We start from the raw sequence: 57,671 nt of genomic DNA, 5'->3' as shown, positions 1-57,671 counted from the left end.
TTGGGCAGGCTAAACCTGCACCGCGTCAGGAGGTCCCCATGCTGTTGAATGCAACTGTGATCGAAGAAGTGCGGGAAACGCTTGGTGATGACACCCTGCGTGCCTTTCTGACCCGCATGCTGACCGAGGTCGAGGAAACGGCCGTAACACTGCGTGGTCTGTTGGCCGTGCAGGATTACGTGACGCTTGCCGCGACGGCGCATCGCGCCTCTGGCTCGGCGGCGGCGGTTGGGGCGTCGGGGTTGCATGCCGCGCTGAAAGAGATCGAAAATGCCGCGCGCAAGCCCGGCTCTGTGGCCGAACTGCCAGCGCTAATCGCGGCCCTGTCGGATTGCACGGATCGGACGCGGACCGCGCTTTTGTTCATTCTGGGCACGGATTGACGGCCCGACCGGTGGCTTTCCGCCCGATTTCGGGTGGCGGTCCGGGGCGGGGTTGTCATGGGCAAGGGCAGGGTTCAAAAGGCGGACATGATCAAAATGCGCCAAGTTTTCCGGAACCTGCTTCTTCCGTTGATGATCGCCGCGTCGGTCGCGGCGCCTGCGCTGCCTGCCATGGCAAACCCAAAGGGCTGCCCGCCCGGGCTGGCCAAAAAAGCGGTGCCTTGTGTGCCGCCGGGTCAGGCCAAGAAATGGCAGGTCGGCGCGCGGATCCCCGGCACACTGCCGTGGTATGAGGTGCGCGATTACGACCGTTACGATCTGCCCGCCCCGCCCGATGGCAGCCGCTATGTGCTGATCGACAACGATCTTGTCCGCGTTGCCATCGCAACCGGCATCATTCTGGAATTCCTCGGCCGCTATTAGGCCCCGCCGTCAGGTCAGCGCCCGCGCAAACAGCGCGGCCAGCCGCGCCTGCCCGACCCGGTATTCCGGCAGCGACCGGGCCGATGTTTTCAGCCCCTTGACCGCCGCAATGATTGCCTGCGCCACCTCTGGCCCACTGCCAAGGTCGGGTGGCAGCGCACGTTGCGCCAGCCAATCCCCCAGCACGGCCACCATCCGCGCCTCACCTGCCGCCGCCAGATCGCCGGTTACCGAAAATCCTGCATCCATGAGCTCTTCGCCATGCGGGGTGGACAGCACGGCCTCCATGAACTTGCCGTCCTTTGCAACGAATGCGGCCAGCAGCGCCTGTTGCAGCGTTTGCCCCGGCACGTTCAGCGCGGCGGTCATGTCGCGCAGCGCTTCGTCGAAATAGCGCAGGGCGAGTGAGCGGAAGATGTCTTCCTTGTTGCGGTAATGCAGATACAGCGCCGTCCGCGACAGCCCCGCCCCGCGCGCAATGTCATCCATCGAGGTGCGGCGATACCCATAGGTGGCAAAAGCCCCGAAAGCCGCGTCAAGGATTGCATCCTGTCGGTCAACCGGGGTGGCGCTGTGGGGCATCGAAACAGCCATATGAACAAGCTGACAAAACCTTTCCACTTTGTCAATTGACAGACTGACATTTCACGCTCAATCTGTCAGAAATCAATGGAGGCGCCGATGGCCGTGACTTTCACCGTGAATGGCAGGACCGAAACGCTCGACCTGCCGCCTGACATGCCGCTTCTCTGGGCGCTGCGCGATGGGCTGAACCTGACCGGCACGAAATTCGGCTGCGGCGTTGCCGCCTGCGGTGCCTGCACCGTGCATGTGGATGGGCAGGCCGTGCGGTCCTGCCAGACGCCGCTGGGTGATGTGGCCGGGGCCGCTGTGACCACCATCGAAGGGCTGGGCAACCCCGCCGCGCTGCACGCCGTGCAGGCGGCGTGGGAGGCCGCGCAGGTGGCGCAATGCGGCTACTGCCAGTCGGGCCAGATCATGCAGGCCGCTGCGCTGCTGGCGGAAACGCCCGAACCATCAGACGCGCAGATTGACGAAGCGATGTCCGGCAACCTTTGCCGCTGCGGCACCTATCCCCGCATCCGCGCTGCTGTGCAGGATGCCGCCAACCGTTTGAAGGAGGCATGAGATGGGCCGCGCCATGAAGATCGCCCGCCGGGGCTTTTTGTTCGGGTCCGTCGCCATTCTGGGCGGGGTCGCCTTTGGCTGGTATCGCTACGCCACACCTTATGGCAACCCGCTGGAGGCGGGGCTTGGCACGGGAGAGGCGACGCTGAACCCCTATGTCATGATCGACGCGAACGGCGTCACCGTCATCGCCCCGCGCGCCGAAATGGGGCAGGGCGTTCACACTACCCTTGCCGCGCTGGTGGCCGAAGAGATGGATCTGGACTGGTCCGCGATCCGCGTGATCCACGGCCCGGCCTCCAAGGCCTATTTCAACTCTGCCGTGCTGGCCGAAGGCATCCCCTTTGCCCCCACGGATGACAGCCGCCTTGCCAATACCATGCGCGGTGCGATGGATATACCGGCGAAATTCCTTGGCCTGCAAATCACCGGCGGGTCGTCGTCTATCCCTGATGCGTTTGAAAAGATGCGCCTTGCCGGGGCCGCCGCCCGCATGGCGTTGGTGCAGGCCGCCGCCGCGCGGCTGAACCTTTCCGCCGATCAACTGTCTACCGAGGATGGCGCTGTCCTTGCCCCCGATGGCACGCGCATCCCCTATGCCGATCTGGCAGTGGATGCCGCAGGCATTGACCTGCGCGAAGAACCCACCCTGAAACCCCGCGAAAACTGGCGTCTGCTGGGCCGCAGCCTGCCGCGCACCGATATGCTGGCCAAGGTGACCGGGACGGAAACCTATGCCATCGACCTGCGCCTGCCGGGGATGCGCTTTGCCACCGTTCGCACCAATCCGCGCCTTGGCGGCGAAATGCTGTCCTATGATGCCAGCGCGGCCGAGGCGATGCCGGGGGTAGAGCGGATCGTCCCCATTCCCAACGGCGTGGCGGTCATCGCCATAACCACATGGCACGCGATGCAGGCGGCGGATGCCATCACCTTTGACTGGGGCCCCGCCCCCTATCCCGCCACCAGTTCTGAGATCACCGAAACCCTGCGCGCCTCGTTCACCGAAGACCGCAAGGACAGCACCAACCGCAATGATGGCGACGTCGACACCATCCTGACCGCAGAGGACTGGCAGGCCGAATACACCGTCCCCTATCTGGCCCATGCCACGATGGAACCCATGTCTGGCGCGGCATTGCTGCGCGACGGCAAGCTTACCGTCTGGGCCGGAAACCAGATCCCCACGCAGGCACTGGCCGAGGCGCAGGCGATCACCGGCCTTCCGCCAGAGGCCATCGAAATCCAGATCCTGCCCATGGGCGGCGGCTTTGGTCGCAGGCTGGAAATGGACGCACTGCGCCAGTCCATCCAGATCGCCAAGGCGATGGAGGGCACCCCGATCCTGCTGGCATGGAGCCGGGAAGAGGACATGACCCACGATGCCTATCGCCCCGCCGCCATCGCCCGCGTACGGGCGAAACTGGATGGCCAGACGCTGGTCGCCTTTGACTACGCCACCGCCTCTTCGTCGGTGGTGGAAAGCCAGGCCGGGCGGCTGGGCTATTCCCTGCCCGGCCCAGATGGGGCCATCGTGCAGGGCGCATGGGAACAGCCCTACCGTTTCGCCAACCACCGCGTGACAGGCTACCGCGCCCCCGCGATGGTGCCGGTGGGATCGTGGCGGTCAGTCGGCGCATCGCAGAACGCCTTCTTCCACGAAACCGCGATAGATGAACTGGCCCATCTGGCCGGGGCGGACCCGCTGGAATTCCGCCTGTCGCAGATTGACCATGATCCTTCGCGCAAGGTGCTGGAAACCGTGGCAGAGATGTCCGGCTGGGGCAGCACCGCGCCGGGCCGGGCCAAAGGGGTGGCCTTCTGCATGTCTTTCGGCGTGCCAACTGCGCAAGTGATCGAGATCGAGAATACCCCCGAAGGTATCCGCATGACGGGGGCATGGATCGCCGCCGATGTCGGCACCGCGCTGGACCCCGGCAATATCGAGGCCCAGCTGCAAGGCGGCATGGTCTTTGGCCTGTCCGCCGCGATCCGGGGCGAAATCACCTTTGCCGATGGCATGGCCGAACAGGCGAATTTCTGGGATTACGAACCCCTGCGCCTGTCGCAATGCCCGCCAATCCGGGTGCAGATTCTGGAAAACCAGCCTCATATCCGGGGCATTGGCGAACCCGGCACGCCCCCCGCCGCGCCGGCGCTGGGCAATGCGATCTTTGCCCTGACAGGCCAGCGCCTGCGCGACTTGCCCTTTGCCCGCGCGGTGACCTTTGCCTGAACATCGGGCCTGATCCGGGCGGCCCAAAGCACCGAAACGTGATGCAGGCGGGTGGCGAATCCCCGCCTGTTCTGCGTTAGATCAAAGACCTGCCATTATTAATCATTATGATAGACGTCGGGACGCACGACGTGAAAAGGAATACCACTATGGCCAAGACTCCGCTGCAAACCGTCACAGACGCGCGCGAAAACATTCAGGATGACGTCGAAAGCCGCATTCAGGAACTGCGGGATGAAATCACCGCATTGACCCATCAACTGCGCGACCTTGGCCTCAAGGGTGCGACCGAGGCCAAAGCCAAGGCCAAGGATATCGCCGACGACGCCACCGATGAGGCGCTTTATGCCATCAAGGAACTGCGCAAGCAGTTCGGCTCGATGCAATCCGATGTGGAAGGCAAGGTGCAGACCCACCCTTTCGCGTGGCTGGCCGGGGCAGTGGGGCTGGGCGTGATCCTGGGCCTGTTCCTGTCGCACCGCGATTGATGAAACGCACAGGCCCCGTGGCCCCCGTTCTGGGGGCCGTCGCCTTGGCCGTGGTGGCGGTGCTGGTCACGCTGGCGGCCCTTGGGCTGCTGGTGGCGGCTGCCGTTACTGCGCTTATTCCGCATGTCGGGCTGGCGGGGGCCTTGGCGATCATCGGCCTTGCGCTTTTTGCGCTGGTGGCTGTGCTGGCGCTGGTCATCCGCGCCAACCTGCGCGCCGCGCAGGAACGGGCGCGCAGCACGGCGGCGATGGCATCCATCGCCAAACTGGCGCTGGTCCTGTTGCCCAAGCCCGGCGCCCTGCGCGTGGCGGGTGGCCTGCAACTCGGCCTCGGCCTTGCGCTGATCCTGCTGCCGATGCTGCGACGCAACAAGGGTTAGCGGGGGGCTGACCCTTCCCAACCCCCTCTTGCCCGGCCTATGGTTCGGGCAGGAGGAACCGCCATGACCCGTATCACCGCCATTCGCGCGCTGGATATCCGCTTTCCCACCTCCCGCTCGCTGGATGGGTCGGATGCGATGAACCTCGCCCCCGATTACTCGGCCGCCTATTGCATCATCGAAACCGATGACGGCACCGAAGGCCACGGCCTGACCTTCACCATCGGGCGCGGGAATGAGCTTTGCGTCGCCGCGATTACCGCCCTTGCCCCGCTGATCAAGGATATCCCGGTCGAAGACCTGCTTGCAGACATGGGCGCCACATGGCGGCGCATCACGGGCGACAGCCAGTTGCGCTGGACGGGCCCCGACAAGGGCGTGATCCACCTCGCCACCGCCGCGCTGGTCAACGCGCTGTGGGATCTGTGGGGCAAACGCGCCGGCAAACCTGTCTGGCGCATCCTGTGTGACATGACCCCGGCGGAAACCGTGGCCCTTGTCGACTGGCGCTATCTGTCCGATGCGCTGGACCCCGGCCGCGCCCGCGAACGGCTAGAGGAAAACCTTCCCACCCGCGCCACCCGCATCACCGAAATGCGGGCCAATGGCTATCCGGCCTATACCACCTCGGCGGGTTGGCTGGGCTATTCCGATGACAAGATGCGCAGCCTTTGCCGCGCGGCCATCGCGCAGGGCTGGAACCATTTCAAGATGAAGGTCGGCGGCAATCTGGACGATGACATCCGCCGCGCCCGGATCATCCGCGAAGAGATCGGCCCCAACCGCCACCTGATGATGGATGCCAATCAGGTCTGGGGCGTGGCGCAGGCGATCCATCACATGCGTCCGTTGGCCCAGTTCAACCCTTGGTTCATCGAAGAACCCACCAGCCCCGATGACATTCTCGGCCATGCCGCCATCGCGCGGGGCGTGGCCCCGATCAAGGTGGCCACGGGCGAGCATTGCCAGAACGCGGTGATGTTCAAACAGTTCCTTCAGGCCGATGCCTTGCAGGTTCTGCAACTCGATTCAGCCCGCCTTGGCGGCGTGAACGAAATCGTTGGCGTCTTCCTTTTGGCCGATCATTTCGGCGTCCCCGTCTGCCCCCATGCGGGCGGGGTGGGCCTGTGCGAATATGTCCAGCACCTGTCGATCTTCGATTATGTCTGCGTCTCGGCCAGCCTGACCGACCGGGTGCTGGAATATGTCGATCACCTGCACGACCATTTCCTAACACCCGTTCACATGAAGGCAGGCCATTACATGCCACCCGAAGAACCGGGCTATTCCATTACCATGAAACCCGCCTCCATCGCCGCCCATCTCTGGCCGGATGGCGCGGCGTGGCGCGGCTAATCCACCTGCCGGGCGCTGATCTGCGCCAGATCGCCGCCCGCGATATCCTGCTCGGCCAGCATCAGCGCCTTTCCCCGCAGTTCGGGCGGGGCCAGCACCGGGTTGATCTCTCCGGTTCGTGCCCGCTGCGTCACCAAAGGCAGCAGCCGCGCGCGTATTCCGGCATCCAGCCCCATCGCCGCCATCGTCTGCTCCACCGACAGATGCCTGTCACCGGGAGCCAGCCCTGCGATCATCCGGTTGCGGGCGCTGCCCAGCTCTGCCGCTGATACGCCCGGCAACAGGCCCAGCACCGGCGCAGGCGCGGCGTAAAGATCGACCAACCCTTCCACATCGCTCACCCGCACCTCCCATCGCATCCCGTCGCGTGCAATCACCACGGGTGTCCCGTCGGCCCGACGGATCGCAGCCGTGGGCTGCCCCCATGTCGCCCGCACCTGCGCGATCACCGCGCTTTCCGCCAAAGCCACGCGATGGGTGTCGGCCAGCCGCGCCAGCACGGCACTGGTCGCCCCGGCACGGGCGCGCAGGGTTCCGGCCAAGGCCGCAATCAGCACGACACCGGCCAGCACGACCAGCAGCACCACCCCTTGCCGTCGGTTCCGCCCCAGCCGATGATTGCGCGCCATGACGCCCCTTCGCCCCCGGTTCCTGCCCGCCCTCGCGGCCGCCTATGCGGCGACCTTCGCATTGGCCTGTCTGACGCAGCCGCCGGACCGTTTGCTCTTTGCTGCCGTCATCGCGCTGCCCCTGATATGGATCAGCCACATCGACCTGATGCGACAGGAAATCCCGGACCTCGGCACCGCGATCATCGCCCTGTCGGGCGCGGTTTTCCAGTGGCATCTGCACGGCCTGACCATGCCCCTTATGGTCACCCTCGCCACTGCTGCCTTCTTGACCGCTGTGCTGTGGTGGGCAGGTGGCTGGTACTTCCTCCGGCGCGGAGATGAGGCTTTGGGGATCGGCGATGCCAAGCTGATCGGGGCAGGCACGCTCTGCCTCGGCGCAGGGCAAGTCTGGGCGATGATCTTCGTGGCTGCGACCGGGGGCATCGTCGCAGCACTGCTGGCGCGGCGGCGGGGCAGGGCCCGACACAACACCGCGCAGAGGAGCCTCGCTTTTGGCCCCTTCCTCGCTTATGCAATATTCATCTTCGTGAACTTTCCTCTGCCCGGACCCGCCGCGCCATGACCCGCCCAACCCATCGTCGCCATGCAAAGTCTGGCGTCACCCTGCTTGAGGTGATGATCGTCCTTGCCGTGATCGCCCTGATCGTGGGTTTCGGCGCCCCCCGCCTGATGGAAAGCTTCGGTCGCGCCAAATCGCAGGCGGCTGAGGTGGCGATGGCCAATCTCAAGGGTGCCGTGCAACTTTTCTACATCGACACCGGCCGCTATCCGACCACGGGCGAAGGCCTGTCTGCCCTGATCACTGCGCCTGCGGATGTAGACGGATGGAAAGGCCCCTACCTTGATGGTGATGCCGATATGACCGATCCGTGGGGTCGCCCCTTCACCTATGTCGCGCCGGGCGGGGCCGGGCCTTTCGGACTGACAACCCTTGGCCGCGACGGTCAACCCGGCGGGACGGGCGAAGACAGCGACATCTCGCTCTGACGCGCCTTTCGCGCGGGGCGTATGGTCAAAGGCGGCATAACCCGCTCGCCATCCACATAATCCAGCCGGATCAGATCGGGCAGAGCGGTGGCCGTCTCTGGCCAAACTTCCCGCCATTCCGGGCGGTCCGCAGGCCCGGGCGCGCCGAAATAGCGGATACCCGTCACCTGTCCTTGCGGGGCCAGTTCAACCTCTATCGCCCCGGCATCTGCCCGCACTGCGCCACCCGCCCCGGACAGCCGCACCGCCACCAGTTCCGCCGCCGTCAGCGGGGGCGTGTCGATCAGCGTGACAAATGTCACGCTGCTTGCATCCCCAACCAACCGCGCGCCCGTTGGCATCTCTTCCAGCCAGCGCCGCACGGTAACGCGGGCGGAAATGCGCTCCACATCCGTGGCCTCCCCCCCGACCCGCGCCAGCGCCCGCCCCATCAGCCCCAGGGATGACGCCAGGATCATCGCGGCCGCCGCCATCACCCACAGCGCAATCAGCAGTTCCAGCAGCGTCACCCCGGCCCTCGGGTTGCGCCGCGTCACGGCGCGTTCTCTGGCAGCAGCGCCCGCAGCACCACCGCGCGCTCGCGGTCATCCGCGCGCCAGACCCGCACCGTTGCCTCCTGCAATCGCTCGCCGCCCGATGACACCGTCAACTCCCACCGCCAATCCGGCGCAGCGCGGCCTTCGGCCAAGGCGGCATCACGGGTAACGCTGTATTCATCCAGCACTGACCGGGCCAGTTCCGTGCCCCATGCCGCATCCGACCGTTGCCCTATCTGCCCAACGGTCCAGCCGACACGGCCCAAAGCCGTGCCAAGGACAAGCGCAAGAACGGCCATGGCCAGCATCGCTTCCAGCAGGGAAAACCCCCGCCGCCTGTTGCGCGTGTCAGAAGGCCAGATCATTGATCGACAGCACCGCCCCCATGATGGAATAGACCAGCCCCCCCACGACGCCCCCGATGACCAGCGTCAGGATCGGCGTCAGCAGGCGCAGCAGGCGCTGCGTGCTCTGGTCCAACTGCCCCTGTACGCTCTGGGACAGAGCTTCCAGAACAGGCACCAGCGCGTTTGCTTCTTCGCCCACGCGGAACAGTTCCCGCACCATCGGCGGCAAGCGCCCGCCCTTGGCCAGCGCCACATGCGCCCGCTCACCCCGCTCCAGCGCCGCCGTCGCTGCGCGCAGGTCCGGCGCGAAAGGGCCACCGGGATCGGCCTCGGCCATTCCGCGCAACGCCTCGGCCAGCGGCCGCCCGGCCTTCAACATCAGCGCCAGCGACCGCACCAAGGCCAGCAGCGCCGCATCCCGCATCAACGGCCTGAACAGCGGCAGCCGGAATGCCACCCGCCCCCAGCCCGCCCGCAGCCCCCAGATGACCACAGCCACCACCGCACACAGACCCAACAGCAAAACCGGCCACCACCCCCGGATCAGATCGCCCAAGGCGCTGAAAAACGCCAGCGACGCGGGCATCTCCCGCCCGTCGCCCTGAAACAGCGGGGCCAGCGCGGGGGCCAGCGTTAGCGCCACGATCAACAACACCGCCACCGCCGCAACAATCAGGATCGCTGGGTACAGCAGCGCCGTCGCGACTTGCCCGCGCAACTGATCCTGCAGCCGAAGCAAACGCGCCAGATCGGTCAACTGCTCTGGCATCGCATCCGATTGCCCGCCCGCCCGCAGCAGCGACAGGAACACCGGCGCCACCCTCGGCCCTGCCTGTTCAAACGCCTGTGCCAGCGGCACGCCTTCCGCCACCAGCCGCGCCGTGCGTTCCAGCCGAACGCGCGTATCCGCGCGTTCCGCGCCCTGCGCCAGAATGCGCAGCATTTCCATCGCGGGCAGCCGCACACGCAGCATCGTGGCCATCTGTTCCGCCAGCGCCGCCTGTTCCGCCAGTGCCAGCGCCCCGCCAGACAGGCTGATCTCGCGCTTCCACCATGGCAGCGAGGCCGCCACCGCGCCCTCGGTCAGTTCAACAACGGTCAACCCCAGCGCCCGCAGCGTTTCCACCGCCGCCGATTCCGACGGGCTGTCCAGCGTCCCGGTTTCCACCGTTCCGCGCGCGCCATAGGCTCTGTATGCATAGGTGGGCATGGCCCCGCCCCCCGCCGTGCGCGTTATTCGATCACGTCGCTGACGGAATGGCGCGGGCGGCCAAGCCCGCTTTCCAGAGTGGAATTCGCCCCCGACAGTTTCGTGCGCCAATAGGCCGTGGCGGAATTTGCATCGCCCTCTGACAAGATCACCCGCGGCCGGATCAGGATCAGCAGTTCGGTCCGCCCCCGACGGCTGTCCTTGCTGCGGAACAGGTTGCCGACAACCGGCACCCGGCCCAGCCCTGGCACCTCGGATCGCGTCATCCGATCGGATTCCTGCACCAACCCGCCCAGCGCCAGCGTCTGCCCGTCGATCAGCGCGACCGAGGTCTGCACCTTGCGCTGCCGGATCGTGGGTGAATCGATGCCCGACGTTTCCGTCTCGGCCACGTCGCTCACTTCCTGGCTGATCTCAAGCGTCACCCGGCCCCCGGCCCCGATGCGCGGGCGCACCCGCAGGATGATGCCCGTGTCGCGATATTCCACCTGCGTCAGGATCGGTGCATTGGCCGTCTGGTCCTGCGATTGCGACGTCACGATGGGCACCTGATCGCCGATCTGCAGGATGCCTTCCTTGTTGTCGATCACCATCAGCGTGGGCGCGGAAATGATCTTCACATCCGTCACCGCCGCCAGCGCCGAAAGCGCCACATCCGCGCTGCCCGTGCCAAACACGGCAGTAAAGCCTGTGTCGTTGCCCGCCACTGCCCCCGCCTGATCCGAAAAGCGGAAATCGAAATTACCATTCTCGAAAAACCACCGCGTCCCGATATCCAGACGGTCGTTCAGCGTGACCTCGGCAATCGTCGCCTCCAGCAGAACCTGCCTTGCGGGGCTGTCCAACTCGCGCAAAAGGCCTTCGATTTCGGCATGTTGGGCACGCGGCGCGCGCACCACAAGCGCATTGCGGCTGTCATCGGCGGCCACCCGCGTGCCGGTCGTGTCGCCCAATGCGGCCTCACCCTCGCCATCCACGACATCGCCCGCCCCCAACAGGTTGGCAAGGATGGGGGCCACCTCCACCGCGCTGCGGTTTTGCAGGTTATAGGTCGCCAGATACTGCCCCGATCCGGGGCCGGGCCGATCCAGTTCGCGTATCCACCGCACTGCGCGGTCCATATAGGCCGCGCGCGAGGATATCACCAGAACCGATCCCAGCCGCTCGTTCGGCACAAACTCCACCACGCCCCGCAACGCGCCGCCTTCTTCGGTTTCAAACAGCGCTTGCGCCTGTTCCACAACCGCCTCCGGCTCGCCGGATGTCAGCCGCACAAGGGCGACCGACTTGCCTGACAGCACATCGACATCGAAAATATTCAGCGCATCCAGTGCGCTTTCCGTCACATCCGCCGGGCCGGACAACAGCAGGATATTGCGCCGCGAATCCGGCACCACGTTCAATCCCTGATCAATCTGCGGCTTCAGCAGGTTCAACATTTCCGCAGCCGAGACATATTGCAGCGGCGCGACGATGATCGACGATCCACCCCGCCCGCTTTGACCGGCCAGCCGGAAACTGGACGATCCCGAAACCCCCGCCACGATCTGCACCGTGTCGCCCGACTTCTGCATCCTTGCGGCATTGGCACTCAGCGCCGCATCGAACAGGTCCAAAAGCACCTCGCGCGGCACCGGGCTGGTGGTCTGGATCGTGATCCGCCCCTGCACCCCATCCGCCACCACGTAATCCAGCCCCAGCGTATCGGCCAACACCGCCTTTGCCGCCGCCTCGATCGAGGCATTCACCAGGCTGATTTCCACATTGCCGCCACCGGCAGAGCGAATTTCGGCCCGCGTGGCGCTGTCAGACAGGGCATCGCTGTCAAATACCACATCCGACCCGCGCTGCATTGCAACCCGGTCCCCATCCGCGGCAAGGCCGAACCGTGCCCCGGTACTGCCTGATGTCCCGCTGCTGCGTGCGCCATCCGGACCAAAAGCACCGGCACTGCGACCACGGCTCTGCTCGACGCAAGCGCCGAGAAGGAGCGCCATTCCGGCGCAAAATGCGATGACAACTCCCCGTTTACGCATGACCTTATGACCCCGCACCCTGATCCGGCTTAGCTACTGGCCGAACATATTAATAGTTATTTCTTTGTCGGCATTTCGCAGAACAATCCTGTCCTTGCTGATGCGAAACACGGTAAATCCCTGAATTTCTTCACCTTCCCGCAAGATCACATCCGGGCTGGCAGGATCGGGCGACAGGATGGCACGGGGGCGATTGCCATCGTTCAGGTAACCAACCATGCGGAATTCGGGGGCAGGGGGGGGCGCGTCGGGTGCGGGGGATTCGGTCTCGGCGGCGGTGGCAAAAGGCTGCCGTCCCGCCACGAAGAAGGGGCGCGCGGCCAGCGCTACCAGATCCACCGCCGCCTCTGCCCCCCCCGCCTCGGGCGCGCCCGCTGCCCCTTGGGCAGGTCGGGCCGCGTTCGCTTCGGTGCCGGGGTCGGGGGGCAGGGCGGCGGTGTCCAACGCATCAAAGCGCAGCAGCGCCAGCGCCAATGCGCCCGCGATCAGCCCCAGATGCAGCACGGGCGGCCACCACCTCATCATCCTGCCCCCCCGTCCAGCACGCCCCATGCCGTAAGCCGCAACGACACCCGCCCCGTCGCATCCCGCGACGACAGCATCAGCTGTGACAGGCCCAGCCGGGGAGGCTGCCCTTCCAGCGCATCCAGAAACGCCAGCACATCGGTCAGCGCGCCTTCCCCTTCGACCGTCAGCGCCGCCGCGGGCAGGCTCAGCCCCTCGGGGGTGGCCCCTGCGGTCAGCGTCGTCAGCGCCACGCCTTGCGCGCGGGCAAGCGTGACCAGCCGCTCCTGTAAGGCGACGGTGGCTTCGGCGACTGTGGGCTCGGGCAGGGTCAGATCGGCCGGCAAGGCCGCCCCGGCATCGGCAGCCTGAAACTCCGCGATGCGGGCTGTCAGCGCCGCCGCCTCGGCGCGTGTTTCGGCCAAGGTCGCGGCAGCCTCCTCTACCCGCGCCTGCAATGTGCCGGTTATCAGCCAGAACACAGCCCCGATCAAGGCTAGGCCCGGCAGCGCGAAAAGAACGCCCATGCTCCGGGTCATTCCCCGCCCCCTTTTGCCAACTGGACGTTCAGCAGAAACCGTCTTGCGCCGCTGGCATCATCCAGCGTGACCGCGCCGTCCAACTCCACCCCCGCTACCCAGGGAAGGGGGCGTATCGCCGCGACCACCTGCGCCATGTCAATCTCGGAAAAGCCGGACAGGCGCAGGATGTCGCCCTCCAGCGCAAAGTTGGACACCCAGATTTCATCCCCAAGAACTCGGGTCAGGTCGGCCAGCAGTGGCAAGCGGCGGTTTTCGCGGGCCAACCGCTCCATGTCGGCCATCCGCGCGGTGCCGATGGCATTGTGTGACTCGGCTTCCGCCCGGGCGGCGGCGGCGGTGTCGCGCAGCGTGGCAACGCGGGCGGTTTCCTCGGCCAGCGCGGTTCTCAATTCGTAAAGCCGCCACCCCTGCGCTGCCAGCACCACCAGCAGCACCGCCAGCACAGCCAGCGGCGCGGCGCGGTTCCAGAACCGTTCCGGCGCGTCGGTCTGCGCTCGTGCGTCGATCAGCGGTGGCGCGTCGACACCGTCAATCATCACCCGGCGCAGCGTTGCTCCGGCCTCGCGCAGCAATTCGGTCAACCGTGCCTGTTTCAGCACAAAGACTTCGGCCCCGCCCGGTACCGGCACATGCCGCCAGACCAACCCCTCGGCCTGCCCCGGCATCGACTGCCGCATCTGAATCGCCACCGCCCCCGCCAGATCGCGCCGCGCTACAGTGGCCAGATCCAATGACCGCCGCAGGAACAGATCGGGTGACAGGTACACGTCCACAGCAGCCCGCCCGCGCCCCGCCTGCAACAGCGCGGCCCGTGCGCTGTCGGTCAGAGGCAGGGTGTCGATCCGCACCGCGCACACCTTGCGGGGTGGCAGCCCCGCATTCAGCAGACTGCCCGGCACGGCCGCCTCCAGCAGCCTGCTGATCCGTGCCGTTGTCCCTGTCGTGCCGAACCCCTGCCCCACCAGACGCCCCCCAAGCCGCCCGAGAATCGATATTGACGCGCATGCCAGACCTACGGTCACTTGATTCAGGATTATTAACCAGACGAAAACGGAGCAAGCCAGTGGCAACCTTTAAGGCCGATCTCGCCCGTCTCTTGGCTGAGCGAAGTGCCTTGCCTGCCGCCGACCTGACCCGCGCGCAGGATCAGGCGGAGGTTGAAGGCATCTCGCTTCACCGCCTGCTGATCGACCGGGGGCTCGCCGAAGAAGAGGTCGTCCTTCCCGCCCTTGCCGCCGCATTGGGTATTCCCTTTGCCACCGACCCCTGGTCCTGTGCCCCACCCGACCGGGATGCGATCCAGCGCCTGACCCTGCCTTTCCTTCGCAGCCGCGCGGCCGTGCCGCTGCTGTCGCCGGCCGGGGCACAGACGGTGCTGATGGCAGACCCGTCGGATGCCGCGCTGGTGGAGGAACTGGCCTTTCATCTGGACCGCCCGGTCGCGCCGCAGGGGGCAACACTGCGCACCATCCGCGCGCTGCTGGCCGATGCGCCTGCCGACCTGCCCGCCGCTGTCGCGGCGCTGCCAACCGAACCGGTACAGGGCGACGATGGCCCGGTGATCCGCTTCGTGGCGGAAACCCTGGCCGAGGCGGTGGCCGCCGGCGCCTCCGACATCCATTTCGAGGCGCTGCCCTCCGGCCTTGCCATCCGGCGCCGCATCAACGGCCTGCTTGGGCCGATGAACACCGATCCCGCCATCCCCGCTGCCACTGTCTTTGCCCGGCTCAAGGTCATGGCCCGCGCCAACGTGGCCGAACGCCGCCTGCCTCAGGATGCGCGGTTTTCCAGCACCTTTTCCGGCCGCCGCATCGACTTTCGCCTGTCGTCTCTGCCAACGCAGAACGGCGAAAGCATCGTGCTGCGCGTGCTCGATCCACAGGCCCTGCGCCTTGGTTGGGACCGTCTCGGTTTCGCCCCCGATATGGTCACCCGCATCACCACCGCCATCGAACGGCCCAGCGGGCTGTTCCTTGTCACCGGTCCCACCGGATCGGGCAAGACCACCACCCTTTATACCGCACTCCAGCATCTCAATTCCAACCGGCGCAAGATCGTCACGGTCGAAGACCCCGTGGAATACAGCCTGCCCGGCGTGCAACAGGTGCAGGTGCAGGAAGACATCGGCCTGACCTTCGCCCGTGTCCTGCGGTCCATCCTGCGGCATGATCCCAATGTCATCATGGTGGGAGAAATCCGCGATCCCGAAACCGCCGAAATCGCCTGCCGCGCGGCGCAGGTCGGGCGGATGGTGCTGTCCACGCTGCACACCCGCGATGCGAGCGGCGCGCGCACCCGCCTCGTCGATCTGGGGGTGCCCGATTACATCGTGGGCGATGTCCTGCGCGGCGTGCTGGCACAGAACCTTGCCCTGTCGGACTGCCCCGACTGCAACGGCGCCGGCTGCCGCACCTGCGGTTTCACCGGCTCGGCGGCCCGCAGACTCGAGGCCGAATTGATAACCGCCGATTAGGCCTCCCATCGCGCGCCTCTGGCAAAACGCTTAAAAAACAGTCGGCCTCGATAGGTTCCACCCACGTTGTTGCAATCATTGGTTGTGCCGTCAGACTTTGGTCTGATGCGTGTACCGGACCTCTGGCAGAGGTCTGCGCCACCCCGTGGTGATACCGTTTCCTTGTCACAAACGCCCATTGCCGTTCGCAGGCGGAGCATGGGCGCATCTGGACGATACCGCACCAGCGCCCGACCGGGCGCAAAGCGGCAAGGGGTCGGGCATGGATCCCTGTAGCAGGCGGCAACGTGTTCCGGTTGCCAAAGCAAAAAGCGAAAAACCGCACCGCGAATTAAGTGCGGATCGATCGACGGGGTAACATATGTACCTTCCCAAGGACGCATCACGCGCTCGGATCAGAGAAGCGCAGATTGCACGCAACAACCGCGCCGAAATTGTCCGGGCGCTTTCGACCGGTCAGGTCACGCGGCGCGAACTCTTCAAATGGGGCATCTTCACCGCAGCGGGAACTTTGGCGCTGACGAACGGGCTCAGCCCCTACGCCCACAGTCAGATCCTTCCCAGCATCCCCACCGGAACCCCAGCCAGCCCGCTTTATGGCGTCGCACCCTTCACTCAGCCGATGCCGCGCCTGAACGAACAGCACCCCCATACGCTGACCCCGGTCACTCAAAGCGCTGAGGTGATGTTGCAATGGCAGGGCCTGCCGAACGAACCCTATGCCAAGCGCACCTCATGGCACACAGAGTATTCCGCCACGGGGGGCAACCCCCTCTATGCCAACCCGCTGACAGGCCGTGGCCCCATGGAAGGCCGCCCGCCGGGCGAGTATTTCGCGCATCAGCGCTGGACGGAATACTTGCCCAAGAAGGGCTATCTGATGTCGCTCGGCTGTCCTGATTACCATGTCGGTCTTCACCCGCTGTTTCCGTCGCAAGTGGATGACAAGATCTGGTCCTTTGGCCCCGGGCGCCTGGCCGCCGGCACATTGCCGCCGCCCCTTCTCAAGGTGTGTTACGGCGAACCGGTGATCTTCCGCCACTACAACAACGTGGCGCTCAGCCAAGAGCAGAACGGCGGCTTCGGGTCCATCAGCCAGACCACGCACAACCACAACGGCCACAATGCATCGACGTCCGACGGGGCGTCGAACGCGCATTTCTACCCGGGTCAGTTCTATGACTACCACTGGTCAACCACACTTGCCCGCGCTGACATGACGAATACGCAGGCCACCGATCCGCGCGCCTCTGGGCCGGATGGCAATGGCAGGCTGGTCCATGTGCCGGGCGATTATCGCGAATTGCAGGGCACGCTGTGGTTCCACGACCATCGCTTCTTCTACACCGCCGAGAACGTCTACAAAGGCCATGTCGGGATGATGAACTATTATTCCGGCAAGGATCGCGCGAACGAAGCGCTGCAAGATGGCGTCAACCTGCGCCTGCCTTCGGGCACCATGCTGGACTATGGCAATACCGATTTCGACGTGAACCTGATGTTCTCGGATGCGGCATCAGATCCTGATGGACAACTGTTCTTTGACATCTTCGATACCGAAGGTTTCCTCGGCGACATGCTCTTGGTGAACTTCGCCTACAAGCCGTTCTTCGAAGTGATGCCGCGCAAATACCGCTTCCGGATGCTCGGCGCGTCCATGTCGCGCTGGTACAAGCTGGCGCTGGTCAATCAGGCGGGCAAGGTCGTGCCGGTTCAGGTGATCGCCACCGATGGCAACCTCATTCCCCGCCCGGTTACGGTGAACCAAATGGACACGATGGCATCGGGCGAACGGTTCGATGTCATCATCGACTTCAAACCCTTCAAGGTGGGTGACAGGCTCTATCTCGTGAATCTCATGGAATTCGAGGATGGCCGGGGTCCAAAGGACAAGCTGTCCATTTCCGATGCGCTCAGGGGCAAAACGCTCGACCCCGGTGTCGGCCGCGTGCTGGAATTCCGTATCACCCGCCACATGGCCAGCGTCGACATGCCCGGCTTTGTATACGACTCGCAGCGTGCTGCCGATCAGGACCGCAGCCAAGTGCCCGCCGTGCTGACCGAACAGATCCCTATCGTCGCCCCGGTGCGGGAACGGATCATCGAATTCAAGCGCGGCGCCGACGATGCCCGCGATGCCACCGTGAATGGCTGCTTCCCGTCCTGCCCCGCTGAACGCGAAACGCCGTGGGGCATACGGATCAACGGCGAGGATACCCATTCGCTGAACGCTAACCGCATCTCGATGCTCGTCCCCCGCCCCGGCGAGGTTGAACACTGGACGTTGCTCAACGGCGGCGGGGGCTGGGATCACCCCGCCCACCTGCATTTCGAGGAAGGCGTCACCATCTCGCGCACCGGATTTGCCATGGGCGCCGCCGAAAGAGGCGCGCGCAAGGATGTCTGGTGGATGGGCGAAGGCGGGTCGGTCAAGATTCAGGTCCGCTTTGGCGAATATGGCGGGGCCTATGTCACCCATTGCCACAACACCGTGCACGAAGATGCCGCGATGCTTTTGCGTTACGACATCCTGACTGATCCCAACAACCCCAACACATCACAGACACATGTTCAGGTCATCCCGACGCCCAATCCCACTCCGGATGGCGTCACCTATGTGATGCCGGAAATCCTGCCCGAAGGTAATCCCTTCCACCGCAGCTTCCGCCCCTTCCCCCGAACATCCACCTGAGGGGCAGGGTTGTCATGGCGCATTGCGATTTCCCTTGGGTCAAGGTGCTGCGTCTGTTGCAGGGCGTGGTCCTTGCCGTAACGCTGGCGGCAGGGCTGACCGCCTTGCCGGCCCAAGCCGATACGCGCGGGGCGGAATACTTCACCAACCTGCCGCTGATCACCTCGGACGGCGACGAAGTCGCCTTCTTCGACGACCTGCTCAAGGACCGCATCGTCGTGGTGAACTTCTTCTACACCGAATGTACCGATCTGTGCTCGCTCACCACCGCGCGGCTGGCGCAGGTCTATGACTGGCTCGGCGAACGCATGGGGCGCGACGTGTTCTTCGTTTCCATCACGCTGGACCCGGAAAACGACACGCCGGAAAAGCTCGCCACTTTCAAGCAGGGCTTCAACGCTGATCGTGGCTGGACCTTCCTCACCGGCAGCCGCGAGAATATCGACATCATCCGCGCCAAACTTGGTGAAAAGGCCCGCGCCCTGGCGCTGCACCGCACCGATATGGTGATCGGCAATGCCAAGACCGGGGTCTGGCGGCGTTCCTCGGTCATGGGCAGCCTGACCATCGCCCTGCAATCCATTCTGGAACTCGATCCCGACTGGCACAACAGCACGCAGACCAATGCGCAGGCGCTGGAAGCCGCGCTTAAGATCAACACGGTCTACGACCTCTCGGCCCATCCCGGAGAGGCGATCTTTCTGGGTGCCTGTGCCTCGTGCCACACGATCGGGCTGGGCGAACGCTTCGGCCCCGATCTTGCCGCCGTCACCCTGCGGCGCGAAGAGGACTGGCTGAAAACCTTCATCATGGACCCCGACCTTGTTCTCGCCTCCGGCGATGAGACAGCGCAGATGCTGGATGCAGACTATCCCGGCGTGGTCATGCCCAATCTCGGCCTGAACCCGGTGGATGTGGCCGATCTGATGTCTTACCTCAAGGCTGCCGATGCCCGCCTTGCGGCCGCGGAACAAGAGGCCGCCGACAGCTTTGCCGCCTTCGAATCCGCGCATGGGCTGACCCGGGCCGACTAAACCGTCATCGCCTCCACGCTCAATACCGTCGGCAGATGCCGCGCAATCTCATGCCACTGCGCGCCCCGGTCGCGGCTGGCAAAGACCGATCCGCTGTTGGTGCCGAAATACACCCCCGTCGGGCTGCCCCGATCCACCGTCATCGCCTGCCGCAGCACGGTGAAAAAGCAATCCTTCACCGGCAGCCCATCGGTCATCGCCTGCCAGCTTTCGCCCCCATCCTCCGACCGGTAAACTGCCGCCGAGGCCCCCGGTGGATAGCGCCCCTTCGTGTCGCCATTCAGGGGAAAGGTCCACAACCGGCGCGGATCCGCCGGATCGACCGCGATGGGAAAGCCGAAATCGCTGGGCAGACCCGCCGTGATCGGATGCCAGCTTCGCCCGCCATCCGGGCTGCGAAACACGCCGTGGTGGTTCTGCTGATACATCAGATCGCCACCCTGTCCCGGCGCACGCACCATGTTGTGGACGCAAAACCCCAGCTCATGCCCTGCGCCATGGGCATGGTCGTGATGGTCGTGATGCGCGTCCCCTTCATTCGACAGGCGGTTGCGCCGGTCCCAGCTTTTCCCGCCATCTTCGGTGGCGAACACCCCCGCCGCGCTTATGCCCACCCACAGCTTCGCCGTATCCCCCGGATCGCCCACGATGGTGTGCAACACCAGCCCGGCCCCGCCCGGCTCCCATTCCGGGCGCGATGGATGCGTGCTTAGCCCCGCCACCTCGGCCCAGTTTTCCCCGCCATCCCGGCTTTCATACAGTGCGGCAGGCTTTGCCCCGGCATAGATCGCCCCGCCCGACAGGCCCAGCGACCACAGCGCATCCACCTGACCGCTGAACGGCGCAGGGGGCGCGGGGCCACGGCCCAGATATTCCGCCATGCCCGGATCGGCGGCTAGAAACGCATCCATCTTGCCATTCGACAGCAACGACAGCACCCATGTCGCGCCGCCATCCTCGGATCGCCAGACGCCCGCGCCGTGCCATTCGCTGCCGCCCGCCGCCCACAGCCGCCCGGTCTGCGGATCACCAACCACATGGTTGATGGGCCAGCCATCGCAATGCGGCCCCGACACGGCCCAGCCCTGCCTTTCCCCATCAGACCGCAGAACAAACGCGCCTTTGCTGGTACCGACCAGCACCGTCACCGCACCCGCCATCTGCCGCCCTCCCCGCCGCTGACGGAGCAAAGCCTAGCACCTGAACCTGAGTCGTGAATGCCCGATCTGCCGCGCCCGTTACAGCACGCCAATATCCGCCTGCGCGACAGAAACGGATTTCACGATGGCAAAGACCTCTGCCCCGTCGTGCAACCCCATCGCCATGGCCGACCGCCGGGTGATCCGCACCAGCAGCGGGTCGCCGCCCACGGACAGCCGGATCAACGCCCCCGGCCCATCCCCCATCCGCAGCGCTGTCACCACGGCGGGCAGCACGTTTAGCGCGGAAAGCCCCTCAGGCCGCGCGCGCGACAGGATCACGTCCTGCGCTGCAATCCGTATCCGCACCGCGCTGCCCACAGCCGCATCCACATGCGGCAACCAGACTGGCCCCGCCGCCGTCTCCAGCCGGGTCAGCCCGTCGCCTTCATGCGCGGCCACGCGGGCGGGCAGGATCGACCCCGCCTCGCGCAGGCCCAACACGGGCGCCAACCCCGGATCAGCCAGCATATCGGCCACCGGCCCCGCCGCGCGGATGCGCCCGCCCTCCATCACCACCAAGGTTGTCGCAAGACGCGCCACCTCGGCCATGGCATGGCTGACATACAGGATCGGGATATCCGTTCCGTCGCGCAGCCGTTCCAGCCAGGGCAGAATTTCGGCCTTGCGCGCCTCGTCCAGCGCGGCCAGCGGTTCATCCATCAGCAAGAGGCGCGGGTTCGATAGCAGCGCCCGCCCGATGGCCACACGCTGCTTTTCGCCGCCGGACAATGCCACCGGATGACGGTCCAGCAGCCCGCCGATCCCCAGCAAGTCCACCACCGCGTCCAGCGTCACGCCGCCCTTGGGCGCGAACCAGCGCCCATAGGTCAGGTTCTGCCGCACGGTCAGATGCGGGAACAGCCGCGCGTCTTGGAACACATAGCCCAGCCTGCGCCGATGCGGCGGAAGGGCCACCCCACCGGTGCGGTCAAACAACACCGCGCCCCCGGCGCTGATCCGGCCACGGTCGGGCATCAACAACCCCGCCACCGCATTGACCACCGTCGTCTTGCCAGACCCGGACCGCCCGAACAGCGCCGTCACCCCCGGCGGCGCGTCAAAGGCCACGTCCAGCGCGAAACCGGGGAAGGCGTGGGCAATGGCGACAGACAGGCTCATCCCAGCCCCCCGATCCGCCGCGCCACGCGCCGCGCGATCCATTCCGACGCGATCAGCGCCCCCATCGCCACGATGATCGACACGATCACCAACCGGAACGCCTGTGCATCGCCCCCCGGCACCTGAATAAAGGCGTAGATGGCCGATGGCAGGGTCTGCGTCTCACCCGGAATGTTCGACACAAAGGTGATCGTCGCGCCAAACTCCCCCATCGCCTTGGCAAAAGCCAGCACCGCGCCCGCCAGTACGCCGGGAAGGATCAGCGGCAGCGTCACCGTCACAAACACCCAAACGGGCGATGCGCCCAGCGTGCCTGCGGCCTGTTCCAGCTTTGGGTCCACCGCCTCGAACGCCAGCCTGATGGCGCGCACCATCAGGGGAAAGGCCATCACCGCTGCCGCCAGCACCGCGCCGGTCCAGCGAAAGGCCAGCACGATGCCGAACCATTGGTCAAGGAACTGCCCCACATACCCGCGCCGCCCAAAGGTCAGCAGCAGCAGATAGCCCGTCACCACGGGCGGCAGGATCAGCGGAAGATGCACCAGCCCATTCAGCACCTGCTTGCCCGGAAAGTCCCGCCTTGCCAGCAGCCAAGCCACCCAGATGCCCAAGGGCAGGCTGATCAGCGTCGCCCAGAACGCCACCCGCAGCGACAGCGCCACCGCCTGCCATTCCGTCGGCGACAGCAAGTCCGTCATCAGCGGGTGATCCGAAGGTAGGGCATGGCGGTCCTTTGCGGGCAGCGGGGTCGGGGGCCAATATGGCCCCCCGCCTCGCCCCGCGACAAGCGGCTTCTGCCCGCCTTATCCGCCCAGAACGATCAGGTCACGCGCGGACAGGCTGACCTCGGTCTGCGTGCCGATGGCGGGCGGCGGCGCGTCCATCCGGTTGAACGTGTCCAGCGCGACGACAGACCCGCCCGCCCGCGCCCGCACCCGGATGATCGACCCCAGAAACTCCACGCTTTCAATCGTCGCGGGCAGCACCACATCCGCGCCCTCGACCCGGCCCAGCTGCACCGATTCCGGCCGCAGGGCCAGCGCAAGGCTTGCGCCCTTGCCCGCCGTGATAGGTTCGGCAAGCGTCACCGGCACCCCGGCCAGCGTCACCGATTGCGGCCCCGTCACCGCGCCGTCGAAGATGTTCAGCGTGCCCACGAACGTCGCCACAAAGCGCGTCGCAGGGCGGTTATACACCTCAAACGGTGCGCCCACCTGTTCGGCGATCCCGCCGTTCATCACCACCACGCGGTCCGACATCGACAGCGCCTCTTCCTGATCATGCGTCACGAAGATGGTGGTGATCCCCAATTCCCGCTGAATCTCCCGGATTTCATTGCGCAATGACACCCGCACCTTCGCATCCAGCGCCGATAGCGGTTCGTCCAGCAACAACACCCGCGGCGAAGGCGCCAAGGCCCGCGCCAGTGCCACCCGCTGCTGCTGCCCACCCGACAGCTGGAACGGATAGCGCCCCCGCATTTCCGACAACCCGATCAGGCGCAGCATCTCATCCACCCGCGCCTCACGCGCGGCCTTTTCCACGCCCTTCACCTTCAACCCGAAGGCCACATTCTCGGCCACGGTCATGTTGGGAAACAGCGCATAGGCCTGAAACATCATCCCGATGTTGCGCTGATTGGCCTTCAGCGCCGTCACATCCTGACCGTCGATCACGATCCCGCCCGATGTCGGCACCTCAAATCCCGCCACCATGCGCAGCACGGTCGTCTTGCCACAGCCCGATGGGCCCAGCAGCGAGATGAACTCACCCTTTTCCACGTTCAGGTTGAAATCCTTGACCACGCGGTTCGTGCCAAAGGACTTTTCCAGATGGGACAGCTGCAAAAAGGACATCAGGCCTTCGCCCTTTCATGTTTGGAAAACCGGGTGACAAGCTGCATGAGCCCCATGCACCCCCAGGTGATGGCAAAGGCAATCACCGCCAGCGCGGGCGGCTCATAGGCGCGGTTCGCGCCCAGCAGCTGCATATAGGGGCCAAAGGCCGGGCGGTTCAGCAGCGCCGCCATGGTAAACTCGCCCATCACGATGGCCAGCGTCAGGAACGCCCCCGACAGCACCGCCACCATCACATTGGGCAGGATGATCTTGGCCAGAATGGTCATCCACCCCGCGCCAAGGCTTTGCGCCGCTTCGGTCAGCACGCCCACATCAATCGTGCGCAGCCCGGTATCGACCGAGCGGTACATATAAGGCAGCGCCAGCGTGGCATATCCCATGGTCAGCAGGATATCCGTCCCCAACGCCGACCCGGTCATCGGCAGAAAGCTGGATGTGTTGTACAGCCGGATATAGCCGAACACGATCACGATGGCCGGAATCACCAAGGGCAGCAGCGTGATGAATTCCACAAAGGGCCGCGCTTGCGGCAGCTTCAACCGCACCCAATAGGCCGTCGGCACCACCAGCACGACCCCCACCACGATTGTCGCCGCCGACAGGGCCAGCGAATAGCCGAAGGTCGCCCAGAAGGCCGGGTCGGCAAAGACCACGGCATAGGCGTCGAACGAATATTCCCCCCGCCGCATCTTCAGGCTGAATTCCGTCATCCCCACCAAGGGCAGCAGGAAGAACAGCACGCCAAGGAACAGCGTGATCCAGGCGATCAGACGCATCATTTCAGCCACCTTTCCGACCGCACGCGCAGCCAGATATACAGGATGTTCGCCGCCGCCGTGATGACGATCATCCCGAAGGCCAGCGCATATCCAAGGTTCGGGTTGCCCAGCACATCCCCCCGGATCTGCGCAAACAGCTTGATCGGCACGATGTTCAACTGCGGCCCGGTCAGGGCGAATGCCGTGGCCACCGCGCCAAAGGCATTGGCAAACAGCAGCGCGAAAGTGCCAAGGATCGACGGAAACAGGATGGGCAGCGCCACCATGCGCCAATACTGCACGCCCGTCGCGCCCAGCACCGCCGCCGCCTCGCGCCATTCGCGCTTCAACCCGTCCAGCGCGGGGGTGATGATCAGGATCATCAGCGGAATCTGGAAAAACAGATAGGTGATCACCAACCCCCAAAAGGACAGCAGGTTAAACCCCATCGCCCGCAGGTTGATGCCGAATTCGGTCCTCAGCCAAACCGTGATCAGGCCCACAGGCCCCAGCGTGGCGATAAAGGCGAATGCCAGCGGCACACCCGCGAAATTCGACGCCACGCCCGAAAATGTCAGCAAGGGCGACCGCACGCCCTTGGGCAGCCCGCCAAAGACCACCGCCGCCGCCAACGCAAAGCCCGCGGCGCAGCCAAGGGCCGCGGTAATGAAAGACAGCTTGATGGATGTCCAATAGGCCGAACGGATCGAATCCGTGTTCAGATCGGCCAGGTTCTGCAAGGTGAACCCGCCCTCCGGCGTCTGGAATGCGCCCAGAACGATGCGCATCGTCGGCATGATCAGGAACAAAAGCGCGAACAGCGCAAAGGGCACTATGCCCAACCATTCCAGCGGAAGCCGCCGTGTCGGGCGCCGTGTCGGGTGCGGCATCGGATGCCGGTTCGGATCGGTCGCCATCGGTCCCCCTGATCTTGGCGGCTCTGTCGGCTGCCTTGAAACGAAGTGCCTGCCCCGGCGCGAACCGGGGCAGGCGATGCTGTCACGCGGACAGATTACTCGGCCACATTGGCGCCGACAACGGCATCCCAGCCACCGGTGACGGCGGCCTTGTTGGCGTCAACTTCTTCCAGCGTCGGGAAGTAGGCGGCTTCATAGGATTCTGCCGGGGGCAGGGCATCCAGCAGGTCCTGCGGGATCTTGCCGGCAGCGGCCATCGCGTTGAAGCGCGCCGGGTGGCAATAGCCCTTCAGCCAGCCAAGCTGACCTTCATCGCTATAGAGGTACTCCATCCACAGCTTCGCAGCGTTCGGCTGCGGGGCATAGGCGGAAATGGCCTGCACATAGACACCGGCCAGAACGCCCGACTTCGGCACGACCACCTCAACCGGCGGGTTGCCCGCCAGCGTGTCGCGTGCGGCCAGCGCGTTGTAGTCCCACATGATGACGATGGGCGTGGTGCCCTGCGCCAGCGTGCCGGCCTTGCCGATGACGGGAACGAAGTTGCCCGCGTCATTCAGCGCCTTGAAGAAGTCCAGCCCGGCCTTGCCAGCGGCTTCGCCCGGTGCAGCACCGGTCGACATGCCCGCCGCCAGAACACCCAGGATCGCCTGGTTCGACGCGCGCGGATCACCGGCCAGCGAAACCATGCCAGCATATTCCGGCTTGAGCAGATCAGCCCAATCCTGCGGCACGTTCTCGACCATGTCCTTGTTCACAAGGAAGGACATCACGCCGTAATAGTCGGCATACCAATGGCCTTCGGGATCTTTGATGCTTTCCGGGATCTCGTCCCAGGTTGCAACCTTGTAGGGCTGGGTCAGGCCTTCGGATTTGGCCTGCGGACCAAAGGCAAGGCCCACATCCAGAACGTCAGGGGCCTGCGGGCCCTTGTTGTCTTTGTTGGCCTTCACGGCCTCAAGCTCGTCTGCCGAACCCGCATCGGGGTTCAGTTCGTTGACGGTGATTTCCGGATACTTCGCCTTGAACCCGGCGATCACGTCGCCATAGCCGCACCAGTCATGCGGCAGCGCGATGGTGGACAGCATACCTTCGGCCTTTGCAGCGGCCTCCAGCTCTTCCATCGACTGCGCCTGCGCCACAGGCGCCAGCAGCATCCCGGCAATGCTTGCCGAAGCAAACAGCATGTTACGAATCTTCATGTGAACGTCTCCCCGTTCGTGTTTTCGTCCTGATCCGGCCGCACGCCAAAGGCCATGCGGTTTCCCCCATCAGCAGCGTTGGACGGTCCCAGACCGTAGACACACGCTAATGGCGGAAATGCCGACTCAGCAAGCCTCGTCGCATATGATTGTAACAATTTTTCCGCCCGAAGCGCGGCTGAAAGGATTTTGTCAGTAAGGGGATGGGGCGAGTCGCCGGGGCTGCGGTGGGAAGGTTAATCGAAACCTTTCCGCCGAATTATACCCCAGTGCGTATGCACAGCCGTCTGCACCGGGCGCTGCACCGCCTGCTGCACGGCTACCCTAGACCCAAGCTGTTGGAAAGTCACAAGTTTAATGCACCGCGCGCAGCCCTGCACCGGACGCATGACGCCGTTGCAAAACCAACCCTTACACCCCCCGGCCTGCGGGCATAGGTCAGGGGTCACAAGGAGAATACCGATGTCCGACCTGATCCGCCTTCCCGCCGACGCCAAGGCCAAAGCCGCCTCTGATGCGGCACTGGCGCAGATGTATGGCTACTATGCCTATGACTGGAAGCCGTTCACCCCGGCCATCCTGCCGGGCGCGAAACAGGCTGCCTGACCTTAGCAACGGGCGCGGAAAGCCACCGCGTTCGATGCTGCGCCGAAAATCACAAGAATTCCGTGGCTTACCGCGCGCGAAACGCAGGTCCCCAAAGACTGGGACACTGTCGAAAACCTGATAGTCAACTGTCTGTCATCAGCCTCAGGGACCGCAATCCGCGGTCAGATGAGCGAACGATTTCGCCCGTCAGACGCCCCGTTCATGCGCTGTACCTCAAGCACAACCTCAAGCCGATTGCGTGCGTTGAACTTCTGCATGATCTGGGTCATGTAATGCTTCACCGTCTTGTCCGACAGGTTCAGCTTGTTCGCGATCTCTTTGTTGGAAGACCCGTTCAGCAATTCCTGCACCACCTGATCCTCGCGCGAATTGAGCGCAACCGAGGCCCGTTCCGCCTTGCGCTGATCGGCAATTCGCATCTCGCGGATGACCTTCGACGCCATGGAGGAAGAGATGAATTCCTTGCCCGCCGCAACCTCTTCGATCGCGTAGAACAGATCACCGCCCGAACTGCCCTTCAGGACAAATCCGTTCGCACCCGCCCCCAGAACCTGCATGCAGATATCCGGGCTGGCCGCTGCGGTGAAGACAAGGATCTTGACCTCGGGCCGCTCGGCCCGGATCTCGCGGATCGTTTCGATCATGTCTCCGGGAAGGTTAAGGTCGGCGATCAGAACATCACACCCACCTTCACGAACAAGGCGGAGGGCAGCTTCCGCCGTAGAACCAGTCCCGACAACGCTGTACTGCGCATGAGCGCGCAGGATGTCGACAAGACCGGCGAGCACAATCGGATGATCGTCAACAAGTACTAGGTTCAGCATTTCAATCCCACTTGCCGGTTCGGATCGGTTACCCCGATCGCTTCCCATGGCCCCCAGAATTAACCTACATTAATTGCGGCACAGGTCTAAACGGAAGTTTATATGCCGCCGCCTTTCGGACATACACTTGCCATAATTGGTATGTTTCGCCCCTTATAATTCAATCGCTTGCGCGGACGTCGTTTCGCAGATCGCAACAACGGCGAAATTCGCGCCATCGAAATCAGGCGGAACTGTGTCGGAACTTGGGCCTGTTCCCAGATGTCTTTCGCGCGAAGGTTGAATGTCGGAATTCCGGCGAAACTGATGGTTAGCGCCACGGCGTAAAATGATTCGCGCGCCCCCTGCGCCCCGTTGGCGGAAAAAGGGTCAGAGCGTTTCACCCATCGTTACAAGGCGGAAACCCGCGCAGGTCGCTGATCGATCCAGGCGTTCAACTCTGCGCTGCGAACCGGTGCCCACACGTCACGCCATTGGACCTAGGTCTGACAAACCATTGGACCGCAGACGAACGGATTGTTGGACCACGGGCATTTGTCGGATCGGCGGTTCCTTGCGACCCTTCCTCCTTAATACGCGCGCCTCGTTTCCGCTGGGCATTCATCCGATCTGACACAGGGAATATCAAAATGGTCCACGTTAACCGCCATGACCTGGAATTCATTCTTCAGCAAATCGAGATCGCTGAACGTCACGCAGCCGGCGAGGATCTTCGCGATCTGGTGCCCGACACCCATCTTCCCTACGGTCTGCGTACAGTAAACGGGACATTCAACAACCTTGTCGAAGGCCGGGAACTCTGGGGTTCGGCCGACCAGCTGATGCCGCGCCTTTTGCCCGCGAACTTTCTGACAGCGGATCCGTCCCCCTTCGGCCCGCCCGGCGGCGCGCCGACTTCCTACGCACAGACCTCCGGCAACGTGTTCGACTCGGACCCGCGCCTGATCTCAAACCTGATCGTCGATCAGTCGATGTCGAACATTGCCGCTGTGGCAGCCTGGCTGCTGCGCTTCGGGACAGAGGCGCCGTCTGCCGTTGTCGCCACTGCGCAGGAACTCGTCGATCTATATGACACCTATCAGACTGCGCTCCGCGCCGACCCTGCCTCGGCGGCCACTGCTGATGCCAAAACAGCATTGGATGCGCGGATAGCCGACACGGGGATCGAGATCGACCCTTCGCCCGATGGACAAACCTACAATGTCCGTATCCCCGACGTCTCGCCCGACGAGGGGCTGACCGCCCCCTTCAACTCGTGGATGACGATGTTCGGCCAGTTCTTCGACCACGGGCTCGACCTCGTGTCCAAGGGCGGCGCAGGCACCGTCTATATTCCCCTGGCCGAGGATGACCCGCTCTACGTCGCAGGGTCGCGCACGAATTTCATGGTCCTGACCCGCGCCACCAACACCATCACACCGGGGGCAGACGGTATCCTCGGCACCGCAGACGACCAGCGCGAACATATGAACAGGACCACGCCCTGGGTCGATCAGAACCAGACCTACACCTCACACGCGTCGCATCAGGCGTTCTTGCGGGAGTATGTCCGCGTCGATGGTCAAACCGTCTCGACCGGCGAACTGCTGCACGGTCCTGGTGACGGCATGGCAACCTGGGCCGATGTAAAGGCGCAGGCGCGCAACCTGCTTGGTATCGAACTGGATGATTTTGATGTTCACGGCGTGCCGCTGCTGGCCACCGATGAATACGGAAATCTGGAACTTGGCCCCAACGGCTATGCCCAGATCATCAAGATCGTCCGAAATGCGGATGGCACCCCGCAGATCGTGGACGGCATCGTCGTCACCGAGCTTGTCGAGGGTATCCCCCCCGCAGCGCCGGGCACTCCGGCCCTCGTGGATACGACGGATGCGGTTCCCACCGGCCATGCCTTCCTCGAAGACATCGCCCACACGGCCAACCCGACCACCTATGATGCAGACCGCAATCCGGCGACGACTGACGATGTCTTTACCATGACGGCAGACCTCGACGGTGTGATCGGTGTGACCGATGCAGCCGATTTCCTGCCCAATGGCGTTCGCACCGCCTATGACAACGAACTGCTGGACCGCCACTTCATGGCAGGCGACGGACGGGCCAACGAAAACTTCGGCCTGACCGCCGTTCACCACATCTTCCATTCGGAACATAACCGCCAGGTCGATGCCATGAAGGCGACGATCCTGGAAACCAATGATCTGGCCTTCATCAATCAATGGCTGCGTGTGGACCTTGAGCCGGGAACTGTCCCAAGCTCGGTCGATCCCGCGACGCTGATCTGGGATGGCGAACGCCTGTTCCAATCGGCCCGCTTCGCCACCGAGATGCAGTATCAGCACATGGTGTTCGAAGAATTCGCCCGCCGCGTGCATCCCGGCATCGACGCCTTCGTGTTCAACTCGATCACCGATCTGGACCCGGCGATCTTTGCCGAATTCGCCCATGTCGTCTATCGCTTCGGCCATTCCATGCTGACCGAGAATGTCGACACGGTCCGCTTCGTTGCGGGTGCCGGTGACACGGTGACAGTCGAGCGTGACAACACCGGTCTGATCGACGCCTTCCTGAACCCCATTGCCTTCGACAACGACCGCACAATCACCGCGGATCAGGCCGCAGGTGCGGTGATCCGGGGCATGACAGCGGAAACCGGCAACGCCATCGACGAATTTGTCACCAGCGCGCTGCGCAACAACCTGGTCGGTTTGCCGCTGGACCTTGCCGCGCTGAACATCGCGCGGGGTCGTGAAACCGGGGTGCCGTCGCTTCAGGTGGCCCGCCAGACGTTCTATGAGGCCAGCGGCTCCGATTGGCTGCGCCCCTACACAAGCTGGGCGGATTTCGCGGTCAACCTCAAGAACTCCGCCTCGATCATCAACTTCATCGCGGCCTATGGCACCCACGCCTCGATCCTTGCGGCTGCCACGGCTGATGACAAACGCGAAGCGGCCATGAAACTTGTGCTGGGTGATAGCACCCTTACCGGCGCGGCCTTCACCGAATTCGAGGCAGACCGCCGCGACTTCCTGAACGCGGCGGGCGACTATGCAGGCGATGCGGCGCTGGGCGGTCTGAACAATGTCGACTTCTGGATCGGCGGTCTTGCCGAACAGATCATGCCCTTCGGCGGGATGCTGGGGTCGACCTTTGCCTTCGTGTTCGAGGTGCAGCTTGAAAACCTGCAGAACAATGACCGCTTCTACTATCTGACCCGGACGCAGGGTCTGAACATGATCAATGAACTGGAGAATAACTCCTTTGCGTCGATCATCATGCGCAACAGCGACTTTGGCGAAGGCGGCAGCCACCTGCCGGGCGAGGTGTTCGGCAATGTCGACCACATCCTCGAGGTCGATATGCGCTACCAGCTTGAGGCTGATCCGACCAATGCGGAATTCGATCCCTTCCTCGGTGCGATTGGCCGCTCAAAGGTGGAACGCGACACCGACGGTCTGACTGTCGGCGCGCGCGACTATGACAACCTGCTTCAGTTCCGGGGCGGCGAACATGTCGTCCTTGGCGGCACCGCCGAGCGCGACGTCCTGATCGGGGATATCGGCGACGATACCCATTGGGGTGACGGCGGGAATGACCTGCTGATCGGCGGGGCCGGGGTCAACCACATGCACGGCGGGGCGGGCGACGACATCATCCTCGATGGCGGCGACGTATCCTTCCTGCATGGCGAGGACGGCAACGATATCCTCCATTCCGGCGCGGGTGCGGCGGAACTGGTCTTTGGCGGGCGCGGCGTCGATGTGCTGATCATGGGCGAAGACGATGCCAAGGTCGCGACCGCAGGGGAAGGCAACGACTTCCTCCTCGGCGGGGCAGGGGCCGATCTCCTGCACGGCAACGAAGGCGACGACTGGATCGAAGGCGCAGGCGGGTTCGACGTCATCTCGGGTGACAACTCGGAACTGTTCTTCAACTCCACCATCATCGGCCATGACATCATGTTCGCCGGCGACAACGAAACCGACTTCGACGCCGAAAGCGGCGACGACATCATGGTGATGGGCGAAAGCGTGATCCGCGCCGAAGGCATGTTCGGGTTCGACTGGGTCACCTACAAAGATGTTCGCATCGCCGCCGACCTCGATCTGAACCGCAAGATCTTTGCCACCGACCAGCAGGATATCCTGCGCAACCGCTTTGACCGGGTGGAAGGCGCATCAGGTTTTGATCAGGATGACCTCATTCTCGGTGATGACCGCGCCGGTGGCGATGTTGATCCAGCGGTCACGCTTGGCCAGAACGAAACCACTTTTGCCGGCCATGAACTCACCACGGCAGGCATCGCCCGTATCGCCGGCTTGGGCACATTGCTGGGCAGCTATGTCGACTCCGCCAGCCTGACAAAGGGCAATATCCTTCTGGGCGGTGGTGGCAGCGATGTCATCATGGGCCGCGGCGGTGACGATTTCATCGACGGCGACCACTGGCTGAATGTGCGGATTGAAATCCTCGATCGCATCAGCGGCGTGGTCACGCGGTCCATCGACAGCCTGTCCGAAATCATGGTGGAACTGCTCGACGGGTCCATCAACCCGACCCAGCTTCGGATGGTGCGTGAAGTTGTGGACGGCAATGCCACGGGCGATTCCGACACGGCACAATTCTGGGACGTGCGCGAAAACTATGTCATCACCCGCCTTGCCGACCGGGTGATCGTGACCCACGTCACCGAGAGCGATCCGGCTGACCTTGGCTTCACCGAAGCACAGGCCCTGAACCTGTTCAACGAAGGTACGGATACGCTGCGCAATATCGAAGTGCTGCGGTTCAATGATGGTGACGTGGCGGTCAGCAGCCTGATCGTGGATCGGCCTGCAACGGCAACGATCACCATTTCCGATACTACGCCGACTGTCGGCCAAGTGCTTTCCGTCAGCGTGACCGCGCTGGTAGATCCCGATGGTCCGGCGGCCCCGGCCTTTACCCTGCAATGGCAGCACCTGCATGACGGGACGTGGACCGATCTTGAAGGCGAAACCGGTGCCACTTTCGCCCCCACGGCGGATGAAGCGGGCGAGCCGCTGCGCGTGGTCGTGACAGTGACCGATGCCAATAACAACGTGACGCAGCTGATCTCGGGCGAAACCGCCAACATCGCTCCGGCCATCACCGGGACAGCGGCGGCCGAGATTCTGGCCGGCACGCCGCAGGATGACTTCATCGATGCGCTGGGCGGCAATGACACCGTCAACGCAGGCGGTGGCGTGGATACGGTCAGCGGTGGTGAGGGGGCCGACCTCATCAACGGCGAAGGCGGCACAGACCTGCTGTTTGGCGATGCCGGCGCAGACGTGATCTTCGGCGGCGCGGCGGCAGACATCCTGAATGGCGATGGCGGCGCAGACATCCTGAACGGTGATGGTGGCGCGGATATCCTGAACGGTGGCGCTGGGGCCGATGCCCTGTTCGGCGGCGCCGGGGCTGACAGCATCTTTGGCGGTGCGGGCAATGATCAGGTGACCTGGAATGTCGGCGAAGGGCGCGACATTGTGGATGGCGGCATCGAAGGTGCGGCAGGCGACACGATGATCGTGAACGGCGATGCGACGGTGGAAACCTTTACGGTCTTTACTGCTGCGGCCTTCCTTGCACTGGGCGGCACCCGTGCCGTGCAGGCCGGGACGGAAATCGTCATCACCCGCAACGGCACCGGCAATGGCGCTGTCATCGCGGAACTTCGCGACATCGAAGAGATCGTCATTAACACCGGCGACGGGGCGGATACTGTGACCGCTGTGGGTGACTTCACCCCCACCGGGCTGGACGTCAACACCATCACCATCAACGGGTCTGCCGCAGATGACACGGTGGATATCTCGGGACTTGCTTCGGCGCACCGCATCCTGTTCCGGTCGGGTGGTGGCAATGACACCATCGTCGGCACCCTGCGCGCGCAGGATGTGATCGAGGTGCCGGCCGGGGCCAACCCGGCGGCCTACACGGCTGCTGACAATGGCAACGGCACGGTCACCATGACGAATGGCAGCCATGCCGTCACCTTTGCCGGTTCGATCAGCGCGCTTCCGTCGCTGACGAATAGCAGTGGTGGCACGGGCAATGGTGGCACGGGCGGCGGCAATACCCCCGTCACGCAACTGACCGCCAATGACGCGGCAGGCCTGCTGAACCTCGTCCGTGGCATCAACCCGGATGGCAACGATGATGCCGCAAACGCGCTGGGCATCCGCACCCTGACCGGCGAAGGCAACAACCCGGCCGACCCGACATTGGGCGCGCATGGCGAACCCTTCATCCGCATCACGCCAAACCGCTCGGGCGAACGCGAAGAGGGCGGCGTGAACAACGCGGTCAACCCGATCTTCGATGGCCTCGATCCGCGCAACATCTCGAACATCATCGGCACGCAAGAGGCGGGCACGCCCCAAAGCGCCGATGCCAACATCTTCTTCATGGCCTTTGCCCAATACTTTGACCATGGCCTCAGCTTCATCCCCAAGGGTGGCGCTGGCAGCATCCAGATCGGCGATCCGGGCACCGGGCCGCGTACGCAGAACCCGGCAGACCTCAGCCGCGCTTCTGTTGTTGGCTTCGATGAAGACGGAGCCGCGCAGCACCTGAACATCACCTCGCCCTTCGTGGATCAGAACCAGGTCTACGGCTCCACCACCCTGATCGGCCAACTCCTGCGCGAAAGCGATGGCGATGGCGGGCTGGGGGCGAGGGTGCTCCTCGGTGCGGCAGACCCGTCTGCCCCCGGCTTCCAACTGCTGCCCACCCTGCGCGGGGTGCTGGAACACCACATCGAAGCAGGTACCGTCTTTACCGGCGGCGGGCTTCCGGCGGGTGGCCAGACATTGCTGGACTACTATCCAGGCCTTCTGAACGCCGATGGCAGCTTCAACAGCGCCGTGGTGGCCCAGCTTGCCAGCAACTTCATGGGTGAAGGCCAGCCTCTGCTGCTGGACGCGAACCCCTATATCAACTTGCTCGATCACATCGTGGCAGGCGATGGCCGGGTGAATGAAAACGTCACCCTCACCTCGATGCACACGATCTTTGCCCGCAACCACAACTATCATGTGGATCAGCTGGAGGCGCTGTATGACGCGGGCAACACAACCCTGACGCCCGAGGAACTGTTCCAGGCGGCCAAGATCGTGAACGAGGCCGAATATCAGCGCGTCGTGTTCACCGAATTCGCCGAAAAACTTCTCGGCGGCGTCGGGATCCGCGGCGAAGGCGATCACGGCTTTACCGAATGGAACCCCGAGACGGATGCCGCGATCAGCCAGGAATTCGCCTCGGCCGTCTATCGCTTTGGCCACACGATGATCGGGCAGACAATCTCGGTCACCAATCCGGATGGCAGCACGTCGCAGGTGTCGCTCTTCGATGCCTTCCTGAACCCGACGAATGCCGAAGGGGCCTTTACCCAAAGCCTCGCCACGCTGGCACAGTTCGGCTACGTGCCGCAGCCGGGTTACACCCAGCTTGGCGCCGGGGCCGTCCTCAGCGGGATTGCCGGTCAACCGGCGGAAGAGGTGGACGTCAACATCGTCGACGGTGTGCGCAACGATCTGGTCCGTGTCAGCGCCGACCTCTTCTCCTTCAACGTGGCCCGTGGCCGCGATGTGGGGATCGGCACCCTGAACCAGGTGAAGGCCGCCCTCTTGGCCTCGCAAAGCCCCTATATCCAAGAGGCGCTCAGCTTCCTGAACGCCAACACCCTGCAACCCTACACAAGCTGGGCGGATTTCGGGGCGCGCAACAACCTGTCGGCGGCAGTTCTGGCCCAGTTCCAGCAAGCCTATCCCGATCTGGTGCTGGCGGATCAGGCGGCAGCCGATGCCTTTGCTGAACTGAACCCTGACATCGCCCTTGTGGCAAATGCCAACGGCACCTTCACCGTCAAGGGGATCGACCGTGTCGATCTCTGGGTCGGCGGGCTGGCCGAAGCCAAGGTCAATGGCGGGATCGTGGGGTCCACCTTCTGGGCGATCATCCACGAACAGCTTGACCGCCTGCAGGAAGGCGATCGCTTCTACTATGTCGACCGGCTGGAAAACTTCGACCTCTACGAAAACTTCGTCGAAGGCCAGGGTTTCGCAGAGATCGTCATGCGCAACACCGGGCTGACCGGTCTGAACGAGCGCATCTTCGAAGTCTCGGACGAAGACAATGCCGGGGGCGGAGATGGTGACAACGCCGGTGGCGGCGACGGCGATAATGCCGGCGGTGGCGATGACGGCAATACCGGCGGCAATGACGATGACAATGACGGTGACGACGACTCGGCCGGTGGCGACACCGGAAGCGGCGGCTCGGGCAGCGGCGATGACGAAGGCGACGATGACTCGGCCGGCAACGGCACCGGCAGCGGGTCCGGGTCCGGGTCGGGCAGCGGATCGGGCACTGGCACAGGTTCGGGTTCCGGCACAGGCTCGGGGACTGGAACCGGGTCTGGCACGGGCACTGGAACTGGAACTGGAACTGGCACCGGTTCGGGCACTGGAACCCCGGCACCGGCACCGGCCCCGGAACTGGAAGGTGTGGTGCTGATGCCTGGCTCCACGGCAGGCGTGCAGGTCGGCGGTGCAGGCGATGACGTGATCGTCGGCGGCGAGCAGGGCGATGCCCTGCTTGGCAAGGGCGGTGCAGACATCATCCTCGGCAACGGCGGCAATGACGTGGCCGTCGGCGGATCGGGCGCTGATGTGGTCGAAGGCGGCGCTGGCCGCGATGTGCAGCTGGGCGGTGAAGGCGACGACATCTTCATCGTGCAGGATGCCGATGGGGCCGACATGATCTTTGGCGGGGCGGGCAGCGATACGCTTGATCTCTCTGCGGTCCTGGGTGGCGCGGTCATCGACCTGGGGGCCTATACGCCCATCGGAACCGCGCGGTCGGGCGGCGTCACCGACCATCTGGTCGGCATCGAGAATGTCATCGGCAGTCAGGGCGATGACGTGATCCGGGGCTCGCTTTCGATCAACGTGATGACCGGGGGGGATGGCGAGGATGTCTTCGTCTTCGTCTCAGCCGGGACTGCCAATGGCGACGTGATCACCGACTTCCTTCCGGGCGACCGGATCGACCTGTCGGGGATCGACGCGGTGGTGGGAACCAACGGCAACCAGACCTTTACCCTTGCGGGTCAGGGCACCACTGCGGCGGGCAATCTGGTGATCCGCGAGGTGGCGACGGCCGACGGTGTGGACACGCTGATCGAAGGCTTCACCGATGCCGACGACGCAGCAGACTTCACCCTGACCCTGCGCGGCGCGCATAACCTGGATGGGTCATCGTTCAACCTGTAACCACGTTTCCCCCCGGCCAGCACAATCTGGCCGGGGGGTCACAAGCGGCCGTTTAAGACCTTTGTCCAACGGATTGCGCGACTCTGTTCCATGACGGAATCAAGCCGGAAAATCCTAGCCTTGGGCAAGTGGGAGAGGTTCGTACTTTCCGTTCCCCTCCCGTTAGGGCCAGTCAGTGGCCCATTCGCAGGAATGATACGAGGCGAACATGGCGCACCCGACATCCACACCCGATCCACTGGCGCTGCGCAAGGCGCGGGAGTTGTTGAACGCGGACCTTGCAAGATACGGGTGGGCGCTGTTTGGCATATCGGGTTTGATCAGCGTTCTGGCTCTGACCGGGTCGTTCTACATGCTTCAGGTCTATGACCGCGCGCTCACCTCCGGGTCGGTGCAGACGCTGGTCTTCCTGTCCATTCTCGCGCTGGCGCTTTACCTCGTTCAAGGCGGGTTCGACGCCATCCGCAGCCAGGTCCTTGTGCGCATCGGCGCGCGGCTTGACCAGCGACTTGCCCCGCTATCGCACAAGGTGGCCATCGACATGCCGCGCTACGGCTTTTCGACGACCGAGGCGCTGGAACGCGGGCGCACCGTCGATACCTTGCGCAACTTCCTCGGCTCTTCGGCCCCGGGGGCGATCTTCGATCTGCCCTTCGTTCCGATCTTCATCATCTTCGTCTATTTTCTGCATCCCGTGCTGGGCGCAGTGACGCTGGGCGGGGCGGTGGTTCTGGCGCTGCTCACGATGGTGGCCGAATACAAATCGCGCGATCTGGCCAAATCGGCGCATAAGGCGCTGGTGATCCGCAATACCATCTCGGAATCCAACACCCGCAATTCGGAAACCCTGATCGCGATGGGGGCAACTGGCCGCGCCGTAGACCGTTTCGCCATCGCCAACCGTCAGCATCTGGATCTTCAGACCCGCGCATCCGACATCACCGGCACGATGGGCGCGATGTCACGCGTTCTGCGGATGCTGCTGCAATCAGGGCTTCTGGGTCTTGGTGCCTTCTACACCATTCAGGGAGAACTGTCGGCGGGTGCCATCATCGCCGTCTCGGTCGCCTCGGGCCGCGCGCTTGCGCCCATCGACCAGGTCATCGCGAACTGGAAGGGCATCGTCGGCGCGCGCCACGCCTGGGGCCAGCTGCGTGACACGTTGGTGGCACTGTCATCGGAAAAGACGCCCGTCATGCTGCCCACGCCAAAGCAATCGCTGCGGGTCGAAAACCTGACGGTCGCCTCACCTGCCAATGGCCGGGTGCTGCTGTCGGACGTGAGCTTCGAACTTGCGGCCGGTCAGGCCCTGGCGATCATCGGTCCTTCGGGCGGCGGCAAATCCACGTTGATGCGGGCACTAGCGGGGGTCTGGCCCGTTCTGCGCGGCTCCATCCGTTACGATGACGTTGACCTTTCGCAATGGGATCCCGCGCGTGCAGGCGAAATCATCGGCTTCCTGCCGCAGGAAGTGGGCCTGTTCAACGGCACTGTCCGCGACAACATCAGCCGCTTCGATCCCAGCCGTGAAACCGATGCCGTCTACAAGGCGGCGGTGGCGGCGAATGTGCACAAGATGATTGTTCAGCTTCCCGACGGCTATGACACCGAAGTGGGCGCTCTCGGCACCGCGCTTTCCGCCGGGCAGCGCCAGCGCATCGGTCTGGCCCGCGCGCTCTATCAGGATCCGTTCGTCGTGCTGCTGGATGAACCCAATGCCTCACTTGATGCCGTTGGCGAACGGGCACTGAATGACACGATCCGCGCCATCCGTGACCGCGGCGGCATTGCCGTCATCGTCGCGCATCGGCCCAGCGTTCTGGCGGCCGTCGATATGGTGGCGGCCGTGCATGCCGGCCGTCTGGCCGCGTTCGGCACCAAGGAAGAGGTTTTGGGCAATCGTGACGGCAAGGTGGTTGCACCGACCCATGTAGCGGGCAGTGACCAGGTCACCGTGGGTGCCGCCGAGTATGAACTTGGCGCCATCGCAAATGCAAACTGACGGGAGGCTGATGTGGAAATCCAGACCAAGCACCGCAAGTCTGCCGAACAGAACCGGCCCAAGGGGCGTGCGCTCTTTGCCCTTGCCGAACGAAAGGAAGCGCCTTTCGCCGCGATGCTTGCGGCCCTGACGCTGGCGATGGCGGGCTATGTGAAGTCAGCCTTTGGCAATACGCCGCTGACCGAGGATCTGACCACCCAGCCGTCTGATCGGACCAGCGTGCAAGACGCCGCCGTGTCCCGAAAGCCAGAGATGGAGATGGCCAATCCATTGCTCGCCTTCGACGATCCCGAAGAACAGCCGATCGTCATCGGCAAACTAGAGGATGACGTCGACCTAGGCCGCATCGGGCGCGGCCCGGGAATGCTGGATCTGTCGCGCTTCTTTCCTGAAACTGTTCCAGCTTTGGATATCCACAATTCCTCTTTCGCGGACCAACCCGACAGCGATACGCCCCCGATGAAACCCCTGCTTGACGACGGTGTCAGTCTGCTCACCGGCACGCCGAACCTCGGCGGTGGCGGTCAGGCCGGGGGTGGGGCAGGGACGAAAGGCCCGTCAGGTCCGGGTGCCGAAGAGGGCGCCGATGCGATTGCTGGCGTGAACTTTGACGCTCTCTTTGCCCAGCTTGCCGCGGTCGTGCGCCCCTTCCATCCAACCACCGTGCGCGAGATCAGCGATCTTGCGATCGGGGATTGGGTCAGCCAGCACGAACTCTATCGTCTGCGCGGCGGCGAGACGCTGCCCGATATGGATGCCGCCTATCTGGCGCGGGAAGACCGCACCTTCGACACGGTGACCAACCCGGATTCGCGCGAAGCCTTCATTGACCAATTCTTTCCGGCGTCGACCGCTGCTGATCCTGCAATGCCCGAAGCGACCCTGTCCGAAGCTATGACCGCCGCGGCCATGCAACCCGAACCGCTTCTGTCCACCGATACCAATACCGGCCTGCTCTAGGCGGACCGTCCAAAGCTGCACCGGGCCAAAGCCCACGGAGATACCCTTATGATGTCGCCGGCTTCAAAATCCTCCTTCCCACCCGATCCGGTGGCGGCATTTTCCCTGCGCGGACGGCTGATCGTAGCGGCGGCGCTGACCTTGTTCCTGATCGGCGGCATTGGGGCCTGGGCCATGACGGCACGGCTTGATTCTGCGGTCATCGGGTCTGGTTCGGTACTGATCAAGACAGATGTCCAGAACATCCAGCATGTCGATGGCGGCACTCTGAACCAGATCCTCGTCAGCCCCGGTGATCGCGTCACAGCGGACCAAGCCGTGCTGATTCTGGATGCCTTCGACCTTGAAACCCGCATCGGCATGCTCGAGGCGCAGCTGATGGAAGCCGAAGCCCGCGCCGCCCGTCTTGCCGCCGAACGTGATGCCACGGAAATGGTTCTTCCTGCCACTTTCGCATCCGATGATGCCGACTATCTTCGGATCGTCGAAGGCGAGCGTCGCCTGATGAATGAAAACCGCATCAACCGCGAGGTGGAACTTCAGGCGCTTGGTTTGCAGGCCGATCAGTTGCGCTTTGACACACAGGCGCTTCGGGCCCGGCAGACATCACTGGGCGAAGAACTCGCACTGGTGCAGGACTCTCTGGCCCGCTTTGAAAAACTCCAGAATGCCGGGTCGGTTGAAAAGTCGCGCATTGATGAAATTCAGCGCGACCTCAGCCGTATCCGGGGCGAGATGGGCGAAACGACCGCAAACCTGGCGCGCAACGAAGCCCGTCAGACCGAAATCACCCTGGAACGCGACCGGATGCTGTCGATGGCGAAATCCGAGGCCCACCGTGAATTCCGGACGCTGGAGCCGCAGATCACCGATCTGCGCCAACAACTGAACGCGGTGCGCGAGAAAAAGGACCGCACCATCCTGCGCGCCCCCGTGACCGGCGTGGTCAACGAAGTGAACGTCTCGACGGTGGGTGAGGTGGTCGCGCCCGGCAAGACGCTGATCACCGTGGTGCCCGAACAAAGCGATCTTGTGATCGAATTCCGCATCTCGACCACCGACATCGATGCGATCCAGCCCGGCCAGAAGGCCCGCCTGCGCTTTGCGGCGTTCAATCAGCGCCTGACGCCGGAAATCGACGGTGTCGTCGAAACCATCGCCGCCGCCGCCGTCATAGACCCGCAGACCGGGATGTCCTACTACACCGCCCGCGCCAAGGCGACCGGCGACACCTCTGTCCTTGGCGACCGTGGCCTGGTGCCGGGAATGCCGGTCGAGGTTTACATCCCCACCGCCGAGCGCGTGGTGATGTCCTATATTCTCCAGCCGCTGCTGGATCAGATGAACCGCGGCATGCGCGAAGAGTAGCCGAGAACACGCCAAATCCTTTGCCGTCTCCGTCGAAATATGCTGCAAGTTAACGGAGTTTAACTGTGAGACACGGCAAAGGCCCTCGGGCCGAAAGACCGGAGACAGGGAGGGGTCATGGCACCCGGCGTGATCCGTCTTGGTGGCAAGCAGAGGCTGGGCCCTATACTGCCTTCGGCGATAACTACATGACCCAGATCCTCAGATTTCTTAATTCGGTCGGGTTGACGGCGCAATTTCTTCTGCTCGCCGCCGTCCTCTACACCGTTCTGGTCGTTGGTGCGGGCCGCATTCAGAACAGCCTGATCTCGGATCGCATGATCGAAGGGTCGCTGGAAATCGAACAGGCGCTTGCAAGAGGCGTTCTGTTATCCGTTCTGGGTGACGAACCGGTGCGGGACTTCCTTCCCACCACCATGCGGCACCGCCTCGATCAGGCGACCTCAACGCAGATCGACCCCGATTACATCAACAAGATCAAGATCTGGAGCCTGGACGGCGCGCTGGTCTATGATTCCGCGGTACCGATCCATGCGCTTGAACAACTGGATCCGGCGGTGGCGCGCGCGCTGCGCGGCGAAACCGTGATCCTAAAGGCAAGCGACGACAGCCCGGAAAACGTTGACGAAATAGGCCTCGGGTCCGTGGTCTATGAAGTTTACATGCCCCTTTTGAACAGCCGCGGCGAAATCATCGCAGTGGGCGAAATCTACTGCAGTGTGGAACTGCTGCTCGGGCGAATCTCCGCCTTGCTCGAGGCGACGGATTTCATCCGCGTCGCCTCGCTCGTGATCGGCATCGCGGGTCTGGCCGTTCTCGTGGCCTTCGCCCAACGTCGCCTACGGCGGCAAGAACAGTCGATCGAGGAAAGCCTCGCCCGATCAGATGAACTGGCTGCAAAGAACCAGCACCTCTTCAACGAATCCGAACGCCTTCGGACGCAAGCCTCGCAGATCAGCGAAGCCCTGCTCACGCGGATCGGGTCAGAACTGCATGACGGGCCGATCCAGCTTCTCAGCATTGCGGCTCTCTATCGCAGCCAACTTGTCCATGCCGAGGCGGACCAGCCCACCGCGAAGAAGGCCAGCGAACTTCTCGATGCCGCATTGGCCGATCTGCGCTCAATCTCGACCGGTCTGGTGCTGCCAACTTTGGACGGGCTTACGCTTGGGGAAACCCTTCGCCTAGCGGTTCAGAACTTCCGCGCCGAATGCGGGACAAAGGTGGCGCTCAAGATCGATGGCGTCGACGCCATGCTGTCACAGGACGTCCGAACTGCAATCTACCGAATTGTGTCCGAGGCACTTCACAACGCCCGTAAACATGCCGAAGGACTCGGTATTTCGGTCGAGGCACAGATTGCCGATCACGTGTTGACCGTCAGCATCTCTGACAAGGGGCCGGGAATTCGCCCCAACGCGGTGGAAGAACGACCTCAGCAGAGTGTTCCGTTGGGACTGACCGGTATGCGCAACCGCGCCAAAAGCATCGGGGCACGGCTCGATATCAACAGCCGGCCCGGACGTGGGACACAGATCCGCCTGTCATTGGACCTTGATGACACGATTGCTGACGTTCTCGGTCCGTCGGGTGATGCGCCCGACACTGACCCGACACCTCGCCCGGCAGGGTCGCAAGTCATGGCCTTCCGTCGCGATCCCTGAACACCGGCCAAGGCCGATACGGCGGACAAATCCGCTGACCGTGCCAGTAACCGACAGGTGCCACTTTGGTCAGCCGGGCTGGGAACCAATCGACGTGTCTGCATCCATGGTAAAGAGAGGATGTCCCCCCGTCGACCCGCTGCCGCGCAGAAATAACGGAAAAGCCAAGCAGAATTAATGACTTCTGCCACCCCGCCTGGGCGCATTGTGGCACGGAGCATGTCGCGCCCGGTGACGCAGAGAACGCCATTTGGGTGGCTTGCCTGTCCGGCATCATCCGCCTGCCCATGGCCGTAAGGGCCAAGGCCGCCTCTGATGCGGCATTGGCGCAGATGTATGGCTACTACGCCTGTGACTTAAATCCCTTCACCCCGGCCATCCTGCCAGAGGCGAAACTGGCTACCCGACCTTAGCAGCGGGCGCGAAAGGCCACCACGTTTGATGTCGCAAGGTATTGTTTTTGCGCCAACATCTGTGCCTGCCGCAGCTGCTTGCCGCTGTCCATGTGATCCAGAAGCATCAGCCGGAAGGTGGCCTCCATCAGCGGCAGGGGGATCGTCGCGCCCTCGCCACCCGTGACCTGCGCCAGACGCCAGGCACCATCTTCGCGGTCCACCTGACGCTGCACTGCGCCCCGATCTGCCACGCCATAGGTGCGGCAGAAGGTTTCCAGAAAGTCTTCATCCTCTTCCGTCAGATCGGGATGCGGCAGCATCTCGTCCATCGGCAGCAGACCCTTGACCGTATAGGTCAGCGGCGCCGACCGATGCGCCCCGATCGTCTCGGAAAACAACACCCCCCGCCCCGTCGCCAGATGCCATCCCTGCGCCAGATAAAGCAGGCGCTGCAGGTCGAAAAAGCCAAAGCTGTCCCAGGCTTGCTGGAAGTGGTTTGACAGATAGATCGCTACGTCCTGCGCCTTGCTTGTCATGGTCTTGGTCTCCTGTCGTCGCCGCCAACATGGGGGGCATCATGGTAAAGGGTTGATGCCGTTCCCGTCTTTCCGCAGGAAAACCCCTGCATTCCAACGGTTTGGCACCGGTTACACACACTCTCTGCAGGGCGTGTCCGTGGGCGGCGGTTGCCGTTTTCCGGACATGCGCCATCCGCCTGCCCCGCCTGCGCGGGACACTTTGGAAGGCTGCAGTCTTAGGATCGGGGTGGGCTGGCCGGTCGGTCAGCATCCCCGCCACCCGTCCTGTGCGCGGCGGGGCGACCGCCTTTCGCGCAAGCCGGGTGTCAGGCCATCAGGCGCAATAGCGCGTCTGCGGTTCGGTCATGCCATTCATGCGCTGAACTTCCAGCACAACCTCAAGCCGGTTGCGCGCGTTGAATTTCTGCATGATCTGGGTCATGTAATGTTTCACCGTCTTGTCCGACAGGTTCAGCTTGTTGGCGATTTCCTTGTTGGACGATCCGTTCAGCAGTTCCCGCACCACCTGATCTTCGCGCGAATTCAGCCCGACAGAGGCGCGTCCCGCCCTGCGCTGTTCGGCGGCGCGCATATCGCGGATCACCTTGGATGCCATGGAGGAAGAGATGAATTCCTTGCCCGCCAGAACCTCTTCGATCGCGTAGAAGAGGTCACCGCCCGAGCTGCCCTTCAGCACAAAACCGTTGGCCCCCGCTGCCAGCGCGTCCATGCACAGATCCATGGAGGCCGAAGCGGTGAAGACGAGGATCTTGACCTCGGGCTGTTCTGCCCGGATCTGGCGCATGGTTTCCAGCATGTCGCCTGCAATGTTCAGGTCCGCCACCAGAAGGTCGCAGTCCTTGTCCCGCACGAGGCGCCGTGCATCTTCTGCCGTCGAACCGATGCCAGCGACCTGATACCGCGCATTGGCGCGCAGAATGTCGACGAGACCGGCGAGCACGATCGGATGATCATCAACAAGTACTAGATTCAGCATTTCAGTCCCACTTGCTGGTTCAGGCCGGTTTTTCGGCCCTTGCCCTTAACCCCCATGTTTAACCTACCTTAATTGCGGGGATGGTCTAAACGAAAGTTCGTATCCTGCCGGCATTCGGACATACTTCCGCCATGATTGATGCAGCGCCCAACAGGTAATCTGACCCGGCTGGTGTGTTCGTTTCCGGGGGCGCAACAAAGGGAATTTTCGCCATCTGCAACCTTGGCGGAACTGTGTCGGAACTTGGGCGCATTCCCCGATAGGTTTCCGCCATAGGTTGAAGACTTTGGTCAAAAAGTAACCGTGGATGAGTTGCGTGACCCCGATTGATTCGCGGTTTGATCCACGGGCCGTGCCGGGAAAGGCCCGCATGGGCCGTGCGGCCATCGGCTTTGCGTTGCGCTATGACGCGCGATGCCCGCGCCTTGGTCGGGGAACGCACAAGGGGCCCCCTTCAACATGCGTGGCGCTTCCCTGAACCCCAGCCGATGCGATTCGTTGGTTGATGGTAAATGGCACCTGACCGTGCGCTGCGTGCATACGCGCGTCTGCACCATTGTCTGCACCGGCAGCTGCACGGCCAATCTGCCCGAAACCCAAAGGTAAATGCAGCGTTCCCAAAGAGTTGTGGCCAAAAGGAAAGGGCCGCCCAATGGGCGGCCCTTCCATCCGGAACGTCCGGAAAAATCAGCCCTGACGGGCCTTGTACCGCTTCTGCGTCTTGTTGATCACATAGACGCGGCCCTTGCGGCGCACGACCTGGCAATCGCGATGACGCGTCTTGAGCGAGCGGAGCGAGTTCGCAACCTTCATCGTTCTTCTCCCATTCGCGGCGCGCAGCGCCTTGAAATCCTTGATGTTTCCCTTGCGAGGAAACGGTGAAAATGGTGGGCGGTACTGGGATCGAACCAGTGGCCACTACGATGTCAACGTAGTGCTCTACCGCTGAGCTAACCGCCCACGTTCCTTCACTTTTCCGCCCGGTATCAATAAAAATGACGCGGGCGGGTCCGCGTCGGTCGCTGGGTCTATAAAAGGAGTCGCCCGCAGGTTCAAGGGGTTTTGGCATCCGGCAAAACACGGCTATATCTGGGGCATGACGCATGACGCCTTCACCCTTCTGCTGCCGCGCCACCGGACCACTCCGGTTGTCTTCTCATCCCCCCATAGCGGGGCCGACTATCCGCAAAGCTTTGTTTCACAAAGCCTTCTGGATCGCCACACGATCCGGTCGTCCGAAGATGCCTTTGTCGATCAACTCTTTTCCGCGGCACCCATGCACGGCGCACCGCTGATCGCTGCCCGCGTGCCGCGCGCCTATATCGACCTCAACCGCGCGGCGGATGAGCTTGACCCCGCGGTGATCGAAGGGATTGACCGGGCACCGCACAACCCGCGCGTTTCGTCCGGGCTGGGGGTGATACCCCGCGTCGTCGCAGGTGGGCGCGCCATCTATCGCGGCAAACTGTCGAGGGCCGAGGCGGAGTTGCGCATCCTGCGCTATTGGAACCCCTATCACGCGGCGCTGAAAACCCTTCTGGATGAAAGCCTTGCGCAGTTCGGCGAGGCTGTTCTGATCGATTGCCATTCCATGCCGCATGAGGCGATCGAGGCCCACGCCCGCCCCGGCCACCCGCGCCCTGATGTGGTGCTTGGGGATCGGTTCGGAGCCGCTGCCGGGCGCGATGTGGTGGACAGGGTCGAGGCCGCATTTGCCGCCGCAGGCCTGCGCACCGCCCGAAACGCCCCCTTTGCCGGGGCCTATATCGCGCAGGCGCATGGCCGCCCGTCACGCCGCCAGCATGTCGTGCAGGTCGAGATTGACCGTGCGTTGTACATGGATGAGGCCCGCATCGAGCCGCGGCCGGATTTCGCGCAGTTTCAGGCCCTTGTTACTGGGATCATCGCCGAAATCACGGCCACTACCCGCCCAGATGCCCTGCCGTTGGCCGCGGAATAGGGCCTATCGTAAGGCGCGGCCCTTGATGATGGCGTCATGGCCGAATTTCGCGCGGATGGCATCCGCCGCCCGTTCGGCCTTGGCCCGCTTTCCGGCATCCGGGTCCAGCAGATCGCCCGACAGATCGGCCTGATCTTCGCCCACCAGATCGGAAATCCCCACGCCCATCAGCCGGAAGGGGCCTTTGGTTCCCGCCGTGTCGAACAACTCGCGCGCGGCGCGATAGATGCGGTCGGCCATCTGGGTGGCATCGCCCAGCCCGTGCCGCCGGGTCACTGTCTGGAAATCCTTGTGCTTCAACTTCACTGTCACCGTCCGGCCCGCCAGACCTTTGGCCTTGGCCCGGTCGGCGACCTGTTCGGCCAGCCGCCACAGATGCCCGTCAAGGATATCGGCATCGCCTGTATCTTCGTTGAAGGTCGTTTCCTTGCTGATCGACTTGGCCTTTTCGTCGCGGCTTACCCGCCGCCGATCCTCGCCCCGTGCCAGATGGAACAGCCGTTCCCCCATGCTGCCAAAGCGCGCGACCAGATCGACCCGGTCCCAGCGCAGCAGGTCGGCGATAGTTCGGATCCCCGCTGCTTCCAGCGCGGCTTGGGTCGCGGTGCCGACACCCCAGATGATCCGCACCGGTTTGGGCGTCAGAAAGGCCTGCGTTTCGGCCTTGCCCACCACGGAAAACCCCTTGGGCTTGTCCAGATCGGACGCGATCTTTGCCAGAAACTTGTTATGGCTTAACCCGATGGATCCGGTCAGGCCCAGTTCACGCTCCATCCGCCGCACAAGGCGCGCCAGCATTACCGCAGGCGGCGCGCCATGCAGGCGAGCGGTTCCCGACAGATCCATGAACGCCTCATCCAGCGAGAGGGGTTCGATATCGGGGGTCAACTCTTCCATCATCGCGCGGATCTTGCGGCTTTCCGCGACATAGGCGGCCATGCGCGGCTTTACCACCACCGCCTGCGGGCAGAGCTTAAGCGCCTGAAACATCGGCATGGCAGACCGCACGCCAGAAATGCGCGCGATATAGCAGCAGGTGGACACCACCCCCCGCGTGCCGCCCCCTACGATCACCGCTTTGTCGGCCAGTTCCGGATTGTCGCGCTTTTCCACGCTGGCATAGAAGGCGTCGCAATCCATATGCGCGATGGACAGATCGAACAGTTCGGGATGGGTCAGCACGCGCGGGCTGCGGCAGGCGGGGCACCGCGCGCCGGCGTCAAAAGTGGTCAGGCAATCGCGGCAAAGGGCAGGCATAGCTTATCATGCACCCACCCCGCGCGCGCGTCCATGCCCCAGCCTCTTGCGCCACGGGGGCCAAAGCGCCATGATTCCCCGACAGGTTTTTCAGGAGGTAGCGGACATGCTGTCCGAATTTCTTGGCGGTAACGCCGTCTTTCTTGCCATCGCCGGTTTCATCATCCTCTGCATCTTTCTTGGGGTGCGGATCGTGCCGCAATCAGAAAAGCATGTGGTCGAACGCTTTGGCCGCCTGCGCGCCGTTTTGGGGCCCGGTATCAACTTTGTGGTCCCGTTCCTGGACCGTGTGGCGCATAAGATCAGCGTGCTGGAGCGGCAATTGCCCACCGCCAGCCAAGACGCCATCACCGCCGACAACGTGCTGGTGAAGGTGGAAACCTCGGTCTTTTACCGCATCACGGAACCAGAAAAGACGGTCTATCGCATCCGCGATGTGGATGCCGCCATTGCCACCACGGTGGCGGGGATCGTGCGGTCGGAAATCGGCAAACTGGAACTGGATCAGGTCCAGTCCAACCGCAGCCAGCTGATCGAACGGGTGCGGGAACAGGTCACCGCTATGGTCGATGACTGGGGGGTCGAGGTGACGCGGGCCGAAATCCTGGACGTCAATCTGGACGACGCCACCCGTGCCGCGATGCTGCAACAGTTGAACGCTGAACGTGCCCGTCGCGCGCAAGTGACCGAGGCCGAGGGGAAAAAGCGGTCGGTCGAACTGGCGGCTGACGCCGATCTTTACGCCGCCGAGCAGGCCGCCAAGGCCCGCCGCATCACCGCCGATGCCGAGGCCTATGCGACAGGCGTGATCGCAGGGGCAATTTCGGCCAACGGGCTAGAGGCCGCGCAGTTCCAGATCGCGATGAAGCAGGTCGAGGCGATTGCGCAGGTTGCACAGGGTGAGGGCAAGCAGACGATCCTGCTGCCCATCAGTGCGATGGATGCCTTTACAAATGTGTTCAAGCTGCTGCGGGGGAATGCCTGATGTGGTGGTCCATCTGGTGGGTCTGGATCGTTGCCGGGTTCCTGCTGGGAATGCTGGAGATCATCGTGCCCGGATACATTTTCCTTGGCTTTGCCATCGGGGCGGTGGCCAGCGGTATTCTGGTGGGGATCGGGGTCGCACCCGCAAGCCCCGCACTGCTGGTGCTGATCTTCGCGGTCTGCTCGCTGGTGGCTTGGCTTGTCTTGCGGCGCACGATGGGCGTTCGCGAAGGGCAGGTGAAGGTATGGGATCGCGACATCAATGATAACTGAGGCAGGGTTCGTCGGGGCCAAGGCCGCGCTGTTCTGCGGTGATGCAATCCTGACCTGCCTGCGTGACACCCATCCCGGCCTGCCCTGGCCGGGAATGTGGGATCTACCCGGTGGCGGGCGTGAGGGGGACGAGTCGCCCGAAGCCTGCCTTCTGCGTGAGTTGCATGAGGAGTTTGGTCTGCGCCTGCCCGTCGCGCGCCTGACTTGGCGGGTTGTGTTGCCAGCCATGCTTCACCCCAACCGGAAGTCGGTGTTTTTCGCAGGAACGGTGACGGCGGCCGAGGTGGCGGCCATCCGCTTTGGTGACGAAGGGCAGGGTTGGGCGCTGATGCCCACGGCTGAGTTTCTAACCCATCCGAAGGCCATCCCCGATTTGCAGCACCGGGTTCGGCTGGCGCTTAGCGCGCAGGCAGTACCGCAATAACCGCCCGCGCCGCCGCTGCCGGATCGGCTGCCTGCCAGATCGGACGCCCCACCACGATGTGATCTGCTCCGTCCGTGATTGCCTGATGTGGCGTGGCGATACGTTTCTGATCGCCCGCTGCTGCGCCCGAAGGGCGCACGCCGGGCGTCACAATCAGCCGCCCCTTGGCCTGTGGCAGGGCGCGGATCATCGCGGCCTCTTGCGGGCTGGCGATGACGCCATCCGCCCCCGCCTCCAGCGCCCGCGCGGCGCGTTCCAGAGTGATGTCATGTATATCGCCGGCCTTGATCAGGTTGGCGTCAAGATCGGCGCGGTCGAGCGAGGTCAGCACTGTGACCGCCATGATCTTCAACCCGGTTCCGGCCTTGCCCTCGCAGGCCGCACGCACCACCTGCGGGTCGCCATGCACGGTGAGGAAATCGAGGTCATAGCGTGCGATGCCGCGCACCGCCGCCTCGATCGTTGCGCCGATATCGAACAGCTTCAGGTCCAGAAAAACGCGCTTGCCCAATTCGCCTTTCAACTCATTGGCCAGAGCCAGGCCGCCCCCGGTCAACATCCCCAAACCGATCTTGTAGAAGCTGGCGGCGTCGCCGATGCGTTGGACAAGGTCCAACCCCTGCACGACGTTCGGCACATCCAGCGCCACGATCAGCCGGTCGTCAGACATGGGGTTTCCTTTCCTGTGGGTCGCGGCCAGATGCGCCGCAAGCGCGGGGCTGTCAAGCCGCGCGATCCCGGCTAACATCGCGGCAAAGGGCAACGGGGCGGGCATGATCCTTTGTTTCGACATCGGCGGAAGCCGGATCAAGGCGGCGCTGTCGCGCAGCGGCGGGCTTGACCCTTTGGGCGATACCCCGACACCGACGGATGATTTTGTCGCCTTCACCGCCGCGCTGGGCGGGTTCATGCGGGGCCACGCCCTGCGGGGTATTGCCATTTCGATTGCCGGGGTGGTGGACCCGGACACGCACGTCATGCGCGTGGCCAATATCCCCTGCGCCGATGGCCGCCGCCTTGCGCCCAATCTTCAGGCCGCGTTGGGTGTGCCGGTGTTGGTATTGAACGATGCCGATTGCTTTGCCATGGCCGAAGCGCGGCAGGGTGCGGGGCAGGGGCATCGCACGGTGTTTGGCGTGATCCTTGGTACGGGCGTGGGCGGCGGTCTGGTGATCGACGGACGGCTTGTCACTGGCCCCGGCGGGTATGCAGGCGAATGGGGGCATGGCCCAGTGGCAAAGACGCAGGTGGAAGGCGTCACCCTGCCGGAATTTCGCTGTGGCTGCGGGTTGATCGGATGCCTTGATGCAGTGGGTGGCGCGCGGGGGATTGAACGGCTGCATCTGGCGGTGACCGGGGAACAGGCGACGTCCCACGATATCCTGACCGCTTGGCAGGCGGGCGATCCGGGGGCTGTTCGCACGGTTGCTGTGTGGCGGGCGCTGCTGGCACCACCGCTGGCGATGATCCTGAACACGGTGGGTGCGTCGATCGTTCCGGTCGGGGGTGGGTTGTCCAATGTGCCCGCGCTGATCGCCACGCTGGATGGGGCCGTGCGCGGCATGATCCTGCGCCGTACCGATGCGCCGCTGGTCGTGCCTGCGCAATGTCGTATCGAACCCGGCCTGATCGGGGCCGCTGCCGTAGGCGAGGCCGCCTTTGGCTGACATCGTGCTGGAGGTCTGTGTCGAAGATGCCGCCGGTCTGGGCGCGGCCTTGCGGGGCGGGGCCGGACGGATTGAACTGTGTTCGGCCCTTGCGCTGGGCGGGTTGACGCCGTCGCCGGGGATGATGCAGGCGGCGCAGAATGCGGGTCGCCCGGTCATGGTGATGATCCGCCCACGCGCGGGGGATTTCATCTGGTCCAGCGAAGACCTGCGTCAGATGCGGGGTGATATCGCCGCCGCCCGCGCGTTGGGTTTGGCCGGGGTGGTTCTGGGGGCGTCGCGGCCGGATGGGCGGCTGGATGAATGGCTGCTGTCCACCCTGATTGATGAGGCGCAGGGGATGGATTTAACCCTGCACCGCTGCTTTGATCTGACGCCGGACAAATCCGTCGCGCTCGAAACGGCGGTTCAGTTGGGGTTTTCACGCATCCTGACCTCGGGTGGGGCGCGGACGGCACCGCAAGGGGCAGAGACATTGGCAAGGTTGATGCAACAGGCGGGATCGCGCATCGCCATCCTTCCCGGCTCCGGCATTTCGCTGGCCACGCTTCCGGAACTGGCCCATCTGCCCTTGCGCGAAGTCCATGCCTCCTGTTCCATGGCGGAACCGGTGGCAGGGGCCATCGCTGACCTTGGTTTTGGCCCGGCGGAGCGGCGCGTGACCTCGGAATCGGCGGTGCGGGCGCTGGTCGCGGCCTTGGCCGCTTTGTGAATTATGTAAGGGGAAAGCAGTGCAGATCACCGTAACCTATGACCGCCCCGACGACGGCCCCCGTTCAGGCCCCGTGCAGGTGGGCTGGTTTCTGGCATCCGACAAGGGCGCGGTGCTGTATGATGCGCCCGAACGGCTGGTGTCGCGGCAGGTCAGCCGGACGCATGCGAAAAGCGCCAGCCGCTGCCCAGCGGTGATCCAGATGGAAAGCCGGTATTTCGTGGTGAAATGTCCCTTTGATCTGCACATCGGGTTTGCCCGCGATGACAAGGGCAAAGCGGTTCTGGTGAACCGCGCCGGCACTGCATCGCCCATCCGCAGCAACAAGCTGAACGAGGTTCTGACGCTGGTGAACGAGGCGGAGTGGCGCTATCCCGACCGCCCCACGGTGCAGTTGCACCTGCCCTATACCTTTATCGCGGATGAGCCGGTGTGGATGACGCAAGTTGGCACCTTTGCCCATTACCGCAAGGACCCGCTGCCCGGCACCATCTTTGGCGGGCGGTTTCAGTTGAACCTTTGGCCGCGCCCGTTGATGTGGGCCTTTGAATGGCATGAGCCGGAGAAGGACATCATCCTGAAGCGTGGCGATCCGTTGTTCTATTGCCAGTTCGAACATGAAGGGCCTGATCGTCCGGTGCAGATGGTCGAGGCGGAAAAGACCCCCGATTTGGTGGCCTATCTGGAAAAGATTTCGGGCGTGGTGAATTACGTCAACCAGACGTTCAGCCTGATGAAATCGGCCGAACAGATGCGCCCGGCCCGGCTTTTGAAACCAAAGGACAAGGCGTGAAATCGCATCTTGCGATCTGGGACATGGCCGCAGGTTGCGCGCGCACGATCCTGACCGTGGATTACCGGATCGAGGCACCGAACTGGCATCCAACGGGTGGCTATCTGATGGTGAACAGCGACGGCCGTCTGTTCCGCTTGCCGCTGGATGCGCCCGGGCTCCAACCGTTCGAGACGGGGATCGACGGGCGCTGCAACAACGACCATGGCTTCAGCCCGGATGGGAAGACGCTGGCCTTTTCCTGCCATCGGGGGCAGGGGGCCGAAATGTTCGTGATGCCCGCGACAGGCGGCGCTGCCCGGCTGATCAGCCCAGAACCGCGCACATGGTTTCATGGCTGGTCGCCCGATGGGGGAACGCTGGTCTATGCCGCCGCGCGGGGTGAGGGGCGCAATGTCGGAGTTTTCGCTATGCCCGCGACAGGCGGGGCCGAGACGCGCCTGACACAAGACGCGGGCCATTCTGATGGCCCAGACTACAGCCATGACGGACGGCGCATCTATTGGAACTGCGACCGCGATGGTCACGCGCAGATCTGGGTCATGAAGGCGGACGGATCAGACCCGCATCCGCTGTTTTCAGATGACCATGTGAACTGGTTCCCGCACCCGTCACCCTGCGGGCGACATCTGATCTACCTTGCCTATCCGCCGGGGACCGTGGGGCATCCGGCGGACCTGCCTGTTGCCATCGTGCTGTGCCGCCCGGATGGCAGCGACCGTCGGCGGATCGTGGAGTTGTTGGGCGGGCAGGGCACGATGAACGTGCCGAACTGGGCCCCGGATGGCAGCGCCTTTGCCTTTATCCATTACTCGGCCTGATCGAGGGCCGTGGGTATTTGGGCCACGATAGAGGCAGCATAAGGAAAAGTTGACGCATCCCTGCGCGGCAATCTTGCAACAGGGGGCAACCCCGCCCATCTTCAGATCAAGGCCGGGGCGGACGTGCCTTTTCAGGGCGTTCGCGGGACGGTGCTATGAAAAGGAGAATGCCCGATGAACCTTGAAAAGTTCACGGAACGGTCGCGCGGGTTCCTTCAGGCCGCGCAGACGATTGCGATCCGGGAAAGCCATCAGCGGCTTGCGCCGGAACACCTGCTCAAGGCCATCATGGATGATGACCAGGGGCTTGCCTCAAACCTGATCCGCCGCGCCGGTGGCGAACCTGCACGGGTGAGCGAGGCCGTCACCCTTGCGTTGGGCAAATTGCCCAAGGTTTCGGGGGATGCGCAGCCTTTCACCGATCCCGGTCTGGTCAAAGTGCTGGATGAGGCAGAAAAGCTGGCCAAAAAGGCGGGGGACAGTTTCGTTCCCGTCGAACGCATCCTGATGGCGTTGGCCATGGTTCCGGGTGCCGCCAAGCAGGCGCTGGATGCGGGCGCGGTGAGTGCGCAAAAGCTGAACGCTGCGATCAATGACATCCGCAAGGGCCGCACGGCGGATTCCGCATCGGCGGAGGAAGGCTATGACGCGCTGAAGAAATATGCGCGCGACCTGACCGAGGCGGCAGAGCAGGGCAAGATCGACCCGATCATCGGCCGCGATGAAGAGATTCGCCGCACGATGCAGGTGCTTTCGCGCCGGACGAAGAACAACCCTGTCCTGATCGGGGAACCCGGCGTCGGCAAAACCGCCATCGCTGAAGGCCTCGCCCTGCGCATTGTCAACGGCGACGTGCCCGAATCGCTGCGCAACAAGAAGCTTATGGCGCTGGATATGGGCGCGCTGATCGCCGGGGCGAAGTATCGCGGTGAGTTTGAAGAGCGGCTGAAAGCCATCCTGAACGAGGTGACCTCGGCCGAGGGCGAGATCATCCTGTTCATCGACGAGATGCACACGCTGGTGGGCGCGGGCAAATCCGAGGGCGCGATGGATGCGGCCAACCTGATCAAGCCGGCGCTGGCGCGGGGCGAATTGCACTGCGTTGGGGCAACCACGCTGGATGAATACCGCAAATATGTGGAAAAGGACGCGGCCCTTGCCCGCCGGTTCCAGCCGGTGATGGTGAACGAACCCACGGTGGAGGATACGATCAGCATCCTGCGCGGGATCAAAGAGAAGTATGAGCTTCACCACGGGGTGCGGATTTCTGACTCGGCGCTGGTTGCGGCGGCGACGCTGTCGCATCGCTATATCACCGACCGTTTTCTGCCCGACAAGGCGATCGACCTGATCGACGAGGCCGCCAGCCGCTTGCGGATGGAGGTGGACAGCAAACCCGAGGAACTGGATCAGCTGGATCGCCAGATCCTGCAGTTGCAGATCGAATCCGAGGCGTTGAAGAAGGAAGATGACGCCGCATCGCGCGACCGGCTGGAAAAGCTGGAAAAGGAACTGGGCGACCTGCAACAGCAATCCGCCGCGATGACCGCGAAGTGGCAGGCCGAGCGGGACAGTCTGGATGCCGCGCGTGACCTGAAAGAGCAACTCGACCGGGCCCGTGCCGAACTGGAACAGGCCAAGCGCGAGGGCGATTTCGCCAAGGCGGGTGAATTGCAATACGGCCGCATCCCGGGGCTGGAAAAATCGCTGGCCGAGGCCGAGGCCCGCGAAGGCGAGGCGCTGGTGTCCGAAGCTGTGCGCCCTGAACAGATCGCCGAAGTGGTGGAACGCTGGACCGGCATTCCCACCACCAAGATGCTGGAAGGGGAACGCGACAAGCTGCTGCGGATGGAGGACGAGCTTGGCAAGCGCGTCATCGGTCAGCATCAGGCGGTAGAAGCCGTGGCCAAAGCCGTGCGCCGTGCGCGCGCCGGGCTGAACGATGAGGGGCGGCCACTGGGTTCGTTCCTTTTCCTTGGCCCCACCGGCGTGGGCAAGACGGAGTTGACCAAGGCGCTGGCTGAATACCTGTTCGACGATGAATCCGCGATGGTCCGCATCGACATGTCGGAATTCATGGAGAAACACGCCGTGTCGCGTCTGATCGGCGCGCCCCCCGGCTATGTCGGTTATGACGAAGGCGGGGTTCTGACCGAAGCGGTGCGGCGCAAGCCTTATCAGGTGGTGCTGTTCGACGAGGTCGAAAAGGCCCATCCGGATGTGTTCAACGTTCTGCTTCAGGTGCTGGACGATGGCATCCTGACCGATGGTCAGGGCCGGACGGTCGATTTCAAACAGACTCTGATCGTGCTGACATCAAACCTGGGGTCACAGGCGCTTAGCCTTTTGCCGGACGGGGCAGATGCGAATGACGCGAAGCGCGATGTGATGGAGGCCGTGCGTGCCCATTTCCGCCCGGAATTCCTGAACCGTCTGGATGAGACGATCATCTTTGATCGTCTTGGCCGGGCCGACATGTCGGGGATCGTGGAGATTCAGCTGCGCCGTCTGGAAAAGCGGCTGGAGGGTCGCAAGATCACGCTGTCGCTGGATGCCGATGCCAAGGCCTGGCTGGCGGAGGAAGGCTATGATCCCGTCTATGGTGCACGCCCGTTGAAGCGGGTGATCCAGCGCCAATTGCAGGATCCGCTGGCCGAAATGCTGCTGGCGGGCGACATTCTGGATGGGGCCTCCATCGCCGTAACGGCCGGGGCAGAGGGCTTGATCGTTGGGGGGCGCATTATCGCATCCCGCCGGGAACGCCCGACACAGGCTGTGGTCCACTGAATAGACCTTAGGAAAAAAGAAAAGGGGCGGTGAAAACCGCCCCTTTCCGCTGACAATAGATGTCAGATCACATCGGCGGCAGGATGACCGAGTCGATCACGTGGATCACACCGTTCGACGCGGCAACGTCCGGGGCCGAAATCACGGCGCCGTTCACTTTCGGGCCGCCTTCCAGCGTGATCGTGATGTCCTTGCCGTTCACGGTGGTGGCGGTCATGCCTTCGGTCAGGTCGGTCGACATCACTGCGCCCGGCACAACGTGATAGGTCAGCACGGCGATCAGCTGCTCCTTGTTTTCCGGCTTCAGCAGGTCTTCGACAGTGCCGGCGGGCAGCGCTGCAAAGGCGGCGTCGGTCGGTGCGAAGACGGTGAACGGACCTTCGCCCTTCAGCGTTTCAACCAGACCTGCTGCCGTCAGCGCGGCGGCCAGCGTGGTGAACGAACCGTTGGCGACTGCGGTGTCGACAATGTCCATGTCCTGGGCATAGGCGGGCATCGCAAACGCGGCGGCGGTGGTCAGTGCAAGAAAGGTTCTGCGGATCATAGGCGTCACTCCCGTTCGATCTCTCTGCCATGATTGGCATGGTCCTTATATGGGGCGCCGCTGCGACCAGATGTCGTTGAAACATCCGTTAATACACCTTGCCAAGCCGGTCTGCCGGGCTAAGCCGCGCCCTGATCCGGGTTCAATTCAACATGGTGTGACCGAGATTTATCTGACGTGACTGAAACAGATGACGTTTCAGCCTCGTATAGGAAATGTGAGAGGCTTTGCTTTGCCTTTTTGCGTCAGCCCGCCAACATTGATGTAACGGGACAAAGATAGGAGACGGCAATGCACGCACCGAAACTTGGTTGGTCAGATGTGACGCCAAAAGCGCAGTTCCTT

Annotated in this window: 52 protein-coding genes and 1 tRNA gene (1 of these 53 running past the window's edge); 29 read left to right on the top strand and 24 right to left on the bottom strand. The window is 63.7% G+C overall.

Annotation, left to right across the window (positions count from 1 at the left end):
• The first annotated feature begins 38 nt into the window (after window positions 1-38).
• On the top strand, window positions 39-383 hold the full coding sequence (locus RSE12_00670) for an Hpt domain-containing protein (GenBank protein WRH62880.1): 345 nt from the start codon (window positions 39-41) through the stop codon (window positions 381-383).
• 132 nt (window positions 384-515) lie between these two features.
• Entirely contained in the window at window positions 516-806 is a 291-nt protein-coding gene (locus RSE12_00665; GenBank protein WRH62879.1) for an RcnB family protein, read from the top strand.
• A gap of 9 nt (window positions 807-815) precedes the next feature.
• Here the strand turns inward: RSE12_00665 and RSE12_00660 are convergent, their stop codons facing one another.
• Window positions 816-1,400: a TetR/AcrR family transcriptional regulator gene (locus RSE12_00660; GenBank protein WRH62878.1), complete on the bottom strand. Its 585-nt coding sequence runs from the start codon at window positions 1,398-1,400 to the stop codon at window positions 816-818.
• 87 nt (window positions 1,401-1,487) lie between these two features.
• On the opposite strand from RSE12_00660, the gene RSE12_00655 reads away from it, so the two are divergent.
• From RSE12_00655 to RSE12_00635, 5 genes are all read left to right on the top strand, one after another.
• Window positions 1,488-1,955, top strand: a complete 468-nt coding sequence (locus RSE12_00655; GenBank protein ID WRH62877.1) for a (2Fe-2S)-binding protein — start codon at window positions 1,488-1,490, stop codon at window positions 1,953-1,955.
• A gap of 1 nt (window position 1,956) precedes the next feature.
• On the top strand, window positions 1,957-4,191 hold the full coding sequence (locus RSE12_00650) for a molybdopterin cofactor-binding domain-containing protein (protein WRH62876.1): 2,235 nt from the start codon (window positions 1,957-1,959) through the stop codon (window positions 4,189-4,191).
• Between the two features lie 149 nt (window positions 4,192-4,340).
• Window positions 4,341-4,679: a hypothetical protein gene (locus RSE12_00645; GenBank protein ID WRH62875.1), complete on the top strand. Its 339-nt coding sequence runs from the start codon at window positions 4,341-4,343 to the stop codon at window positions 4,677-4,679.
• Complete coding sequence (locus RSE12_00640) at window positions 4,679-5,059, top strand: hypothetical protein (GenBank protein ID WRH62874.1); 381 nt, start codon at window positions 4,679-4,681, stop codon at window positions 5,057-5,059. The genes RSE12_00645 and RSE12_00640 overlap by 1 nt, the downstream gene beginning before the upstream one ends.
• A 63-nt stretch (window positions 5,060-5,122) precedes the next feature.
• The gene (locus tag RSE12_00635; protein ID WRH62873.1) at window positions 5,123-6,415 is read left to right on the top strand and encodes an enolase C-terminal domain-like protein; all 1,293 of its coding nucleotides are present in this window, start codon (window positions 5,123-5,125) and stop codon (window positions 6,413-6,415) included.
• Here RSE12_00635 and RSE12_00630 read toward each other — a convergent pair.
• The gene (locus RSE12_00630) at window positions 6,412-7,044 is read right to left on the bottom strand and encodes a hypothetical protein (GenBank protein WRH62872.1); all 633 of its coding nucleotides are present in this window, start codon (window positions 7,042-7,044) and stop codon (window positions 6,412-6,414) included. The two genes, RSE12_00635 and RSE12_00630, sit on opposite strands and share 4 nt — an antisense overlap.
• On the opposite strand from RSE12_00630, the gene RSE12_00625 reads away from it, so the two are divergent.
• Entirely contained in the window at window positions 7,043-7,609 is a 567-nt protein-coding gene (locus RSE12_00625; protein WRH62871.1) for a prepilin peptidase, read from the top strand. The genes RSE12_00630 and RSE12_00625 overlap by 2 nt on opposite strands.
• Entirely contained in the window at window positions 7,606-8,034 is a 429-nt protein-coding gene (gene gspG / locus RSE12_00620) for a type II secretion system major pseudopilin GspG (protein WRH62870.1), read from the top strand. The genes RSE12_00625 and gspG overlap by 4 nt, the downstream gene beginning before the upstream one ends.
• On the opposite strand, the gene RSE12_00615 is transcribed toward gspG, so the two are convergent.
• The 7 genes from RSE12_00615 to RSE12_00585 all read right to left on the bottom strand — a co-directional run bounded on the left by RSE12_00615 (window position 7,992) and on the right by RSE12_00585 (window position 14,171).
• Complete coding sequence (locus RSE12_00615) at window positions 7,992-8,570, bottom strand: prepilin-type N-terminal cleavage/methylation domain-containing protein (protein ID WRH62869.1); 579 nt, start codon at window positions 8,568-8,570, stop codon at window positions 7,992-7,994. The two genes, gspG and RSE12_00615, sit on opposite strands and share 43 nt — an antisense overlap.
• Window positions 8,567-8,935: a prepilin-type N-terminal cleavage/methylation domain-containing protein gene (locus RSE12_00610; protein WRH62868.1), complete on the bottom strand. Its 369-nt coding sequence runs from the start codon at window positions 8,933-8,935 to the stop codon at window positions 8,567-8,569. Before RSE12_00610 ends, RSE12_00615 begins: the two co-directional genes overlap by 4 nt.
• Window positions 8,919-10,127 carry a type II secretion system F family protein gene (locus RSE12_00605; protein WRH62867.1) on the bottom strand — a complete coding sequence of 403 codons (1,209 nt, stop codon included), beginning with the start codon at window positions 10,125-10,127 and terminating at the stop codon, window positions 8,919-8,921. The genes RSE12_00610 and RSE12_00605 overlap by 17 nt, the downstream gene beginning before the upstream one ends.
• Before the next feature lie 23 nt (window positions 10,128-10,150).
• Window positions 10,151-11,980 carry a type II secretion system secretin GspD gene (gspD, locus tag RSE12_00600; protein ID WRH62866.1) on the bottom strand — a complete coding sequence of 610 codons (1,830 nt, stop codon included), beginning with the start codon at window positions 11,978-11,980 and terminating at the stop codon, window positions 10,151-10,153.
• 216 nt (window positions 11,981-12,196) lie between these two features.
• The gene (locus tag RSE12_00595) at window positions 12,197-12,688 is read right to left on the bottom strand and encodes a hypothetical protein (protein ID WRH62865.1); all 492 of its coding nucleotides are present in this window, start codon (window positions 12,686-12,688) and stop codon (window positions 12,197-12,199) included.
• Complete coding sequence (locus RSE12_00590) at window positions 12,685-13,206, bottom strand: GspMb/PilO family protein (protein WRH62864.1); 522 nt, start codon at window positions 13,204-13,206, stop codon at window positions 12,685-12,687. Before RSE12_00590 ends, RSE12_00595 begins: the two co-directional genes overlap by 4 nt.
• Window positions 13,203-14,171, bottom strand: coding sequence for a PilN domain-containing protein (locus RSE12_00585; GenBank protein WRH62863.1), 969 nt, complete (start codon window positions 14,169-14,171; stop codon window positions 13,203-13,205). The genes RSE12_00590 and RSE12_00585 overlap by 4 nt, the downstream gene beginning before the upstream one ends.
• Window positions 14,172-14,272: 101 nt before the next feature.
• Here RSE12_00585 and RSE12_00580 point away from each other — a divergent pair, with 101 nt between their 5' ends.
• From RSE12_00580 to RSE12_00570, 3 genes are all read left to right on the top strand, one after another.
• The gene (locus tag RSE12_00580; GenBank protein ID WRH62862.1) at window positions 14,273-15,682 is read left to right on the top strand and encodes an ATPase, T2SS/T4P/T4SS family; all 1,410 of its coding nucleotides are present in this window, start codon (window positions 14,273-14,275) and stop codon (window positions 15,680-15,682) included.
• A gap of 361 nt (window positions 15,683-16,043) precedes the next feature.
• The gene (locus RSE12_00575) at window positions 16,044-18,374 is read left to right on the top strand and encodes a multicopper oxidase domain-containing protein (protein WRH62861.1); all 2,331 of its coding nucleotides are present in this window, start codon (window positions 16,044-16,046) and stop codon (window positions 18,372-18,374) included.
• 14 nt (window positions 18,375-18,388) lie between these two features.
• Window positions 18,389-19,408, top strand: coding sequence for an SCO family protein (locus RSE12_00570; GenBank protein WRH62860.1), 1,020 nt, complete (start codon window positions 18,389-18,391; stop codon window positions 19,406-19,408).
• Here the strand turns inward: RSE12_00570 and RSE12_00565 are convergent.
• The 7 genes from RSE12_00565 to RSE12_00535 form a co-directional block, all read right to left on the bottom strand.
• Entirely contained in the window at window positions 19,405-20,568 is a 1,164-nt protein-coding gene (locus tag RSE12_00565; GenBank protein ID WRH62859.1) for an exo-alpha-sialidase, read from the bottom strand. The genes RSE12_00570 and RSE12_00565 overlap by 4 nt on opposite strands.
• Window positions 20,569-20,646: 78 nt before the next feature.
• Window positions 20,647-21,729 (bottom strand): molybdenum ABC transporter ATP-binding protein, encoded by a 1,083-nt coding sequence (gene modC, locus RSE12_00560; GenBank protein ID WRH62858.1) that lies wholly within the window; start codon window positions 21,727-21,729, stop codon window positions 20,647-20,649.
• Window positions 21,726-22,427, bottom strand: a complete 702-nt coding sequence (modB, locus tag RSE12_00555; protein WRH62857.1) for a molybdate ABC transporter permease subunit — start codon at window positions 22,425-22,427, stop codon at window positions 21,726-21,728. Before modB ends, modC begins: the two co-directional genes overlap by 4 nt.
• 105 nt (window positions 22,428-22,532) lie before the next feature.
• Entirely contained in the window at window positions 22,533-23,585 is a 1,053-nt protein-coding gene (locus RSE12_00550) for an ABC transporter ATP-binding protein (GenBank protein ID WRH62856.1), read from the bottom strand.
• Entirely contained in the window at window positions 23,585-24,367 is a 783-nt protein-coding gene (locus RSE12_00545) for an ABC transporter permease subunit (GenBank protein ID WRH62855.1), read from the bottom strand. Before RSE12_00545 ends, RSE12_00550 begins: the two co-directional genes overlap by 1 nt.
• Window positions 24,364-25,236: an ABC transporter permease subunit gene (locus RSE12_00540; protein WRH64704.1), complete on the bottom strand. Its 873-nt coding sequence runs from the start codon at window positions 25,234-25,236 to the stop codon at window positions 24,364-24,366. Before RSE12_00540 ends, RSE12_00545 begins: the two co-directional genes overlap by 4 nt.
• Window positions 25,237-25,358: 122 nt before the next feature.
• Window positions 25,359-26,465, bottom strand: coding sequence for an ABC transporter substrate-binding protein (locus RSE12_00535; protein WRH62854.1), 1,107 nt, complete (start codon window positions 26,463-26,465; stop codon window positions 25,359-25,361).
• A gap of 462 nt (window positions 26,466-26,927) precedes the next feature.
• Here RSE12_00535 and RSE12_00530 point away from each other — a divergent pair, with 462 nt between their 5' ends.
• Entirely contained in the window at window positions 26,928-27,071 is a 144-nt protein-coding gene (locus tag RSE12_00530; protein WRH62853.1) for a hypothetical protein, read from the top strand.
• 164 nt (window positions 27,072-27,235) lie between these two features.
• On the opposite strand, the gene RSE12_00525 is transcribed toward RSE12_00530, so the two are convergent.
• A complete protein-coding gene (locus RSE12_00525; protein WRH62852.1) occupies window positions 27,236-27,898 on the bottom strand; it encodes a response regulator transcription factor in 663 nt (220 codons plus the stop codon).
• A 629-nt stretch (window positions 27,899-28,527) separates the two neighbouring features.
• Between RSE12_00525 and RSE12_00520 the strand changes: the two genes are divergently transcribed.
• From RSE12_00520 to RSE12_00495, 6 genes are all read left to right on the top strand, one after another.
• Window positions 28,528-37,200: a peroxidase family protein gene (locus RSE12_00520; GenBank protein ID WRH62851.1), complete on the top strand. Its 8,673-nt coding sequence runs from the start codon at window positions 28,528-28,530 to the stop codon at window positions 37,198-37,200.
• Window positions 37,201-37,408: 208 nt separating this feature from the next.
• Window positions 37,409-39,202 carry a type I secretion system permease/ATPase gene (locus RSE12_00515; GenBank protein ID WRH62850.1) on the top strand — a complete coding sequence of 598 codons (1,794 nt, stop codon included), beginning with the start codon at window positions 37,409-37,411 and terminating at the stop codon, window positions 39,200-39,202.
• Window positions 39,203-39,214: 12 nt separating this feature from the next.
• A complete protein-coding gene (locus tag RSE12_00510; protein WRH62849.1) occupies window positions 39,215-40,162 on the top strand; it encodes a hypothetical protein in 948 nt (315 codons plus the stop codon).
• A 48-nt stretch (window positions 40,163-40,210) separates the two neighbouring features.
• Entirely contained in the window at window positions 40,211-41,530 is a 1,320-nt protein-coding gene (locus RSE12_00505; GenBank protein ID WRH62848.1) for an HlyD family type I secretion periplasmic adaptor subunit, read from the top strand.
• A 188-nt stretch (window positions 41,531-41,718) separates the two neighbouring features.
• On the top strand, window positions 41,719-43,194 hold the full coding sequence (locus RSE12_00500) for an ATP-binding protein (GenBank protein WRH62847.1): 1,476 nt from the start codon (window positions 41,719-41,721) through the stop codon (window positions 43,192-43,194).
• Between the two features lie 254 nt (window positions 43,195-43,448).
• The gene (locus RSE12_00495; GenBank protein WRH62846.1) at window positions 43,449-43,607 is read left to right on the top strand and encodes a hypothetical protein; all 159 of its coding nucleotides are present in this window, start codon (window positions 43,449-43,451) and stop codon (window positions 43,605-43,607) included.
• On the opposite strand, the gene RSE12_00490 is transcribed toward RSE12_00495, so the two are convergent.
• The 4 genes from RSE12_00490 to RSE12_00475 form a co-directional block, all read right to left on the bottom strand.
• Complete coding sequence (locus RSE12_00490; protein ID WRH62845.1) at window positions 43,604-44,125, bottom strand: hypothetical protein; 522 nt, start codon at window positions 44,123-44,125, stop codon at window positions 43,604-43,606. The two genes, RSE12_00495 and RSE12_00490, sit on opposite strands and share 4 nt — an antisense overlap.
• A gap of 316 nt (window positions 44,126-44,441) precedes the next feature.
• Complete coding sequence (locus RSE12_00485) at window positions 44,442-45,104, bottom strand: response regulator transcription factor (GenBank protein WRH62844.1); 663 nt, start codon at window positions 45,102-45,104, stop codon at window positions 44,442-44,444.
• A 687-nt stretch (window positions 45,105-45,791) separates the two neighbouring features.
• Complete coding sequence (gene ykgO / locus RSE12_00480) at window positions 45,792-45,917, bottom strand: type B 50S ribosomal protein L36 (protein WRH62843.1); 126 nt, start codon at window positions 45,915-45,917, stop codon at window positions 45,792-45,794.
• Window positions 45,918-45,989: 72 nt separating this feature from the next.
• Window positions 45,990-46,064, bottom strand: a tRNA-Val gene (locus RSE12_00475).
• A gap of 136 nt (window positions 46,065-46,200) precedes the next feature.
• Here RSE12_00475 and RSE12_00470 point away from each other — a divergent pair.
• Window positions 46,201-47,064, top strand: a complete 864-nt coding sequence (locus RSE12_00470; protein WRH62842.1) for an N-formylglutamate amidohydrolase — start codon at window positions 46,201-46,203, stop codon at window positions 47,062-47,064.
• Window positions 47,065-47,067: 3 nt separating this feature from the next.
• Here the strand turns inward: RSE12_00470 and RSE12_00465 are convergent, their stop codons facing one another.
• Window positions 47,068-48,321, bottom strand: coding sequence for a DNA polymerase IV (locus tag RSE12_00465; GenBank protein WRH62841.1), 1,254 nt, complete (start codon window positions 48,319-48,321; stop codon window positions 47,068-47,070).
• Window positions 48,322-48,427: 106 nt separating this feature from the next.
• On the opposite strand from RSE12_00465, the gene RSE12_00460 reads away from it, so the two are divergent.
• Genes RSE12_00460 through RSE12_00450 form a run of 3 tightly spaced genes read left to right on the top strand, consistent with a single transcriptional unit; the run spans window position 48,428 to window position 50,002 of the window.
• Entirely contained in the window at window positions 48,428-49,306 is an 879-nt protein-coding gene (locus RSE12_00460; GenBank protein WRH62840.1) for an SPFH domain-containing protein, read from the top strand.
• Window positions 49,306-49,578, top strand: a complete 273-nt coding sequence (locus tag RSE12_00455; protein WRH62839.1) for a hypothetical protein — start codon at window positions 49,306-49,308, stop codon at window positions 49,576-49,578. The genes RSE12_00460 and RSE12_00455 overlap by 1 nt, the downstream gene beginning before the upstream one ends.
• Window positions 49,568-50,002 carry an NUDIX hydrolase gene (locus tag RSE12_00450; GenBank protein WRH62838.1) on the top strand — a complete coding sequence of 145 codons (435 nt, stop codon included), beginning with the start codon at window positions 49,568-49,570 and terminating at the stop codon, window positions 50,000-50,002. The genes RSE12_00455 and RSE12_00450 overlap by 11 nt, the downstream gene beginning before the upstream one ends.
• Here the strand turns inward: RSE12_00450 and pyrF are convergent.
• Window positions 49,977-50,672 carry an orotidine-5'-phosphate decarboxylase gene (gene pyrF / locus RSE12_00445; GenBank protein WRH62837.1) on the bottom strand — a complete coding sequence of 232 codons (696 nt, stop codon included), beginning with the start codon at window positions 50,670-50,672 and terminating at the stop codon, window positions 49,977-49,979. The genes RSE12_00450 and pyrF overlap by 26 nt on opposite strands.
• Window positions 50,673-50,775: 103 nt before the next feature.
• Here pyrF and RSE12_00440 point away from each other — a divergent pair, with 103 nt between their 5' ends.
• The 5 genes from RSE12_00440 to clpB all read left to right on the top strand — a co-directional run bounded on the left by RSE12_00440 (window position 50,776) and on the right by clpB (window position 56,782).
• Window positions 50,776-51,669, top strand: coding sequence for an ROK family protein (locus tag RSE12_00440; GenBank protein WRH62836.1), 894 nt, complete (start codon window positions 50,776-50,778; stop codon window positions 51,667-51,669).
• Window positions 51,662-52,381: a copper homeostasis protein CutC gene (locus tag RSE12_00435; GenBank protein WRH62835.1), complete on the top strand. Its 720-nt coding sequence runs from the start codon at window positions 51,662-51,664 to the stop codon at window positions 52,379-52,381. Before RSE12_00440 ends, RSE12_00435 begins: the two co-directional genes overlap by 8 nt.
• 19 nt (window positions 52,382-52,400) lie before the next feature.
• A complete protein-coding gene (locus RSE12_00430; GenBank protein WRH62834.1) occupies window positions 52,401-53,174 on the top strand; it encodes a hypothetical protein in 774 nt (257 codons plus the stop codon).
• Window positions 53,171-53,995, top strand: a complete 825-nt coding sequence (locus RSE12_00425) for a hypothetical protein (protein WRH62833.1) — start codon at window positions 53,171-53,173, stop codon at window positions 53,993-53,995. Before RSE12_00430 ends, RSE12_00425 begins: the two co-directional genes overlap by 4 nt.
• Window positions 53,996-54,169: 174 nt before the next feature.
• On the top strand, window positions 54,170-56,782 hold the full coding sequence (gene clpB, locus RSE12_00420) for an ATP-dependent chaperone ClpB (protein WRH62832.1): 2,613 nt from the start codon (window positions 54,170-54,172) through the stop codon (window positions 56,780-56,782).
• Between the two features lie 67 nt (window positions 56,783-56,849).
• Here the strand turns inward: clpB and RSE12_00415 are convergent, their stop codons facing one another.
• Window positions 56,850-57,326, bottom strand: a complete 477-nt coding sequence (locus RSE12_00415; GenBank protein WRH62831.1) for a fasciclin domain-containing protein — start codon at window positions 57,324-57,326, stop codon at window positions 56,850-56,852.
• A 291-nt stretch (window positions 57,327-57,617) separates the two neighbouring features.
• On the opposite strand from RSE12_00415, the gene msrP reads away from it, so the two are divergent.
• Window positions 57,618-57,671, top strand: partial view of a protein-methionine-sulfoxide reductase catalytic subunit MsrP gene (gene msrP, locus RSE12_00410; GenBank protein WRH62830.1) — the beginning only. It continues 873 nt past the right edge of the window; 54 of the gene's 927 nt are visible here — the first part of the coding sequence; its start codon is at window positions 57,618-57,620; its stop codon lies beyond the right edge, outside the window.

The organism is Fuscovulum sp., from assembly GCA_035192965.1.
Taxonomy (GTDB): domain Bacteria; phylum Pseudomonadota; class Alphaproteobacteria; order Rhodobacterales; family Rhodobacteraceae; genus Paragemmobacter.
The sequence above is the reverse complement of the archived record's forward strand: the minus strand, read 5'-3'. Positions and strand labels throughout refer to the sequence as shown.

What these genes read in the sequence shown, in the direction of transcription:
- RSE12_00670 (WRH62880.1), top strand. Translation starts at nt 39, where the DNA reads ATGCTGTTGAATGCAACTGTGATCGAAGAAGTGCGGGAAACGCTTGGT.
- RSE12_00665 (WRH62879.1), top strand. Translation starts at nt 516, where the DNA reads ATGATCGCCGCGTCGGTCGCGGCGCCTGCGCTGCCTGCCATGGCAAAC.
- RSE12_00660 (WRH62878.1), bottom strand. Translation starts at nt 1,400, where the DNA reads ATGGCTGTTTCGATGCCCCACAGCGCCACCCCGGTTGACCGACAGGAT.
- RSE12_00655 (WRH62877.1), top strand. Translation starts at nt 1,488, where the DNA reads ATGGCCGTGACTTTCACCGTGAATGGCAGGACCGAAACGCTCGACCTG.
- RSE12_00650 (WRH62876.1), top strand. Translation starts at nt 1,957, where the DNA reads ATGGGCCGCGCCATGAAGATCGCCCGCCGGGGCTTTTTGTTCGGGTCC.
- RSE12_00645 (WRH62875.1), top strand. Translation starts at nt 4,341, where the DNA reads ATGGCCAAGACTCCGCTGCAAACCGTCACAGACGCGCGCGAAAACATT.
- RSE12_00640 (WRH62874.1), top strand. Translation starts at nt 4,679, where the DNA reads ATGAAACGCACAGGCCCCGTGGCCCCCGTTCTGGGGGCCGTCGCCTTG.
- RSE12_00635 (WRH62873.1), top strand. Translation starts at nt 5,123, where the DNA reads ATGACCCGTATCACCGCCATTCGCGCGCTGGATATCCGCTTTCCCACC.
- RSE12_00625 (WRH62871.1), top strand. Translation starts at nt 7,043, where the DNA reads ATGACGCCCCTTCGCCCCCGGTTCCTGCCCGCCCTCGCGGCCGCCTAT.
- RSE12_00630 (WRH62872.1), bottom strand. Translation starts at nt 7,044, where the DNA reads ATGGCGCGCAATCATCGGCTGGGGCGGAACCGACGGCAAGGGGTGGTG.
- gspG (WRH62870.1), top strand. Translation starts at nt 7,606, where the DNA reads ATGACCCGCCCAACCCATCGTCGCCATGCAAAGTCTGGCGTCACCCTG.
- RSE12_00610 (WRH62868.1), bottom strand. Translation starts at nt 8,935, where the DNA reads ATGATCTGGCCTTCTGACACGCGCAACAGGCGGCGGGGGTTTTCCCTG.
- RSE12_00605 (WRH62867.1), bottom strand. Translation starts at nt 10,127, where the DNA reads ATGCCCACCTATGCATACAGAGCCTATGGCGCGCGCGGAACGGTGGAA.
- gspD (WRH62866.1), bottom strand. Translation starts at nt 11,980, where the DNA reads ATGCAGCGCGGGTCGGATGTGGTATTTGACAGCGATGCCCTGTCTGAC.
- RSE12_00595 (WRH62865.1), bottom strand. Translation starts at nt 12,688, where the DNA reads ATGATGAGGTGGTGGCCGCCCGTGCTGCATCTGGGGCTGATCGCGGGC.
- RSE12_00590 (WRH62864.1), bottom strand. Translation starts at nt 13,206, where the DNA reads ATGACCCGGAGCATGGGCGTTCTTTTCGCGCTGCCGGGCCTAGCCTTG.
- RSE12_00575 (WRH62861.1), top strand. Translation starts at nt 16,044, where the DNA reads ATGTACCTTCCCAAGGACGCATCACGCGCTCGGATCAGAGAAGCGCAG.
- RSE12_00570 (WRH62860.1), top strand. Translation starts at nt 18,389, where the DNA reads ATGGCGCATTGCGATTTCCCTTGGGTCAAGGTGCTGCGTCTGTTGCAG.
- RSE12_00565 (WRH62859.1), bottom strand. Translation starts at nt 20,568, where the DNA reads ATGGCGGGTGCGGTGACGGTGCTGGTCGGTACCAGCAAAGGCGCGTTT.
- modC (WRH62858.1), bottom strand. Translation starts at nt 21,729, where the DNA reads ATGAGCCTGTCTGTCGCCATTGCCCACGCCTTCCCCGGTTTCGCGCTG.
- modB (WRH62857.1), bottom strand. Translation starts at nt 22,427, where the DNA reads ATGACGGACTTGCTGTCGCCGACGGAATGGCAGGCGGTGGCGCTGTCG.
- RSE12_00550 (WRH62856.1), bottom strand. Translation starts at nt 23,585, where the DNA reads ATGTCCTTTTTGCAGCTGTCCCATCTGGAAAAGTCCTTTGGCACGAAC.
- RSE12_00545 (WRH62855.1), bottom strand. Translation starts at nt 24,367, where the DNA reads ATGATGCGTCTGATCGCCTGGATCACGCTGTTCCTTGGCGTGCTGTTC.
- RSE12_00540 (WRH64704.1), bottom strand. Translation starts at nt 25,236, where the DNA reads ATGCCGCACCCGACACGGCGCCCGACACGGCGGCTTCCGCTGGAATGG.
- RSE12_00535 (WRH62854.1), bottom strand. Translation starts at nt 26,465, where the DNA reads ATGAAGATTCGTAACATGCTGTTTGCTTCGGCAAGCATTGCCGGGATG.
- RSE12_00530 (WRH62853.1), top strand. Translation starts at nt 26,928, where the DNA reads ATGTCCGACCTGATCCGCCTTCCCGCCGACGCCAAGGCCAAAGCCGCC.
- RSE12_00525 (WRH62852.1), bottom strand. Translation starts at nt 27,898, where the DNA reads ATGCTGAACCTAGTACTTGTTGACGATCATCCGATTGTGCTCGCCGGT.
- RSE12_00520 (WRH62851.1), top strand. Translation starts at nt 28,528, where the DNA reads ATGGTCCACGTTAACCGCCATGACCTGGAATTCATTCTTCAGCAAATC.
- RSE12_00515 (WRH62850.1), top strand. Translation starts at nt 37,409, where the DNA reads ATGGCGCACCCGACATCCACACCCGATCCACTGGCGCTGCGCAAGGCG.
- RSE12_00505 (WRH62848.1), top strand. Translation starts at nt 40,211, where the DNA reads ATGATGTCGCCGGCTTCAAAATCCTCCTTCCCACCCGATCCGGTGGCG.
- RSE12_00500 (WRH62847.1), top strand. Translation starts at nt 41,719, where the DNA reads ATGACCCAGATCCTCAGATTTCTTAATTCGGTCGGGTTGACGGCGCAA.
- RSE12_00490 (WRH62845.1), bottom strand. Translation starts at nt 44,125, where the DNA reads ATGACAAGCAAGGCGCAGGACGTAGCGATCTATCTGTCAAACCACTTC.
- RSE12_00485 (WRH62844.1), bottom strand. Translation starts at nt 45,104, where the DNA reads ATGCTGAATCTAGTACTTGTTGATGATCATCCGATCGTGCTCGCCGGT.
- ykgO (WRH62843.1), bottom strand. Translation starts at nt 45,917, where the DNA reads ATGAAGGTTGCGAACTCGCTCCGCTCGCTCAAGACGCGTCATCGCGAT.
- RSE12_00470 (WRH62842.1), top strand. Translation starts at nt 46,201, where the DNA reads ATGACGCATGACGCCTTCACCCTTCTGCTGCCGCGCCACCGGACCACT.
- RSE12_00465 (WRH62841.1), bottom strand. Translation starts at nt 48,321, where the DNA reads ATGCCTGCCCTTTGCCGCGATTGCCTGACCACTTTTGACGCCGGCGCG.
- RSE12_00460 (WRH62840.1), top strand. Translation starts at nt 48,428, where the DNA reads ATGCTGTCCGAATTTCTTGGCGGTAACGCCGTCTTTCTTGCCATCGCC.
- RSE12_00455 (WRH62839.1), top strand. Translation starts at nt 49,306, where the DNA reads ATGTGGTGGTCCATCTGGTGGGTCTGGATCGTTGCCGGGTTCCTGCTG.
- RSE12_00450 (WRH62838.1), top strand. Translation starts at nt 49,568, where the DNA reads ATGATAACTGAGGCAGGGTTCGTCGGGGCCAAGGCCGCGCTGTTCTGC.
- pyrF (WRH62837.1), bottom strand. Translation starts at nt 50,672, where the DNA reads ATGTCTGACGACCGGCTGATCGTGGCGCTGGATGTGCCGAACGTCGTG.
- RSE12_00440 (WRH62836.1), top strand. Translation starts at nt 50,776, where the DNA reads ATGATCCTTTGTTTCGACATCGGCGGAAGCCGGATCAAGGCGGCGCTG.
- clpB (WRH62832.1), top strand. Translation starts at nt 54,170, where the DNA reads ATGAACCTTGAAAAGTTCACGGAACGGTCGCGCGGGTTCCTTCAGGCC.
- RSE12_00415 (WRH62831.1), bottom strand. Translation starts at nt 57,326, where the DNA reads ATGATCCGCAGAACCTTTCTTGCACTGACCACCGCCGCCGCGTTTGCG.